Origin of the sequence: Xanthomonas hortorum, from assembly GCF_011305375.1 — a bacterium.
In the GTDB taxonomy this organism is placed as follows: domain Bacteria; phylum Pseudomonadota; class Gammaproteobacteria; order Xanthomonadales; family Xanthomonadaceae; genus Xanthomonas; species Xanthomonas hortorum_E.
Genome location: NZ_VCME01000015.1, coordinates 1 through 57,671, shown reverse-complemented (window position 1 = coordinate 57,671; position 57,671 = coordinate 1). Strand labels below are relative to the sequence as shown.

Annotated in this window: 52 protein-coding genes and 1 pseudogene (1 of these 53 running past the window's edge); 46 read left to right on the top strand and 7 right to left on the bottom strand. The window is 63.4% G+C overall.

The features are described 5' to 3' along the window. The 4 genes from trxB to infA all read left to right on the top strand — a co-directional run. Positions 1-406, top strand: partial view of a thioredoxin-disulfide reductase gene (trxB, locus tag FFY45_RS14080; RefSeq protein ID WP_115038962.1) — the end only. 563 nt of this gene lie to the left of the window's left edge; 406 of the gene's 969 nt are visible here — the last part of the coding sequence; its start codon lies beyond the left edge, outside the window; its stop codon occupies positions 404-406. Positions 407-463: 57 nt separating this feature from the next. Beyond that, a complete protein-coding gene (locus tag FFY45_RS14075) occupies positions 464-1,582 on the top strand; it encodes a GNAT family N-acetyltransferase (RefSeq protein WP_176340904.1) in 1,119 nt (372 codons plus the stop codon). 194 nt (positions 1,583-1,776) lie between these two features. Beyond that, a complete protein-coding gene (aat, locus tag FFY45_RS14070; RefSeq protein ID WP_176340903.1) occupies positions 1,777-2,526 on the top strand; it encodes a leucyl/phenylalanyl-tRNA--protein transferase in 750 nt (249 codons plus the stop codon). A gap of 80 nt (positions 2,527-2,606) precedes the next feature. After that, complete coding sequence (gene infA, locus FFY45_RS14065; protein WP_002813418.1) at positions 2,607-2,825, top strand: translation initiation factor IF-1; 219 nt, start codon at positions 2,607-2,609, stop codon at positions 2,823-2,825. Positions 2,826-2,967: 142 nt separating this feature from the next. Here infA and clpA read toward each other — a convergent pair whose 3' ends face one another. After that, positions 2,968-5,250 carry an ATP-dependent Clp protease ATP-binding subunit ClpA gene (clpA, locus tag FFY45_RS14060; protein ID WP_115038957.1) on the bottom strand — a complete coding sequence of 761 codons (2,283 nt, stop codon included), beginning with the start codon at positions 5,248-5,250 and terminating at the stop codon, positions 2,968-2,970. Positions 5,251-5,392: 142 nt separating this feature from the next. Further along, positions 5,393-5,713, bottom strand: a complete 321-nt coding sequence (gene clpS, locus FFY45_RS14055) for an ATP-dependent Clp protease adapter ClpS (RefSeq protein ID WP_043889778.1) — start codon at positions 5,711-5,713, stop codon at positions 5,393-5,395. Positions 5,714-5,975: 262 nt separating this feature from the next. Between clpS and FFY45_RS14050 the strand changes: the two genes are divergently transcribed. From FFY45_RS14050 to FFY45_RS14030, 5 genes are all read left to right on the top strand, one after another. Further along, complete coding sequence (locus FFY45_RS14050) at positions 5,976-6,434, top strand: NUDIX hydrolase (protein ID WP_176340902.1); 459 nt, start codon at positions 5,976-5,978, stop codon at positions 6,432-6,434. Further along, a complete protein-coding gene (gene mnmA / locus FFY45_RS14045) occupies positions 6,431-7,567 on the top strand; it encodes a tRNA 2-thiouridine(34) synthase MnmA (protein WP_176340901.1) in 1,137 nt (378 codons plus the stop codon). Before FFY45_RS14050 ends, mnmA begins: the two co-directional genes overlap by 4 nt. Next, positions 7,567-8,181: a high frequency lysogenization protein HflD gene (hflD, locus tag FFY45_RS14040; protein WP_023903971.1), complete on the top strand. Its 615-nt coding sequence runs from the start codon at positions 7,567-7,569 to the stop codon at positions 8,179-8,181. The genes mnmA and hflD overlap by 1 nt, the downstream gene beginning before the upstream one ends. Positions 8,182-8,244: 63 nt before the next feature. Then, the gene (locus tag FFY45_RS14035; protein ID WP_176340961.1) at positions 8,245-9,522 is read left to right on the top strand and encodes a methyl-accepting chemotaxis protein; all 1,278 of its coding nucleotides are present in this window, start codon (positions 8,245-8,247) and stop codon (positions 9,520-9,522) included. Between the two features lie 83 nt (positions 9,523-9,605). Then, a complete protein-coding gene (locus FFY45_RS14030; RefSeq protein WP_176340900.1) occupies positions 9,606-9,890 on the top strand; it encodes a hypothetical protein in 285 nt (94 codons plus the stop codon). Positions 9,891-11,045: 1,155 nt separating this feature from the next. On the opposite strand, the gene FFY45_RS14025 is transcribed toward FFY45_RS14030, so the two are convergent. Next, a complete protein-coding gene (locus FFY45_RS14025; RefSeq protein WP_176340899.1) occupies positions 11,046-13,832 on the bottom strand; it encodes a bifunctional diguanylate cyclase/phosphodiesterase in 2,787 nt (928 codons plus the stop codon). A gap of 119 nt (positions 13,833-13,951) precedes the next feature. Between FFY45_RS14025 and FFY45_RS14020 the strand changes: the two genes are divergently transcribed. Both FFY45_RS14020 and FFY45_RS14015 read left to right on the top strand, forming a co-directional pair. Continuing rightward, positions 13,952-16,084, top strand: coding sequence for a sensor histidine kinase (locus FFY45_RS14020; RefSeq protein WP_176340898.1), 2,133 nt, complete (start codon positions 13,952-13,954; stop codon positions 16,082-16,084). Positions 16,085-16,087: 3 nt separating this feature from the next. After that, positions 16,088-17,809, top strand: coding sequence for an EAL domain-containing protein (locus FFY45_RS14015; protein WP_006450200.1), 1,722 nt, complete (start codon positions 16,088-16,090; stop codon positions 17,807-17,809). Between the two features lie 141 nt (positions 17,810-17,950). On the opposite strand, the gene FFY45_RS14010 is transcribed toward FFY45_RS14015, so the two are convergent. The 4 genes from FFY45_RS14010 to flgA all read right to left on the bottom strand — a co-directional run bounded on the left by FFY45_RS14010 (position 17,951) and on the right by flgA (position 20,723). Continuing rightward, positions 17,951-19,186, bottom strand: coding sequence for an ATP-binding protein (locus FFY45_RS14010; RefSeq protein ID WP_023903966.1), 1,236 nt, complete (start codon positions 19,184-19,186; stop codon positions 17,951-17,953). A 166-nt stretch (positions 19,187-19,352) separates the two neighbouring features. Then, positions 19,353-19,685, bottom strand: coding sequence for a flagellar protein FlgN (locus FFY45_RS14005; RefSeq protein WP_006450202.1), 333 nt, complete (start codon positions 19,683-19,685; stop codon positions 19,353-19,355). A gap of 15 nt (positions 19,686-19,700) precedes the next feature. Next, positions 19,701-20,012, bottom strand: coding sequence for a flagellar biosynthesis anti-sigma factor FlgM (flgM, locus tag FFY45_RS14000; RefSeq protein WP_006450203.1), 312 nt, complete (start codon positions 20,010-20,012; stop codon positions 19,701-19,703). A 66-nt stretch (positions 20,013-20,078) separates the two neighbouring features. Then, on the bottom strand, positions 20,079-20,723 hold the full coding sequence (gene flgA / locus FFY45_RS13995; RefSeq protein ID WP_006450204.1) for a flagellar basal body P-ring formation chaperone FlgA: 645 nt from the start codon (positions 20,721-20,723) through the stop codon (positions 20,079-20,081). Positions 20,724-21,034: 311 nt separating this feature from the next. Between flgA and FFY45_RS13990 the strand changes: the two genes are divergently transcribed. From FFY45_RS13990 to FFY45_RS13820, 35 genes and pseudogenes are all read left to right on the top strand, one after another. After that, positions 21,035-21,979, top strand: coding sequence for a chemotaxis protein (locus tag FFY45_RS13990; RefSeq protein ID WP_006450205.1), 945 nt, complete (start codon positions 21,035-21,037; stop codon positions 21,977-21,979). 336 nt (positions 21,980-22,315) lie between these two features. Further along, entirely contained in the window at positions 22,316-22,717 is a 402-nt protein-coding gene (flgB, locus tag FFY45_RS13985; RefSeq protein WP_023903963.1) for a flagellar basal body rod protein FlgB, read from the top strand. 3 nt (positions 22,718-22,720) lie between these two features. Next, the gene (gene flgC / locus FFY45_RS13980; RefSeq protein ID WP_023903962.1) at positions 22,721-23,128 is read left to right on the top strand and encodes a flagellar basal body rod protein FlgC; all 408 of its coding nucleotides are present in this window, start codon (positions 22,721-22,723) and stop codon (positions 23,126-23,128) included. Positions 23,129-23,165: 37 nt separating this feature from the next. Beyond that, positions 23,166-23,831 (top strand): flagellar hook assembly protein FlgD, encoded by a 666-nt coding sequence (locus tag FFY45_RS13975; RefSeq protein WP_023903961.1) that lies wholly within the window; start codon positions 23,166-23,168, stop codon positions 23,829-23,831. 31 nt (positions 23,832-23,862) lie between these two features. Next, the gene (gene flgE / locus FFY45_RS13970; protein ID WP_023903960.1) at positions 23,863-25,086 is read left to right on the top strand and encodes a flagellar hook protein FlgE; all 1,224 of its coding nucleotides are present in this window, start codon (positions 23,863-23,865) and stop codon (positions 25,084-25,086) included. 144 nt (positions 25,087-25,230) lie between these two features. Further along, on the top strand, positions 25,231-25,986 hold the full coding sequence (gene flgF / locus FFY45_RS13965) for a flagellar basal-body rod protein FlgF (RefSeq protein WP_006450210.1): 756 nt from the start codon (positions 25,231-25,233) through the stop codon (positions 25,984-25,986). 692 nt (positions 25,987-26,678) lie between these two features. Further along, complete coding sequence (gene flgG, locus FFY45_RS13960) at positions 26,679-27,464, top strand: flagellar basal-body rod protein FlgG (protein ID WP_006452262.1); 786 nt, start codon at positions 26,679-26,681, stop codon at positions 27,462-27,464. A 38-nt stretch (positions 27,465-27,502) separates the two neighbouring features. Further along, the gene (gene flgH, locus FFY45_RS13955) at positions 27,503-28,195 is read left to right on the top strand and encodes a flagellar basal body L-ring protein FlgH (RefSeq protein WP_176340897.1); all 693 of its coding nucleotides are present in this window, start codon (positions 27,503-27,505) and stop codon (positions 28,193-28,195) included. 10 nt (positions 28,196-28,205) lie between these two features. Next, complete coding sequence (locus FFY45_RS13950) at positions 28,206-29,324, top strand: flagellar basal body P-ring protein FlgI (protein ID WP_176340896.1); 1,119 nt, start codon at positions 28,206-28,208, stop codon at positions 29,322-29,324. 1 nt (position 29,325) lies between these two features. After that, on the top strand, positions 29,326-30,516 hold the full coding sequence (gene flgJ / locus FFY45_RS13945) for a flagellar assembly peptidoglycan hydrolase FlgJ (protein ID WP_006452265.1): 1,191 nt from the start codon (positions 29,326-29,328) through the stop codon (positions 30,514-30,516). Positions 30,517-30,527: 11 nt separating this feature from the next. Further along, entirely contained in the window at positions 30,528-32,402 is a 1,875-nt protein-coding gene (gene flgK, locus FFY45_RS13940; protein WP_176340895.1) for a flagellar hook-associated protein FlgK, read from the top strand. Beyond that, positions 32,402-33,607 (top strand): flagellar hook-associated protein FlgL, encoded by a 1,206-nt coding sequence (flgL, locus tag FFY45_RS13935; RefSeq protein WP_115038942.1) that lies wholly within the window; start codon positions 32,402-32,404, stop codon positions 33,605-33,607. The genes flgK and flgL overlap by 1 nt, the downstream gene beginning before the upstream one ends. 319 nt (positions 33,608-33,926) lie before the next feature. Further along, complete coding sequence (locus FFY45_RS13930; protein ID WP_115038939.1) at positions 33,927-35,126, top strand: flagellin; 1,200 nt, start codon at positions 33,927-33,929, stop codon at positions 35,124-35,126. A 262-nt stretch (positions 35,127-35,388) separates the two neighbouring features. Next, positions 35,389-36,714, top strand: a complete 1,326-nt coding sequence (fliD, locus tag FFY45_RS13925; RefSeq protein WP_115038937.1) for a flagellar filament capping protein FliD — start codon at positions 35,389-35,391, stop codon at positions 36,712-36,714. A gap of 151 nt (positions 36,715-36,865) precedes the next feature. Continuing rightward, the gene (fliS, locus tag FFY45_RS13920; RefSeq protein ID WP_023903949.1) at positions 36,866-37,279 is read left to right on the top strand and encodes a flagellar export chaperone FliS; all 414 of its coding nucleotides are present in this window, start codon (positions 36,866-36,868) and stop codon (positions 37,277-37,279) included. Between the two features lie 8 nt (positions 37,280-37,287). Then, positions 37,288-37,581: a hypothetical protein gene (locus tag FFY45_RS13915; RefSeq protein WP_176340894.1), complete on the top strand. Its 294-nt coding sequence runs from the start codon at positions 37,288-37,290 to the stop codon at positions 37,579-37,581. Further along, the gene (locus tag FFY45_RS13910) at positions 37,581-38,147 is read left to right on the top strand and encodes a PilZ domain-containing protein (RefSeq protein WP_176340893.1); all 567 of its coding nucleotides are present in this window, start codon (positions 37,581-37,583) and stop codon (positions 38,145-38,147) included. The genes FFY45_RS13915 and FFY45_RS13910 overlap by 1 nt, the downstream gene beginning before the upstream one ends. Positions 38,148-38,217: 70 nt before the next feature. Then, positions 38,218-38,850, top strand: a complete 633-nt coding sequence (locus FFY45_RS13905) for a response regulator transcription factor (protein WP_003482986.1) — start codon at positions 38,218-38,220, stop codon at positions 38,848-38,850. A 226-nt stretch (positions 38,851-39,076) separates the two neighbouring features. Further along, the gene (rpoN, locus tag FFY45_RS13900; protein WP_176340892.1) at positions 39,077-40,480 is read left to right on the top strand and encodes an RNA polymerase factor sigma-54; all 1,404 of its coding nucleotides are present in this window, start codon (positions 39,077-39,079) and stop codon (positions 40,478-40,480) included. An 8-nt stretch (positions 40,481-40,488) separates the two neighbouring features. After that, positions 40,489-40,872 carry a response regulator gene (locus FFY45_RS13895; protein WP_005997154.1) on the top strand — a complete coding sequence of 128 codons (384 nt, stop codon included), beginning with the start codon at positions 40,489-40,491 and terminating at the stop codon, positions 40,870-40,872. Then, positions 40,865-42,349, top strand: coding sequence for a sigma-54 dependent transcriptional regulator (locus FFY45_RS13890; RefSeq protein WP_176340891.1), 1,485 nt, complete (start codon positions 40,865-40,867; stop codon positions 42,347-42,349). The genes FFY45_RS13895 and FFY45_RS13890 overlap by 8 nt, the downstream gene beginning before the upstream one ends. 121 nt (positions 42,350-42,470) lie before the next feature. Further along, a complete protein-coding gene (locus tag FFY45_RS13885; protein ID WP_176340890.1) occupies positions 42,471-43,580 on the top strand; it encodes a DegT/DnrJ/EryC1/StrS family aminotransferase in 1,110 nt (369 codons plus the stop codon). A 64-nt stretch (positions 43,581-43,644) separates the two neighbouring features. Then, complete coding sequence (locus tag FFY45_RS13880) at positions 43,645-43,869, top strand: acyl carrier protein (RefSeq protein WP_006452276.1); 225 nt, start codon at positions 43,645-43,647, stop codon at positions 43,867-43,869. A gap of 5 nt (positions 43,870-43,874) precedes the next feature. Then, positions 43,875-44,915 (top strand): ketoacyl-ACP synthase III, encoded by a 1,041-nt coding sequence (locus tag FFY45_RS13875; protein ID WP_176340889.1) that lies wholly within the window; start codon positions 43,875-43,877, stop codon positions 44,913-44,915. Next, on the top strand, positions 44,912-45,676 hold the full coding sequence (locus FFY45_RS13870; protein ID WP_176340888.1) for an SDR family oxidoreductase: 765 nt from the start codon (positions 44,912-44,914) through the stop codon (positions 45,674-45,676). The genes FFY45_RS13875 and FFY45_RS13870 overlap by 4 nt, the downstream gene beginning before the upstream one ends. Continuing rightward, on the top strand, positions 45,673-46,410 hold the full coding sequence (locus FFY45_RS13865; RefSeq protein ID WP_176340887.1) for an SDR family NAD(P)-dependent oxidoreductase: 738 nt from the start codon (positions 45,673-45,675) through the stop codon (positions 46,408-46,410). The genes FFY45_RS13870 and FFY45_RS13865 overlap by 4 nt, the downstream gene beginning before the upstream one ends. Then, positions 46,407-47,051, top strand: coding sequence for a NeuD/PglB/VioB family sugar acetyltransferase (locus FFY45_RS13860; RefSeq protein WP_176340886.1), 645 nt, complete (start codon positions 46,407-46,409; stop codon positions 47,049-47,051). Before FFY45_RS13865 ends, FFY45_RS13860 begins: the two co-directional genes overlap by 4 nt. A gap of 13 nt (positions 47,052-47,064) precedes the next feature. After that, positions 47,065-48,210, top strand: a complete 1,146-nt coding sequence (locus tag FFY45_RS13855) for an aromatic ring-hydroxylating oxygenase subunit alpha (RefSeq protein ID WP_176340885.1) — start codon at positions 47,065-47,067, stop codon at positions 48,208-48,210. After that, positions 48,200-48,823 (top strand): LbetaH domain-containing protein, encoded by a 624-nt coding sequence (locus tag FFY45_RS13850; RefSeq protein WP_176340884.1) that lies wholly within the window; start codon positions 48,200-48,202, stop codon positions 48,821-48,823. Before FFY45_RS13855 ends, FFY45_RS13850 begins: the two co-directional genes overlap by 11 nt. Beyond that, the gene (locus FFY45_RS13845; RefSeq protein ID WP_176340883.1) at positions 48,820-50,343 is read left to right on the top strand and encodes an FkbM family methyltransferase; all 1,524 of its coding nucleotides are present in this window, start codon (positions 48,820-48,822) and stop codon (positions 50,341-50,343) included. Before FFY45_RS13850 ends, FFY45_RS13845 begins: the two co-directional genes overlap by 4 nt. Positions 50,344-50,393: 50 nt before the next feature. After that, a pseudogene (locus FFY45_RS13840) lies at positions 50,394-50,662 on the top strand (hypothetical protein); the annotation flags it as partial. A gap of 29 nt (positions 50,663-50,691) precedes the next feature. Further along, positions 50,692-51,966 (top strand): hypothetical protein, encoded by a 1,275-nt coding sequence (locus FFY45_RS13835; RefSeq protein ID WP_176340882.1) that lies wholly within the window; start codon positions 50,692-50,694, stop codon positions 51,964-51,966. 43 nt (positions 51,967-52,009) lie between these two features. Beyond that, positions 52,010-52,759, top strand: a complete 750-nt coding sequence (locus tag FFY45_RS13830) for a 3-deoxy-manno-octulosonate cytidylyltransferase (RefSeq protein ID WP_176340881.1) — start codon at positions 52,010-52,012, stop codon at positions 52,757-52,759. Positions 52,760-52,791: 32 nt separating this feature from the next. Continuing rightward, positions 52,792-53,523 carry an FkbM family methyltransferase gene (locus FFY45_RS13825; protein WP_255171978.1) on the top strand — a complete coding sequence of 244 codons (732 nt, stop codon included), beginning with the start codon at positions 52,792-52,794 and terminating at the stop codon, positions 53,521-53,523. Between the two features lie 183 nt (positions 53,524-53,706). After that, entirely contained in the window at positions 53,707-57,246 is a 3,540-nt protein-coding gene (locus FFY45_RS13820; protein ID WP_439333538.1) for a glycosyltransferase, read from the top strand. Positions 57,247-57,671 lie beyond the last annotated feature (425 nt).

Here is a 57,671-nt window from a genome sequence, read left to right as displayed (position 1 = left end):
CGAAAAGATCATGCAGGACAAGCTGTTCGCCAAGGTCGCCGCCGGCAAGATCGAAACCGTCTGGCACCACGCCATCGACGAAGTGCTGGGCAACGATGCCGGCGTCACCGGCGTGCGGGTCAAGTCCACCCTCGACGGCAGCACCCGCGAGATCGTCGCGCACGGCTTCTTCGTCGCCATCGGCCACCATCCCAACACCCAGCTGTTCGACGGCCAGCTGGCGATGAACAACGGCTACCTGGAAATCCGCTCCGGCCTGAACGGCGCCGCCACCGAGACCTCGGTCAGCGGCGTGTTCGCCGCCGGCGACGTGGCCGACCAGCACTACCGCCAGGCGATCACCTCGGCCGGTTTCGGCTGCATGGCCGCGCTGGATGCCGAGCGTTATCTCGACAAGAGCGCCTGAGGTGGCTGACCGCCGGCCGCGCCGTGCGGGCAGCCTCGCTCCCCGCGGGCCCTGCGCATGAGCGTTACTGCCCGCTGGTGCCGCCGGCTGGACGAGCTTCCGGCCGGCGCCTGGGATGCGCTGCACGACGGCACGCATCCCTTCGTGTCCTATGCCTTCCTGCAAGGTCTCGAACGCGAGGGCTGCCTGCGCCCGGATTGGGGCTGGAACCCGTTGCACCTGACGTTGTGGGACGGCGACACGCTGGTCGCCGCCGCGCCGGGATATTTGAAGAACAACTCGCACGGCGAATTCGTGTTCGATCACGCCTGGGCGCATGCGTATGCGCGCTACGGGCAGGAGTACTTCCCCAAGTGGCTGTGCGGCGTGCCCTACTCGCCGGTGACCGGCCCTCGTCTGCTTGGCGCTGCGCAATGGCGGCCGCAGCTGCTCGCGGCGATGCGTGAACTGGTGGAGCGCAGCGGGCTGTCGTCGGCCCACGTGAATTTCTACCCAGTCGACGAAGACGCCGCCTTCGACGCCGACTGGCTGGAGCGCAACGATCTGCAATACCACTGGCATAACGCAAGCGGCTGGAGCGATTTCGAAACCTTCCTGGCTGCGATGGATCACAAGCGGCGCAAGAACATCCGCCAGGAGCGCGCCAAGGTGCAGCGCGCCGGCGTGCAGTTGCGCGTGGTGCACGGCGACGAGGCCAGCGCTGCCGATCTGGACGCGATGTACGGCTTCTACCTCAAGACCTTCAACGAGTACGGCAACTCGCCGGCCTTGACGCCGGAATTCCTGCGACACCTGGCCCAGTACCTGCCACGTCAACTGGTGATGTTTCTGGCCGAACTGGACGGACACCCAATTGCCGGCGCGCTGTGCCTGCGCGGCCACGACACGCTCTACGGACGCTACTGGGGCGGCGAAGCGCTACCGGGGCTGCACTTCGAAACCTGCTATTACCAAGGCATCGAATACTGCCTGCGCGAAGGCCTGAGCCGGTTCGAACCGGGTGCTCAGGGCCAACACAAGATCGCGCGGGGCTTTTTGCCGACGCTGGTGCGCAGCCGCCACTGGATCGCCGACCCTGCCTTTCGCGAACCGCTGGCGCAATGGTGCGCGGATGAGCGCGAGGCTGTCGCCCAACATGCGCGTGAGCTGTTCGAGCACAGCCCATTCCGTAATTAATGCCGCGCGGTTGACCCGCAATGCCTGACGCGTCGCGACGGACGCAGTCGTCATGCGTGCCTGATGGCTGCGAGAGCGCGCTGCGCTCTTCGGGCTGAGAGTCGCTGACAACACACGACGATGTCGTCAGGTGAGTGCAGCCGATTGACAGCCGTCCTCAGTGCGAACCGCATGGCAGGCTCTAAACTCCCCGCATGTCGCGCCCCCTCCCCTACCTGCTTGACGCCGATCCTGCCGCGCCGTTTCCGCCCGTCGAACACGCCTTGCGCGAGCCGGACGGCTTGCTCGCACTCGGCGGCGATCTGTCGCCGCAGCGGTTGCTCAACGCGTATGCGCACGGCGTATTCCCATGGTTCTCCGACGACCAGCCGATCCTGTGGTGGAGCCCGGATCCGCGCACGGTCTTTCGTACCGATGCCGTGCATCTGTCCTCGCGTTTTCGGCGCGAGCTGCGCAGCAGTACCTGGACTGTGCGTGCCGACACTGCCTTTGCGCAGGTGATCGACGCTTGCGCATCGGTACCGCGCGCAGGCCAGCACGGCACCTGGATCACCACGCCGATGCAGCAGGCCTACATCGAACTGCACCGCCTGGGCCACGCGCACTCGCTGGAAGTGTTCGATGGTGCGCGCTTGATTGGCGGCATCTACGGCGTGGCGATCGGCCAGATGTTTTTCGGCGAAAGCATGTTCAGCGCCGAAAGCGGCGGCTCGAAGGTAGCGCTGGCAGCGCTCGCTGAGTATCTGCATGGCTGCGGGTGGCCGCTGATCGATGCGCAGGTGGAAAACCCCCATCTGATGCGGCTGGGCGCACAACGCCTGCCACGCGCGCAGTTCCTGCAGCAGATGCGGCGACAGGTCGCCCAACCCGCCCTGCCCGGCAACTGGTCCGAGCGCTACGGCGAGCGGCCTGCCAGGGCACTCGCTGAAGTCCGCTTAACATAAAATTTGCACCGGGGGGAGATGGAGCGTAAAATGCTGTCCCTTACGGCCCTCCCGGGCCAGCCGTGATTGCACAGGATTACATGTCGAAAGACGACTCCATTGAATTCGAAGGCAGCGTCAGCGAGACGCTCCCCAACACCACGTTCCGGGTCAAGCTGGAAAACGGGCATGAAATCATCGCCCATATCTCCGGCCGTATGCGCAAGAACTACATCCGCATCCTGACCGGCGACCGGGTCAAAGTTGAGATGACTCCCTACGACCTGACCAAGGGTCGTATTACCTACCGCATGAAGTAAGCGGTTCTGGTGTGAGACGCGAGGCGGCCACTGGCCGCTTTTTGTCGTGCCTGCGATTTGTGTGGCGGAAACGAGCGCGATGCCGCAGACACAAAAAAAGCCGCTCGAATGAGCGGCTCTTTGTTTCAAGACCGCAAAGCGGTCAGTCGACAGTGGCCGGCAGCAAACGCTCCGGTTCCGGATGCGCTTCCACCACCAGCTCGCCATCCTTGACGTCGATATTGACCCGGCCGCCGGCGATCAACTTGCCGAACAACAACTCGTCGGCCAGCGGGCGCTTGATCTTCTCCTGGATCACGCGCGACATCGGGCGTGCACCCATCAGCGGATCGAAACCATGCTGGGCCAGCCAGTCGCGCGCGGTCGGGGTTGCCGACAGCGAGACGTGCTTTTCCTGCAACAGCATTTCCAGTTCGATGATGAACTTGTCCACCACCCGCAGGATGTGGTCGAAGCCCAGCGGCTGAAACTGCACAATCGCGTCCAGGCGGTTGCGGAATTCAGGCGTAAAGCCACGACGGATCGACTCCATCGCATCGGTGGAATGATCCTGCTTGGTAAAGCCGATCGAGCGCCGCGATGCCTGGGTGGCGCCGGCATTGGTCGTCATCACCAGGATCACGTTCTTGAAGTTCGCCTCGCGCCCGTTGGTGTCGGTGAGGATGCCGCGATCCATGACCTGCAACAGGATGTTGAAGATGTCCGGGTGCGCCTTCTCCACTTCGTCCAGCAGCAGCACGCAGTGCGGCGTCTTGACCACCTTCTCGGTCAGCAGGCCGCCCTGGTCGAAACCAACATAGCCCGGAGGCGCGCCGATCAGGCGGCTGATCGAATGCGCTTCCATGTACTCGGACATGTCGAAGCGGACCAGCTCGATGCCCAGCTGCAGCGCAAGCTGCTTGGTCACTTCGGTCTTGCCCACGCCGGTGGGACCGGCAAACAGGAAGTTGCCGATCGGCTTTTCCGGATTGGCCAGGCCCGAACGCGCGAGCTTGATCGAGCCGGCCAGCGTCTCGATCGCCGGGTTCTGGCCGAAGATCACCATCTTGAGATTGCGCTCCAGATGCTGCAGCACGTCCTTGTCGGTCGCGCTGACCTGCTTGGCCGGAATCCGCGCCATCTTGGCGACGATGGTCTCGATCTCTTCGATATCGATCAGTTCCTTGCGCTTGCCTTCCGGCAGCAGGCGCTGACGGGCACCGGCTTCATCGATCACGTCGATCGCCTTGTCTGGCAGCAAGCGGTCGCCGATGTGCTTGACCGACAGATCCACGGCGGCCTGAAGCGCGTCGTCGGCGTAGGTCACGCCGTGGTGCGCTTCATACTTGGGCTTGAGGCCCTGCAGGATTTCAAAGGTCTCGCCCACGGTCGGCTCGACGATGTCGATCTTCTGGAAGCGACGTGCCAGCGCACGGTCTTTTTCGAAGATGCCGCGGTATTCCTGGAACGTGGTCGAACCGATGCAACGCAGCTCGCCCGACGACAGCGCCGGCTTGATCAAATTGGACGCATCCATGGTGCCGCCCGACGCAGAACCCGCACCGATGATGGTGTGGATCTCGTCGATGAACAGCACCGCATTGGGCACCTTCTTCAGCGCCGCGAGCACGCCCTTGAGGCGCTTTTCGAAATCGCCGCGGTATTTGGTGCCGGCCACCAGCGCGCCCAGGTCGAGCGAGAAGATCACCGCTTCGGCCAGCACTTCCGGCACGTCGTTGTCGACGATGCGCTTGGCCAGGCCTTCGGCGATCGCGGTCTTGCCCACACCGGCCTCGCCCACGTACAGCGGGTTGTTCTTGCGCCGGCGGCACAGCACCTGAATGGTGCGCTCGATTTCGTCGGCACGGCCGACCAACGGGTCGATCTTGCCGTTGCGGGCCTGCTCGTTGAGGTTGGTGGCGAACTCGGCCAGCGCATCGCCCTTGGCCTCGCCTTCCCCGCCTTCGCTCTTGGGCTCGCCGTCGGACGCGGACGGCTGCTCGCCGTCTTCACCGAGCTTGGCAATGCCGTGCGAAAGGTAATTGACGATGTCCAGGCGGGTGATGTCCTGCTGATTCAGGAAATACACCGCGTGCGAGTCCTTTTCGCCGAAGATCGCGACCAGCACATTGGCGCCGGTGACTTCCTTCTTGCCCGAGGACTGCACGTGATAGACAGCGCGCTGCAGCACCCGCTGGAAGCCGAGGGTCGGCTGCGTATCGCGGCCATCGTCTTCTGCCAGGCGCGAGACCGAGGCCTCGATCGCCTGTTCCAGGTCGTTGTGCAAACGCACCTGGTCCGCACCGCAGGCCTTGAGGACGGCCTGGGCGGAAGGGTTGTCCAGCAGCGAGAGCAGCAGGTGCTCGACGGTCATGAATTCATGACGCGCCTCGCGTGCTCGCTTGTAGCACTGGCCGATGGTTTGCTCTAGGTCTTTGCTGAACATTGGTAACTCCGAACGGCTGTTGCCAACAATATGCGGCTTTTGTTGGGATTTACCACAACCCTATCGGATAGGTATGTTCAGACGGCGTTAGCATGTGATTGCAGCCACAGTGTTGCACTGCTGGAATGATCCCTGACCGAACTCAGGTCTGCTCCATCGTGCACAGCAGCGGGTGCTGGTTCATCCGCGAAAACTCGTTGACCTGCGCCACCTTGGACTCGGCGACCTCGCGGCTGTAGACCCCGCAGACACCGCGCCCACGGGTATGGACATGCAGCATGACCTGGGTCGCCTGCTCCAGGCTCAGGTTGAAAAACTGCTCCAGAACGGTCACCACGAAGTCCATCGGGGTGTAGTCATCGTTCAGCAGAAGCACCTGATAACGCGGCGGTGGCGCCACTTCAGGCTTGCTGGCTTCGACCATCAGGCCGTGATCGTGTTCGTGCGTAGTATTACGAGGCATGTGGCCATTATACGGTTCATCGTTGCGCGCATTGGACGATTTGCGCCGCGGCCCGCACAATTTGTCTCCGATTCCCTGGCTGGCCCTTGATGACCGATTCCGTGACCGCGCTGCCACTGGCACCGTCGTGCGCCTCCACTACGCAACGATCCGCGCCGCCGCTTGGTACGCGTGATCGTTCGAGCCGAGCTGTGAGACGGGTTGTGATCGTGGCGAGTGCGGGTGCTGCGCGCCGGTTTTCCATCCGCCGGAGCCAATGTCGATGAACACGCCCGTAGAACGCTGGCATCCGGATGTCACCGTCGCCACTGTGGTGGTGCGCGACGGGCGCTTTTTGCAGGTGGAGGAGACCATCGGCGGCCGCCTGCTATTGAATCAGCCGGCCGGACATCTGGAGCCGAACGAAAGTTTGCTGGACGCAGCGGTGCGCGAGACCCTGGAAGAGACCGGCTGGGATGTGCAGGTGACCCAGTTCATCGGCACCTACCAGTGGGTTGCGCCGAGTGGTCAGTGTTTTCTGCGCTTTGCCTTCGTCGCCGATGCGCTGGCCCATCACCCTGAGCGCAGCCTCGATACCGGGGTGGTACGCGCACTGTGGATGACCCCGGAAGAACTGCGCAGCGCGGCCGGCCGGCTACGCAGTCCGCTGGTGTGGGAAGTGGTGAAAGATTATCTGGCCGGTCAACGCTATCCGTTGGCATTGGTGCAGCACGTCGCATGAGTACGCCGCGCATCATCGTTGGTGTGTCCGGGGGCGTGGATTCGTCGGTGGCGGCGTGGCGACTTGCCCAGCAAGGCGAGTCCATCGCCGGGCTGTTCATGCAGAACTGGGCCGACGACGGCAGCGGCGATTGCCGCGCCGAGGACGACCGGCGCGATGCGGTGGCGGTGTGTGGGATGCTCGGCATTCCGTTCCACTTCCGCGATTTTTCCAGCGAGTACTGGGGCGGTGTGTTCGAGCATTTTCTGGCCGAATACGCCGCCGGACGCACGCCCAACCCGGACGTGCTGTGCAACCGCGAAGTGAAGTTCAAGCATTTCCTGGATGCGGCGCAGGCGCTGGGCGCCGAACGCATCGCCACCGGTCACTACGCGCGGGTTGCGCACAGCGGCGGGCGTTGGCGCCTGTTGCGTGGTGCCGACCGCGGCAAGGATCAGAGTTATTTCCTGCACCAACTGGGGCAGACCCAGCTGGCGGCAACGTTGTTCCCGATCGGCGATCTGGAAAAAAGTACGCTGCGCCGGATCGCCCAGGACGCCAGGCTGCCGACGCATGCCAAGAAGGATTCCACCGGCATCTGCTTCATCGGCGAGCGCGACTTTCGCGAGTTCCTGGGCCGTTATCTGCCCGCGCGCACCGGCGAGATCCGCGACCCGCAGGGGCAACGCATCGCCGAGCATCCGGGGGTGTTCTATTTCACGCTGGGTCAGCGCGAAGGCCTGAACATCGGCGGCGTGCGTGGGCGTGCTGCGGCGCCGTGGTATGTGGTGGGCAAGGATGTGGCGAGCAACGTGTTGTACGTCGATCAGGACCGCGACAGCCCGCTGCTGCAATCGCACTGGCTACAGTCCGAGCAGGCCCATTGGGTCACCGGGGCGCCGCCGGCGCGCAGCTTCAGTTGCACCGCACAGACGCGCTACCGGCAGCCCGATGAACCGTGCACGGTGGAGGTGCAGGACGATGGCAGCGTGCAGGTGCGTTTCGAGCGGCCGCAGCGTGCGGTGACGCCGGGGCAGTCGCTGGTGCTGTACGACGGCGAAGAATGTTTAGGGGGCGCAGTCATTGCGGCCACCGATGCACCGATGGAACGCCAATTGGCGGGATCTTCTTTTTTACCTGAGGTAGTGGCTTGATGAGTTCTTCCATGGATCACCGTGTGCTAGCGCTGGCCGGCGTCGCTCAGGCCTTGCAGCAGGTGCGGCGGATCGCCGAAACCGGGCATTCGGAAGCGGCGACGGTGCGTACCGCCATGGACAGTGTGTTCCGGGTGGATGCCTCCTCGCCGGAGGCCGTGTATGGCTCGCCGACCGACCTGGCGCCAGGCCTGCGGCTGCTGCATAACTATTTCCGCAATCAGGGCCAGGACGAGGTGCTGCCGCGCCTGGCGCTGGCGGTGCTGCAGCTGGAGCGCCGCTTCGTGCGCGACACCGCCACCGTCACCACCGTGTCCAACGGGATCGAGGCTGCGGCGCGTCAGGCACAGACCCTGGGCGACAGTGGCCACCCCGACGTGCTGAGCGCGCTGGGCGCGCTGTATGCGCAGACCATCAGCCACTTGCGCCCCAAGGTGATGGTGCAAGGCAACCCGCATTACCTGGGCCAGGCCGGCGTGGTGGCAGAAATCCGCGCCTTGCTGCTGGCAGCGGTCCGCTCGGCGGTGTTGTGGCGGCAGATGGGTGGCAGCCTGTGGGATTTTCTGTTTGCCAAGCGCGCAATGCTCGAAGCGGTGGACCGCGCGCTGCGTTGAGTTCCGCGACAAACACATGCTTTGACGCGCGCGCTAGCGACCGCTGGCGCGCGTCAACAGCGGTTGAATGGGCGAGACGATGTGGCGATCGTCGCTAAAGACAAAGGGGGTACGGCCGATACAGCAACCGTGACTCTGCCGAGAACGCCCATGTATTCACGTCCACTGATCCGTCTAGCCGCCCCTTTGGCTCTGACCTTGCTGTTTCCCTTCGCTGTCGGATTCGACTGGCCCGCTTCGGTGCGCTGGGCGATCCTGGCGACCATGACCCTTAGTTGGTTGGTTTTCGCTGCCTGGGTGACGTATTCCCAGTTCCGGCGTAATCCTGACCAGACCCGCATCCTGCGCGAGCAGGACCAACTGCTCAACGAACTGCGTACGTTCGTCAGCAACGAAGTCGACGGTTCGCGCTCGGAAGTCGAGCGTGCCCGCGAACTGATCCGCCAGGCCGTGTCCGGTCTGGGTGGCAGCTTCGAAGCGATGAACCGCAAGTCGCGCCAGCAAAGCCAGGCACTGGCCCGCATCGTCGACCGTGCCGGTGACGATGGCAGCGCCGGCGTCGACGTCGCCCGCTTCGCCCAGCACGCCAGCTCCCGCATGGAGCAATTGGTGGAAGCGCTGGAACAGGTGAGCGGCCAAAGTACCAACACGGTGCATCACATCGATGAGATGGCGCAGCACCTGGATGGCATCTTCGCGCTGCTGGAAGACGTCAAGTCGATTGCTGACCAGACCAACCTGCTGGCCTTGAACGCCGCCATCGAAGCAGCACGTGCCGGTGAAGCCGGTCGTGGCTTCGCAGTGGTCGCCGACGAGGTGCGCAATCTGTCAGAGCGTTCCACCACCTTCAACGAACAGATCCGCAAGCTGGCGCACAGCTCCAAGGAATCGATCTCCAAGGTGCGTGAAACGGTCTCGCAGCTGGCCTCGCGCCACATGGATCGTTCCCGCGAAGCCCGCCATGAATCGGCGGCGATGCTGGAGAACGTCGCTCAGATCAACGCCTCGTTGGGCGATGGCATGCGCGAAATCTCCGAGTGCGCTCGCTCCATCGACGGTAGCGTGGCCGAAGCGGTGCGTGCCCTGCAGTTCGAGGACATCGCCACGCAGACGCTGAGCGGCATCCACACTCACCTCGATCGCCTCACCGCGATCAACCGTGAAGCAGTGGCGCTGCAGGAACTGCTGCATCGCAACGGCGGCGTGTATGACAGCGATCTGGTCGCCGCGCTGCAGAAGGTGTCTACCCGCCTGCGCGATATGCGTGTGGAATGGGAGCGCCCGCCGCACAAGCCGGTGGCGCAGCAAGGCATGGGTGCCGGCACGGTCGAGTTGTTCTAAGACCGATGCCACGCACCATCTGACCCCGACATTCCCCGGCCACCCGGGGATTTGTCGTTCCGCAACGACCTGGTGTTCCGCTCATGACGCTTCTCACCCCGACCGTCGATAGACCCACCGCCGTGCTGGAATCAGCCGTCGTTGCGGCTGCACAGGCCGAGCGCATCGCGCAGAGCGATGCTGCCCGGCCCACGCCGCGACGCGTGCGCATGCCGGCTGCGTTGGAACGGCTGGAGTGTGCGGCACGTGCGGAGGTGCAGGCATTGATCCATCCGCGCCGTAGCAGCAGCGAAGAAGAATTGCTGTTCGCAACGGTAGCGTGGGATCTGGGCCTGGACGGTGCTGCGGTCAGCGTGTCCGGACGCTGATGTCGAAACGGCGGGGCGTGCCTCGGCAGGCGCCCCGCTGGTTGTCGTGACTGCCTGAGTTATCAATGATGGGTTAGGCAGTGCCGACAAGCCTGGCTCTGAACCACGCAGCATCTTTCGATTCCAGCATCAGGGTGACGTCTCCCCTGCCCGCCTGCTCTGCGACTTCTGCGACACGACACGACTTGATGCTTCGATCGCTGCGATGTCATGGGAACGATGTGGCACGACACCTCATTGCGCGCGAGTGCGCTTGCGAGATGGGTGCTTGCTCGCGATAAAAAAGCCGTGAGATCTTGGTTTTCTTGGGGGCATTAGACGCTCGCAATGTGTTGTTGCGGAGCGGCTGATCTGCGGCTTGGTTGCAGGGCCTTCGATTGACCAAGCGTTTTTTGCATCTAAGCGCTGCTAGGATTCGACATCTCCGTTTTCTTCACGTTGTTGGAGACTGCGGATAGATCGGTCGTAGAGCGGATGATCTGCGGTTTGGCTGCAGGGCCCTTGCCCGCCCACCATCGCAGGACACGCCGCAAGTACGTCCATGTAGGTTACGCGGCATCCATGCCGCGTAAGGTCCCGCGACGGTGGGCGGGCAAGGACCTGTCGAGATGGTCGGTGTGCATGGTTGCAAGCAATGCACGACGTGCAATGTTCGGATAACGGCTCGTCTGATCAGCATCCCAAGCAAGTCAAGCAAGTCAAGCAAGTCAAGCATCAGGCAGACTTTCAACGAAACAACCTACAAACGTCCTGGTGCGGTGTCCTCACCGATTGCGGGACCGTGTGGCGGCATGGATGCCGCCACCGAGCCTACATGGACGTACTTGCGGCGTGTCCCGCGAGCGGTGAGGGCATCGCGCCCTCGACTGACTCAACTTTTGACCTTAGCCAAACGACGCTATGACTCGATAGCTCGATAGCTCACTTGTAGACCGCTGATTTGCTGCTTTGCGCTGGTGAGGACATCGCACCCTCGACTGACCAGCAGCGGCTCACGAAAACGTAGCGAGCAGTCATCAGGATAGGCGTGGAATGCGCAGGCGAACCGGAATGCATGAGTGGTAGATGCCGATTCCAAGCACCGGCCGCACCCGCCTGACGGCTCCGCAGTAATTTTGTTAGCCGCTCTAAATGCAGGCGATGGAACACACTGCGTCAGTTGGCGACGACCAGACGAGCGCCAAGGCGCATGCCGGCCTCGGCTTCGCGCAGCCACTGCGCCATGTCGCGTGGCGACAAGGGGCGTGAGTAGAAGTAACCCTGGATCTCGTCGCAGCCCTGCAGGCGCAGCAGTGCGTCTTCCTGCACCGTTTCAACACCTTCGGCGACCACCTGCATGCCCAGCGCATGGCCCAGATGCACGATGGCCTGGGTGACTTCAGCGGTGTTGGCGTCGTCGAGCATGCCTTGCACGAAGCTGCGGTCGATCTTCAGGCGCTGCACCGGGAAACGGTTGAGATAGTGCAGATTCGAGAAGCCGGTACCGAAGTCGTCCACCGCCAGCAGCACGCCGTTCTGCTCGAACAGCTCGAAACAGCGGCGCAGCGAATCCGAATCGCGGATCAATGCGGACTCGGTCAGTTCCAGCTCAAGCCGCGACGGCGACCAACCGTTGTCGCGGCAGATTTCCAGCACCCGCTCGGCAAAGCCGCGCTCGCGCAGCTGCACCGCAGACACATTGACCGCGATGCGGCTGAAATTTAGCCCGGCGCGGTCCCAGACCACCGCCTGGCGGCAGGCTTCGCCGATGACCCATTCGCCCAGACGCACGATTTCGCCGCATTCCTCGGCGATCGGAATGAACTCGACCGGGCTGCAGGGACCATGACCAGGACGATTCCAGCGCATCAGCGCTTCGATCGCCGGCGAGGTATCGCCGACCGTGTTGACCAGCGGCTGGTAGACCAGCGTGAATTCTTCGCGCTCGAGCGCGCCCTGCAGCGCGTGCTCCAGCTCCAGGCGGCGCTGCGCACGCAGCAGCACGTCCTGGCTGTAGTAATGGAAGGTGTTGCGGCCGGATTCCTTGGCCGCGTACATCGCCGCATCGGCGGCGCGCAGCAGGCTATCGAAATCCGACAGGCCATCGCCCTGCAGCGCAATCCCGATGCTGGCACCGAGCTTGAGAGTGACGTGGTCCTTGCGCAGCGGCTCGCCCAGCGCGCTGATCAACTTGCGTGCCACGTGGCCGGCATCTTCCGGCTCGCCCAGATCGCGCAGCAGCACGATGAATTCGTCGTCGCTGAAGCGACCGAACAGATCGCTGTTGCGCAAATGCTGATGCAGGCGCGAAGACGCCAGCTTGAGCAGGTTGTCGCCGGTGGCATGGCCGAACGAATCGTTGATGCTCTTGAAGCCATCCAGATCGATCAGCAGCATCGCCAGCACCTGACCGCGCTCATGCGCTTCGCGAATTGCGTTCTCTGCCTGCTCACGCAGCAGAAAGCGATTCGGCAAGCCGGTCAGACGGTCGTAGTGCGCCAGCAGCTCGATGCGCTCGTTGGCTTCGCGTTCGCGGGTGACATCGCGAAATAAAGCGACAAAACGCGGCGGCAGGCCTTCGCGGCGGTCCAGTTCGATCAGAACCTGCACCCACACACGCTGGCCGGAATTGCGATAGAAACACAGCTCCAGCTGCTCGGGCAGGCCGCCATCGGAAATACGCAGCAGCGCCGCTTCGAAGGCGTCGCGCGAATCCTGGGTGTATAGCGACAGCGCCTGCTCCAGGGTGATGTTCTCTTTACGCAGACCGTGAATGCGATAGCACTCCTCGGTCCACTGCATGCGCCGGGTGTCGACCTCGATTTCGCAGCCGCCGATCTTGCCCAGCGCGGAGACGCGGTTGAGCAACTCGGTGCGCCAGCGGATCAGCGCGTCGGTCTGGCGTTGCTCGGTGACGTTCTGCAGCTGGCCGAGCAGGCGCACCATGGTGCCGTCGCCATCGAAGACCGGCTGTGCCCACACCCGCAGATGATGCGGATTGATGCCGGCAAGGCCATTGATTTCCAGCTCGAAATGCATCGGCATGCCTTCGTGCTTGATCTTGCGCCAGGCGCTGCGCAGCTGCGCAATCGAGGGCCGGCCGAGCAGACGCAGGATGTCGCGAATGCTCTGCAGCCGTACCTGGGTCATGCCGAGCTGCTGCAGGAAATCGGGCGAGACCCACAACGCGTCTTTGAGCGTGTCCAAGCTCCAGCTGCCCATGCTGGCAATACGCTGGGCATCTTCGAGCTGAGCCTGCTGCTCGCGCAGCTGCTGCTCGAGCAATTTGTGGTGATGCACGTCGGTATGCGTGCCGACCATGCGCAGCGGGCGGCCGTCGGCGGTCCGCGAGACCACGCGGCCGCGATCGAGGATCCAGCGCCACTGGCCATCGCTCTGACGCAAGCGGAATTCGGCCACATAGGTATCGGTGCGCCCATCCAGGTGCGCCTGTACGGCGGCACTGACCAGCGCGTGGTCGTCGGGGTGAATCAACCCCGACAAGGCGGTGAGATTGTTCGGCAGCGGCTGCTCCAAGTAACCGAGCATGCGGGTCCAGCGCTCCGAGCGGTACACCACGTCGGCAGGAATATCCCAATCCCACAAACCGTGATCGGCGCTATCCAGACCCATTTCCCAACGGCTGGTGCCATCGGCGCCCACCGGCTCGGGAATGCTCAGCGTGAAGGCCATCACCTGGCCGTGTTCGTCGCAGACTGCGCGCAACCAACCTTCCAGACGCCCGCCGCCGGTGCCCGGCAGCACGCAGGCCGCCATGCCGCCGTTATCGGCCACCTGGGCTCGGCTGCTTTCCAGAACTTCGGCATAGGCACCAAGGGTTGCCGGCAATCCAAGCGACTGCGCAACGCGGTTGGCCGCCAGAGGCTGACCATGCGCATCCAACAACACCACCGCTGAGGTCAACGGGTGCTGCAGCATGCTTGCAATGACGCCTGAGTCCACTCTGGAACACTCCGAAGAATCGACCCCTGCCTCGGAGTCGCAATGGATAACGGCCGTTTTGGCGATTAGTTGAGGTGCCTGTTTGCGGCACGACCGAACCGGGCCGAGTTACGGCTAAGATGGCCGCATCGCCCGCTCCAAAGGTCGTTCGCGGACCCATGCCTGATCCCGTTGCCGCGCCCGCGTTTTCGTCCGCCCCCGTCTCCCGACTTCGCCTCGCCGAACGCCTGCAACAGGGTCTGTGGACGCTGACAGGGCTGTATCTGCTGACCGGTGTGGTGTGGCTGCTGCTAGGCAACCGGCTACTGCACCTGGCCGGCGCCGCCATGCCCGAGCGCTGGTCGGATGCGAGCTTTCTGGTGGTGTCGAGCATCGTGATCCATCTGGTGCTACGCCGCTTTGTCGCGCTGATCGTGGAAGAGCACGCCCAACTGGCACAGTCCGAGGCACTGCTGCAGGCCAAGTTCCTGGCGCTGCCCAGCCCGGCCCTGATCTACGACCTGGCCACGCTGCGCATCCTGGATGCCAACCCGGCAGCGCTGGAATTCTTCGGCTGGGAGCGCGACGAGTTTCTGCAGCAGACGTTGCAGGCGATCTGGCCCAATGCCGACGGCGTGCGCCTGGAAGAAATCATCACCCAGATCCGCGCCAAGGGCGACGACACCTGCACCCTGCACGAGGATCTGCTGACCCGCAGCGGCCCGCGCCATGTCGAGATCCGCAGCAATCAGCTGCATCTGGCCAGCGGCCCTGCCCGCCTGGTGGTCACCGTGGACCGCAGCGAGGAGCGCCAGGCGCAGCATCTGCGCGACGAAGCGCTTGAGCGGCTGGAAGAAGCGCAAGGCATCGCGCGGCTGGGCTCGTGGCAGCTGGATCGCGCCACCGGCCTGGGCCGTTATTCGCCGGCGGTCTATCGGTTGCTCGGTCGCAGCGTGCCGATGCATCGCCGCGAACATCGGCTGGAAGAATTGCTGACCGCCTCGGATACCGCCACCCAGGCACGCATCGAACGGATGATCGAAGACATGTGCACTGGTGGGCAGGTGCAGATCGATGTGCTGCTACCGCTCACTGGCGGCGACTCGCAGCCGCGCACTGTGCACCTGCGTGCCGAGAGCGTCACCACGACGAGCGGCGCACGCCATATCCACGGCACGCTGCAGGATGTGAGCGAGCGCGAACAATCGCGGCGCCTGCTGCGCGAGCGCGAGGAACAGTTCCGCGAGCTGGTGCGTGTGCTACCCGATGGTGTGCTGATCCTGGCCGACGAGCACGTGATGTATGCCAATGCGGCAGGCTCGACGCAGTTCGGCTTCCAGGGCGAGACCATTCTGGGTGAACCGTTGCAGACGCTGGTCGGCGAGCACGATCTGCCGATCGTGCGCGAGTATCTGCGCGCAGGCAGCGACCGCAACGAACCGGTGTCCAGCGCACGCGCGATGCGCCGTCGCGATGGCAGCACCTTTTATGCCGGCCTGTCGGCCGGCGATATCCGTTATGGCGGGCGTGGCTGCAAATTGCTGGTGGTGCGCGATCTGAGCGAACCCGAGCGCATGCGCGATGCGCTGGCCGAAAGCAATGCCGAACTGCAGGCGATGGCAAAGCGGTTGTTCTCGTTGCAGGAAGACGAACGCCGCGCGATCTCGCGCGATCTGCACGACGATATCGGCCAGGCGATCACGGCGATGAAGCTATCCGCACATGCCGCGCTGGACGAGCTGGACCCGGCCGCGCGTCGCGAGGATCTGCTCGAGGTGGTGTCGCTGGCCGACAGCACGGTGACCAAGCTGCGCAATCTGTCGATGCTGTTGCGCCCGCCACAACTCGATGCACTGGGTCTGGAAGCGGCGCTGCGCTGGCAGGCTTCGATGTTGTTCCGCGCCTCGCAGGTGCATCTGGAACTGGATATCCAGGCCCTGGACGTACGCCCCGGCAACGAAATCGAACAGGCGTGTTTTCGCATCGCGCAGGAAAGCCTGACCAATGCATTGCGGCATGCCTGCGCAGGCGAAGTGCGCATGAGCCTGCAGACGATCGACAGCCAGAGCTTTCGCCTGGAAGTGAGCGATGACGGCGATGGCTTCGAACCCGAAGGCCCGCGCGGTCTCGGGCTGATCGTGATGCGTGAGCGTGCGCAAACCGTCGGCGGCGCGCTCGCGATAGAATCAGCCCCCGGAGCAGGCACGCGCGTGACGTTGCGCCTGCCCTATCACCCGGTCGGCGAGTCCGTCCACGACGATGGTGGACGTTGAGTCATGTGGAGCCCGGTTATTCCGCCTGGATTGGAAATCGTCAAACCCACCCGCCTGGGTGCAGGCAATCCCGAACTGCTGCATCTGGTGGACGCTGCCGCATCCGGCGGCCCGCCATTGATGGTGTTCCATATCGATATCGATCACTTTGCCTCGATCAACGAGAACATGAGTGCCGAGGTCGGCGATCAGGCGCTGACGCTGGTCGCGCGCCGGCTGCAGGATTTCCTTGGCGCGCGCGGCAAGTTGTGGCGTCACGGCAGCGATGAAATGGTGGTGGTGGCGGTGCGTCGCGAAGACACCCCATTGCCGGAAGATTTCGCCGAAGAGATCCGCCAGCAGCTGGAATTGCCGTTGTCGGTGTTGCCGTACACCTTGTTCATGACCGGCAAGGTCGGCATCAGCCTGTGCCCGGAACACTCGAGCTCGCTGTCGATCCTGCTCGATTACGCCGAGGAAGCCAGCTACCAGGCCGCGCGCGAAGGCGGCAACACGGTGCGGCTGTACACGCGCAACTCGACCACCAGTGCGCATAGCGAAAGCATTATCGCGCGGCAGATCGTGGATGCGATTCCGCATGGCGAGCTGCGTCTGCGCTATCAGCCGCTGGTGAGCGCGCGTGATGGCCGCATCGTGGGCATGGAGGCTTTGCTGCGTTGGCAGTCGCCGACGCTGGGCATGCTGGTGCCGGAGCGTTTCATGCGCACCGCCGAGCGCCTGGGCGTGATCGTGCAGATCGGCGAATGGGTGCTGCAGAACGCGGTGCGCCAGGCGCGTCTGTGGCGCGACCAGGGGTTCGACGACTTCAGCATTGCGGTGAATGTGTCCACGCTGCAGTTGCTGCGCCCGGGCTTCTTCAACGAGGTCATGGGCATGTTGCAGACCGCCGGCGTGCCGGCGCAATTCGTCACGCTGGAGATCAACGAAAGCGCGTTGACCAACAACGTCAACTTCGTCCACGAGACGATGGCCAACCTGCGCAACGAAGGCATTAGCCTGAGTCTGGACAACTTCGGCACCGGCGATTCCAGCCTCAGTGCGCTGGTGCGGTATCCGGTGGATCGACTCAAGATCGATCGCAGCTTCATCAAGAGCGCACCGGCCGGCAGCCGCGAGGCGGCGATTGCGCGCGCGATCATCGCGATGGGCCATCAGCTCGGCATGACGGTGATCGCCAACGGTGTGGAATCGCAGGCGCAGCTGGGCTTTCTGCGTCGCAACGATTGCGACATCTTCCAGGGTTATCTGTTCGGCGAACCGATGTCGGCCGAGTCGGCAGGCATGGCGTTACGTCGCCGCTATCTGCGCCCGGAATCGTTTGCCGAAAGCCGCCCCGACCGCACGCTGTTGTTGCTGGACGACGAAGAAAACGTGCTGCGCTCGCTGGTGCGGTTGTTCCGCCGCGACGGCTACCGGATCCTGGCCGCCGGCAATGTCCGCGATGCCTTCGATCTGCTCGCCACCAACGACGTGCAGGTGATCCTCTCCGACCAGCGCATGAGCGACATGAGCGGCACCGAGTTCCTGGGCCGGGTCAAGATGCTCTACCCCGACACCGTGCGCCTGGTGCTCTCCGGCTACACAGATCTGGCCACCGTGACCGAGGCGATCAACCGCGGCGCGATCTACCGCTTCCTGACCAAGCCCTGGAACGACGACGAACTGCGCGAGCACATTCGTCAGGCCTTCCGCACGCACGATGAGTTGCGGAACGGCCGGGAATAGGGAATAGGGAATGGAGAATCGGTAGAGCAGATCTCTACCGCCTGATTCTCCGCGTGCCAAATCGTGCCTCAAAACCAAAGCACCAGCGCACGCCGCTCTACCGATTCCCTACTCCCGATTCCCCATTCCCAGCGCGAAGCGCTACCGCGGCTGCCGCACCGGCAACACGATGCGGAAACTCGCGCCCTGCCCCGGTGTGCTTTCGACGTCGATCCGGCCGTGGTGCTTGTTGATGATGCCGTAGGAAATCGACAGGCCCAGGCCGGTGCCGCTGCCGACCGGTTTGGTGGTGAAGAACGGGTCGAAGATGCGTTGCATCAAGTCCGGAGCGATGCCGGCGCCGGTGTCCTGGAACTGGATCCAGACCTGCTCGGTGCCATCGGTGCTTTCGCGGCCGGTGGTCACGATAATCGTGCCGCGCTCGACGATCGCCTGGCCGGCGTTGAGCAGCATGTTCATGTAGACCTGATTGAGCTCGGACGGCAGGCATTCCACCAGCGGTAGCTCGGCGTAATTGCGCTCCAGGGTCACCTTGTACTTGAGCTCGTTCCAGATGATGTTGATCGTGGATTCGAGGCCGGCGTGCAGGTCCACCATCTTCCACGACTCGGAACGATCCGAATACGAGAAATCCTTGAGGTCGCGCACGATGCGCGTGACCCGCTCGATGCCTTCGCGCGATTCGGCCATCAACTGCGGCAGATCGCGGCTGATGAAGTCGATATCGGCGCGGTTGCGGATCTCGTCGATTTCGGGGATCAGCGCCTTCGGATCCGGCGCCTGCAGCGCGCGCTCGTAGGCTTCGATCAGCGTGAACAGGCTGCGCAGATATTCCTGCAGGCTGCCCAGGTTGGAGTGCACGTAACCGATCGGATTATTGATTTCGTGCGCCACGCCCGCGGCGAGCTGGCCGATGGAGGCCATCTTTTCCGATTGCAGCAGTTTGTCCTGTGCACCATTCAAACGCAGGTAGGCCTGGCGCAATTCGGCGTGGCGCTGCTGCAGCTCGCGCTCGTAATCCTGCTGGCCTTCGATGTTGTGGAACAACGCCAGAAAATGCCCGACGCCCTGCTCTTCGTTGTAGTACAGATGCGCGATGACCACGCGGTCGCCGACCGGCAGGCTGCCGGTCCAGGTGCCCTTGCTACGCGCCTGATTGAGCGCATCGGACGGCAAGACCTGCGAGATCCGCTCGCCGAGATTGCGGTCGTCGTCGGGGTCTTCCTTGCACAGGCTTTGGCGCGCGATGGCGTTGGCCAGAATCAGCTGCCCGTCTGCGCGGAACAGCAATACGCCCTCGAGCATCTGATCGCCGAAGGCGCGCAGCATGTCCGAAGACGGCAATAAGGTCTGATTGAGAAAAAACTTGGCAGTCACGGGCGGCGGCGGCGTAGAAGACGCGTCAATATACGCCCAACCGCTCACGTGCCGTATTGCGCAAGGCCACGCTCTGACAAGTCGAGCAGATCGCCCGAGCAGATCGAGTGCGTGACGCGTGTGCGCCGGACAGCACGCGCATGCGCTCTATGCAACGTGACTTGGGTTAAGCCACTGCCAGCGAACGCCCGCCGCGCAGTACGCTCGATTGACCCTTGGCGTCATAGGATGGTGCACTCTCGGTGCGGCCCAGGTGACGCAGTGCCCAGTTCACTTCGCGACGCCGGCGTGCCAGCAGCGCGCCGTTGGCGCGATTGGCTTCGGCCAGTTCGCGCAGACGCGCTTCTTCGCCTTCGGGCATTCGCGCTTCCAGCGCGCGCAGTGCCGAGAGCTTGTCTTGCGTATGCCGCATCAACCCATCGATGTCGTTCTCGAGTAATGCCTGGCGTTCGCCGGCCAGCGCGTCGCTGAGACGTTGCAGGAACTCGTTCACGTTCATCCTTTCGGCTGGGGATTAACCCGCCAGTTGCTGATTCAGATCCATCATGCGGCTGGCGATGGCATCCGGGTTGATGGAATAGCTGCCGTTCTGCAACGACTCTTTCACGGCCTGGACGCGACCGGTGTCGATCGCCGAGGACTGCGAAAGCGTGCGCTGCAAGTTCTGCAGGTTGGTGGCCTCGCCGGTCAGCTTGACGCTGTCGGTGGGCGGAAGTGCTGCAATCGGGGACGCGCGGTCTTCACCGGCCGAAGCGATCTTGCTGCTTGTGGCGGCGGTACGAAGGGTGGCGGCGGTCGGTAGATTGCCTTCGATTTTCTGGGTCATGTCAGGAACTCCTCTACAGGTCGTAGGGGATAACGGCATGCCAAAAAAAAACTTTATAGCGAATTTCTATCTCGACACCACAACGGTCCCGCTCGCTTCGACGATCCCCTGCACCACCCGGCGCGAGGACGAGTTTTCCACCGAGACGCGCTCGTTTTCGCCAGCGTCCGACAAGGCGCGACCGCTCATGCGCACTTCCAGACCGCCGTTGCGCGACACCAGCGGCACCGTATCGCCGCGCCGCACCAGCCGCTGCGTCACCAGATCGTTCGACGACAGCAGCGACCCGGCCGGCAGGATGCGCCGGGCGGTCTTGCCCACCGCAGCCACCGGATCGGCCAGTACCGCACCGACAATGCGCGCGGCATCGCGTTTCTCGATACTGATATCGGCCAGCGAGATGGTTTCTCCAGCGCTGATGCCACGGCGCAACACCAGCACGTCCTGATTGCGACGCACCTTGAGCGGCACGAACAGACGCCAGCCGGCCGGCTGCGGGCAGGCCACTTCGACCGTGTTGGTCCCGGTGGGCTGCGCCTGCAGCGCGATCGGGCAGGCCGGCATGCGCAGACCCGGATCGAGCGTGGCCTCGGCCTCGGCATCCGGGCCGACGGTGGCCAGGGCGGCAGCACGGATGGAATCGACAGACTGGTAGCTCTGGGCCCAGGCTGGAGCGGCAGCCAACAGAATGACAAGCAGTAGCAGGCGCATGGGACCAGATCCGGAGGAAGACGGAACAGACAGTGCAAGAGGTGTGCCTGTTTTTGAATCGGGAATCGTGAATGGAGAATGGGTTGGTGGCTGAGCCTTGGTCGGTCTTCGTTACTGATGAGCGATTTGCTTAGTGAACACCGTAAGTACGTCAGCGCACGGCCCCTCGCCTCGGGCTTGCTGCGGAAAGCCCTCCGCTTTTGCGATTCCCTATTCCCGACTCCCGATTCCCGATTCCCGATTCCCGACAGCGCCCCACGCCAACCTTAAAACCGCTCAAGTTTTCCGATGGCGCTGTCGATATCTGCCCCATGACCCACGATCTGCTCAACCGCATCGACCAGCGCACCCGTCTGGCTGGCCACAATCGACTGGCCCTGCTGCTGTTCCGGCTGGGCGGGCGCCAGCTTTTTGGCGTCAACGTCTTCAAGGTGCAGGAAGTGCTGCGCCGCCCGGACCTGTTTCAGGTTCCCGGCCTGCCGACCGAGTTCGCCGGCGTTGCCGATGTGCGCGGGCGCTCGGTGCCGGTGCTGGACTTGGGCCTGGCCATCGGCCACCCGGAGCGCGACACGCTTTCCGAAAACGGCCCTGGCTATCTGGTGGTGGCCGAGTTCAATCGCTCGGTGCAGGGATTTCTGGTCAGCGGCGTGGAGCGCATCGTCAATATTGCGGTGGAAGACATCCATCCGCCGCCGGAACTTGGCGCCGAAGCCACTTATTTGACGGCGGTGACCCGTTTCCAGGGTGAGTTGATCCAGGTGATCGACGTGGAAAGCGTGCTCGCCGACATCGCCAAGGTCAGCAAGGACGTGCAGCTGGATCCATCGCTGCAGCTGGTCGCCTATGACCGCCAGTTCCAGGTGCTGGTGGTGGACGACTCGCGGGTGGCGCGTCAGCAGATCCGCAGCGTGCTCGACCAACTCGGCGTCGCGGCAACCTTGCTGTCTGACGGCCGCCAGGCGCTGGACCATCTCTTGCAGGTGGCAGCGTCAGGCGAGAATCCGGCCGATCGCTATGCGATGGTGATCTCAGACATCGAAATGCCGGCGATGGATGGCTATACGCTGACGACGGAAATCCGGCGCACGCCGGGGCTGCAAGGGCTGTACGTGCTGTTGCACACCTCGTTGTCGGGTGTGTTCAACAACGCCATGGTCGAACAGGTCGGCGCCAATGCCTTCGTGGCCAAGTACAGCGCCCACGAATTGGCCGATTATGTGTTGGCGCGCCTGAAAGTGGTCGCCGAAGCGGCCTGATCAGGCCAATCGGCTGCTGGATCCGAGCCGATAGCAGCAACAAGTCGTCGCGCCGGGCTGCAAAAGGCTCCGCGTCATAGAAGTGCGTCGGTTGCGTCGACGCGCTTTTGAAGTGAGACCCGCTGACGCCAGACCGCGCCTCGGGTAATGCCGAACCTTCGGCTTGGCGCGCTTGATTGAACCAACGTCGTGACGGACACAGGTCCATCGCGTTTCGCGGACGGCCAAAGCGCCGTTCGTCGGCAGCACCGATCATTCTCCGCGTTCTGCGGCCCGTACCACCTCGATTGGCACAAACTTTGCTTTCTCCCTGGTAACACTTCGCGGGAGAGCACCGTGTCCAACTCCATTTCGTCCTTCCTAGGCATCCACGGCGATGCTCTGCCGCTGCGCGAGCAGCGCATGAAGCTCATTGCCAGCAATCTGAGCAATGTGGACACCCCTGGCTACAAGGCCAAGGACATGGACTTCGAGGCCGCGCTGAAATCCGCCGAAGGCGTGCGCGACGGCAGTCTGATGCAGACCACCGACGCCAAGCATTACGAAATCGGCAGCAGCGGCGGGCTCAACCCGTTCCAGATCACCCGCGAATCCGATCAGCCCAGCCTGGACGGCAACACCGTCGATGCCGACGCCGAACGCGCTGCCTACGGCCGCGCCGCGCTGGAATACCGCGCCTCGCTGAGCTTCCTCGAATCCAAGGTGCGCTCGATGCTCACCGCGATCACGGGCCAATAAGTCATGAGCAATCTTCCCATCTTCGATGTGGCCGGCTCTGCGCTGCATGCGCAATCGGTCCGGCTGAGCACGATCGCCTCCAACCTGGCCAATGCGGACTCTGTCGCAGGCTCGGCCGAGGCGACCTACAAGCCGATCGAGCCGATCTTCCAGGCCCAGCAGAACCGCCAGGATCCCAGCCTGACCTCGGTGAACGTCAAGGAGATCACCACCACCAACGCACCGCCGATCCGTCGCTACGAGCCCGGCCATCCGCTGGCCGATGCCGACGGCTACGTGTTCTCGCCCGACGTGGACCCGGTGGCGCAGATGGTCAACATGATCTCGGCCTCGCGCAACTACCAAGCCGGCGTGGAAATGCTCAATACCGCCAAGGAACTGGCGCTCGCGACTCTCACGATGGGTCGCTGACCCTTCTTAGCTGACCTTTACTAACGGACCTTTCCAGATGAGCACGATCGGCAGTGACCTCTATAAAACGCTCGGCCTGAGCACCAGCAGCACCGTCGCCAAGAAGGAAGAAGCGCTCGGCCAGGCCGACTTCCTCAAGTTGATGACCGAGCAGCTGCAGCACCAGGACCCGCTCAAACCGATGGAAAACAGCGCGTTTCTGGGCCAGTTGGCGCAGTTCTCCACCGTGCAGGGCATTGGCGATCTCAATACCAAGGTCAGCAATTTTTCTGCATCGCAAAGCAGCGATCAGGTGCTCAAGGGCGCGGCGCTGGTCGGCCACAACGTGCTGGTGCCATCGGCGCAGGTGTCCATCGACGCCACTAATTCAGCCAAGGGCGTGGTCGCCGCAACAGCGGCCGGCACGGTCAACTTCGAAATCACCGACGCCAACGGCACCTTCGTCAAACAGCTCAGCGTGCCGTCCAGTGCCGCCGGTGAAGTGTCGTTCGCCTGGGACGGCACCGATGCCAACGGCAACCGCATGGCAGCGGGCAAATACGGCGTCACCGCCACCCAGACCGACACCGCCGGTGCCAAAAGCAAACTGGCCACCTACGTGGACGCACCGGTGGACAGCGTCACGATCGGCTCGGACGGCCTGTATCTCAACCTGACCGGGCTAGGCACTTCCCCGCTCGCCAACGTGCTCCGCGTCAGCTGAGCCGGCAACCGACACTTAAAGGACCTCATCCATGGCTTTCAATACCTCGTTGTCCGGCATCAACGCAGCCAATGCCGATCTGAACGTCACATCCAACAACATCGCCAACGTCAACACGACCGGTTTCAAGGAATCGCGTGCCGAGTTTGCCGACATGTTCCAGAGCACCAGCTATGGTCTGTCGCGCAATGCGGTGGGTTCGGGCGTGCGCGTCAGCAATGTGGCGCAGCAGTTTTCGCAGGGCAATATCGACCCGACCGGGCGCAGCCTGGATCTGGCGATCTCCGGCGAAGGCTTCTTCGCCGTGTCCTCCAACGGCGCCAAGATGTACACCCGCGCCGGCAACTTCCAGACCGATGCCAACGGGTATGTGATCAACCCGCAGGGCGCACGCCTGCAGGTGTTCGCGCCCAATCCCAGCGGCAATGGCTTCGACGTGGGCCGTTTGTCGGACCTGCAGTTGCTGACCACCGACAGCCCGCCCAAGTCCACCTCCACGGTCAATCTGGCCTTCACCCTGCCAGGTAATGCCACCGCACCGACGGTCACCCCGTTCAACCCGGCCGACGACAAGACCTATAGCCATTCAACCGGCGGCATCAATGTCTACGATTCGTTGGGCGTCAGCCATGTGCAGACCTCCTACTTCGTCAAGACCGCCAACCCGAACGAATGGCAGGTGCACAACTACGTGGACGGCGCCGCCGTCGGTGCCCCCACCGCGCTGCAGTTCTCCGACACCGGCGCGCTGACCACTCCGGCCAACGGCATCATCGCGATGGACCCGTTCACCCCGAGCACCGGCGCCGGCGTGCTGAACATGCAGCTCAACGTCACTGGCTCCACCCAGTACGGCGAAGCGTTCGCACTGCGCGACACCCGCCAGGACGGTTACGCCAGCGGCAAGCTCAACGAGATCAGCATCGACACCAGCGGCGTGGTGTTCGCGCGCTACTCCAACGGTGCCGACAAGGCGCTGGGCCAGGTCGCGCTGAGCAGCTTCGTCAACCCGCAGGGCCTGCAGTCGCAGGGCAACAACATGTGGGCCGAAAGCTATACCTCCGGCGCCGCCCGCATCGGCGCACCGGACACCTCGGACCTGGGCCAGATCGAATCCGGCTCGCTGGAAGCCTCCACGGTGGATCTGACCGAGCAGCTGGTGAACATGATCGTGGCCCAGCGCAACTTCCAGGCCAACTCGCAGATGATCTCGACCCAGGACCAGGTCACCCAGACGATCATCAATATCCGTTAACGGCTGGGAATCGGGAGTTGGGAATAGGGAATCGTAAGAGCTGGCATTGCGTGTATCGGATGCCGGCCTTGCCCCTTCTCTCCCAGCTTCCTGCAACTCCGCTTTTGCAATTCCCCATTCTCGATTCACGATTCCCGGTGCCCCATGGACAAAGCTCTCTACGTTGCGATGACCGGCGCCCGCGCCTCCCTGCAGGCGCAGGGCACCGTGTCGCACAATCTCGCCAACGTCGATACGGTGGGGTTCAAGGCCGCGTTGGCCAATACCGAGGCGTTCAAGATCCAGGGCAAGGGCTATCCGTCGCGGATCGATGCGCTGCATGTAGACCAGGGCTTCGATCGCAGCCAGGGACATCAACAGGTCACCGGCAATCCGCTGGACGTGTCGCTGCAACAGGACCGCTGGCTGTCGGTGCAGTCGCCAGACGGCAGTGAGGCCTACACCCGCAACGGCGAGTTGGCGCTTACCGCCAATGGTCAGCTGGTCACTGCCAATGGGCATGCGGTGCTGGATGAGGGCGGTGCCCCGATGACGATTCCGCCGCACCAGGCGATGGAAATCGGCAGCGACGGCAGCATCTCGATCATTCCGCAGGGCGAAGGCCCGCAGACCATGGCCATCGTCGGCAAGATGAAGGTCGTCGATGCGCCCGCCGATCGTTTGACGCGGCGCCCGGACGGGCTGATGCGCAACACCAGCACCGACCCGGCGCAGGCGTTCCAGATTGCCACCGGCAAGACCATCAACAGCGGCATGCTGGAAGGCAGCAACGTGGACGCCGCAGGCGCGCTGGTGGAAATGATCCAGCTGCAGCGTCAGTTCGAAATGCAGGTCAAGATCATCAAGAACGGCGACGACAACGCACAATCGGCCAATTCGATGATGCGGCTGAACGGCTAAAAGTTGCTCACTGTGTGGCTTCGCTGCAGGGTCCTTGCCCGCCCACCATTTCAGGACATTGTGCACGACTAAAAGTGCTCACTCTGCGGCTTTGCTGCAGGGCCCTTGCCCGCCCACCATCGCGGGACACGCCGCAAGTACGTCCATGTAGGCTCCTNGCGTAAGGTCCCGCGACGGTGGGCGGGCAAGGACCAGTCGATATGGTCGGTGTGCATGGCTTTCAACAAAGCACCGACTCACTCTCTGGTGCGGTGTCCTCATCGATTGCGGGACCGTGTGGCGGCATGGATGCCGCCACCGAGCCTCCACGGATGGATTTACGGCGTGTCCCGCGAGCGGTGAGGGCACCGCGCCCTCGACCGACCCAGCGTTTGATCTGGCTTCTGACTGCATCCAACAAGATGCAGCCAACGAAACCACTGCGCTCCTCGTCAGCGAGCCCCGCCACGTTCTGTTAGCCGCTCTGATCTGACCGGCAACCGATCTACCGCGCCTGATCTGCCGCGCAGAGTTCTACTGCTTCCGCCTAGCCGCGGCCTACCCGCCGCCAGCCCTGCCCCGCGAAGACCGCCGCGCCCACTCCGCGTGATCCAGCGCACAGCCGGCAAAAATCCGGCGCGGGTTTGGCACAGCACGTGCATATACCCAGCCGTGCCCGGAACACATCCCCGGGTCTAACGAGGAATTGGGTCATGAATCAGGCTTTGTGGGTCGCCAAAACCGGACTGGATGCGCAGCAGACGCGCATGTCGGTCATTTCCAACAACCTGGCCAATACCAATACCACCGGCTTCAAGCGCGATCGTGCTGCGTTCGAAGACCTGTTGTATCAACAGGTGCGTGCGCCGGGCGGTTCCACCTCCGCGCAGACGCAGCTGCCGACCGGCCTGCAACTGGGTACCGGTGTGCGCGTGGTCTCCACCTTCAAGGGCTTCGACCAGGGCAGCCAGCAGCAGACCGGCCGCGCGCTCGACGTGATGGTCAACGGCCGCGGCTTCTTCGAAGTGCAGATGCCCGACGGCACCTCCGCCTACACCCGCGACGGCACCTTCCAGATCAATGCGCAGGGCGAAGTGGTCACCAACAGCGGCTACCCGCTGCAGCCCGGCATCCAGGTGCCCGAAGGCGCGCAGTCGCTGACCATCGGCAACGACGGCACCATCAGCGTGACCCTGGCCGGCCAGGCCGCCGCGCAGGAAATCGGCGCATTGACGCTGACCGACTTCATCAATCCCTCGGGCCTGCAGTCCAAGGGCGAGAACCTGTTCGTCGAAACCACCGCCTCCGGCCCCGCGCAGAACGGCACCCCCGGCCTCAATGGCCTGGGCACCACCGTGCAGGGCGCATTGGAAGGCAGCAACGTCAATACGGTGGAAGAGCTGGTGAGCATGATCGAGACCCAGCGCGCCTACGAAATGAATGCCAAGGCGATCTCCACCACCGACTCGATGCTCGGTTACTTGAACAACAACGTCTGATCGGCTCGCCGGTCGCTGCCCTCTCAGGAATCCACGCCATGTCACGCCTGCCCTCTCTCTCCTCTCTGGGTCTTGCCCTCACCTGCAGCGCGCTGCTGGGTGGCTGCGTGGCAGCCGGCGATGTGCGGCCGTTCGCCGAACTGGCGCCGATCGTGCCGGTGGTCGCGCCGGTGGCGCAGCCCACTGCCGGTGCCATCTATGCCGCCGGCCCGGGCCTGAACTTGTACGGCGACCGCCGTGCGCGCGATGTCGGCGATCTGCTGACCGTGAATCTGGTGGAAAGCACCACCGCCTCGTCCACCGCCAACACCAGCGTCAGCAAGGCCGACACCGTGGACATGAGCACGCCCACGCTGCTCGGCGTGCCGCTCACCGTCAACGGCACCGACGTGTTGCGTAATTCCACCAGCGGCGATCGCAGCTTCGACGGCAAGGGCAACACCGCGCAGAGCAACCGTATGCAGGGCAGCGTGACCGTCACCGTGATGCAGCGCCTGCCCAACGGCAATCTGGTGATCCAGGGGCAGAAAAATCTGCGCCTGACCCAGGGCGACGAGCTGGTGCAGGTGCAAGGCATCGTGCGCGCCGCCGACATCTCCCCGGACAACACCGTGCCCTCCAGCAAGGTGGCCGACGCACGCATCGCCTACGGCGGCCGCGGCGCGATCGCGCAGTCCAATGCGATGGGCTGGCTGAGCCGCTTCTTCAATTCCCGTTTGTCGCCCTACTGAGCCTGCGACCATGAATCTGTCTTCCCTGTCCTTCCGTCTGCTCGCTGCCGCTGTTGCGGTCTGCGCGATCGCCGCGCCGGCCTCGGCCGAGCGCATCAAGGATCTTGCCCAGGTCGGCGGCGTGCGCGGCAACGCGCTGGTCGGTTACGGCCTGGTGGTTGGCCTGGACGGCAGCGGCGACCGCACCAGCCAGGCGCCTTTCACCGTGCAGAGTTTGAAGAACCTGCTCGGCGAGCTGGGCGTCAATGTTCCGGCGAACGTCAACCCGCAGCTGAAAAACGTCGCGGCCGTCGCCATTCATGCCGAATTGCCGCCGTTTGCCAAGCCCGGCCAGCCGATCGACATCACCGTCTCTTCGATCGCCAATGCAGTGTCGCTGCGTGGCGGCTCGCTGCTGATGGCACCGCTGAAAGGCGCCGACGGCCAGGTCTACGCAATGGCCCAGGGCAATCTGGTGGTCGGTGGCTTCGGCGCGCAGGGCAAGGATGGCTCGCGGGTCTCGGTCAACATTCCCAGCGTCGGCCGCATTCCCAACGGCGCCACGGTCGAACGCGCATTGCCGGACGTATTTGCCGGCACCGGCGAGATCACGCTCAACCTGCATCAGAACGACTTCACCACCGTCTCGCGCATGGTCGCGGCGATCGACAACAGCTTCGGCGCCGGCACCGCGCGTGCGGTCGATGGCGTGACCGTTGCAGTGCGCTCGCCCACCGATCCGGGCGCCCGTATCGGCCTGTTGTCGCGGCTGGAAAACGTCGAGCTCTCTCCGGGCGACGCACCGGCCAAGGTGGTGGTCAACGCACGCACCGGCACGGTGGTCATCGGCCAGCTGGTGCGGGTGATGCCGGCGGCGATCGCGCATGGCTCGCTCACCGTGACCATCAGCGAAAACACCAATGTCAGCCAGCCGGGTGCCTTCAGTGGCGGCCGTACGGCGGTGACACCGCAATCGACCATCACGGCCACCTCCGAAGGCAGCCGCATGTTCAAGTTCGAAGGCGGCACCACGCTCGATCAGATCGTGCGCGCAGTCAACGAAGTGGGCGCGGCTCCCGGCGACCTGGTCGCCATTCTCGAAGCTCTGAAGCAGGCTGGCGCGCTGACGGCGGAGCTAGAGGTCATCTGACATGCGTATCGCAGCCTCGCCCATTGATCTCAACCCGAGCACCAAGGCCGATCCGGCAAAGATCGACAAGGTCTCACGTCAGCTCGAAGGCCAGTTCGCGCAGATGCTGGTCAAGAGCATGCGCGATGCGAGCTCCGGCGACCCGATGTTTCCGGGTGAAAACCAGATGTTCCGCGAAATGTACGACCAGCAGATGGCCAAGGCGCTGACCGAAGGCAAGGGGTTGGGTCTGTCGGCGATGATCTCCAAGCAGTTGAGTGGCGACACTGGCGGCCCGGCGTTGAACACCTCGCTGAGCACCGCCGATGCGGCCAAGGCCTACGCCCTGGTGGCCGGCAAGCGCGATGCCTCGTTGCCGCTGCCGGCACGCGATGGCGCGGCAACCAGCGTCGGTGCGAGCCTGGGCGCAGCTGTCGGCACCGCTGCAGGCATCGGCGCAGGCGGCCTGACCGGGATCGGCATGAGCCAGGTGCTGGATCTGATCGCCGGGCGTACCGGCGGTGGCGAGTCCGGCGGCGACGATGCGGCCGCACTGAGCTGGCCGTCGGCCAACGATCGCTGGAGCGATGTGGCTGTCAGCGATGCCGCCGATGCCAGTGCCGCGGTCAATGCGAGCGCGGCCAGCAGCGCCGCCGCCAGCCTGGGCGAGCGCACCCCGGAAGGCTTCGTCGCCAAGATCTGGACGCATGCGCAGAAAGCCGCGCGCGAACTGGGCGTGGACCCGCGTGCGCTTGTTGCGCAGGCGGCACTGGAAACCGGCTGGGGCCGTCGCGGTATCGGCAATGGCGGCGATTCCAACAACCTGTTCGGCATCAAGGCCACCGGCTGGAGCGGCGACAAGGTCACCACCGGCACCCACGAATACGTCAATGGCGTCAAAACCACCGAAACCGCCGATTTCCGTGCCTACGGCTCGGCCGAAGAGAGCTTTGCCGACTACGTGCGGCTGCTGAAGAACAACAGTCGTTACCAATCCGCACTGCAGGCCGGCACCGATATCAAGGGTTTTGCACGCGGCTTGCAACAGGCTGGGTACGCCACCGATCCGGGCTATGCAGCCAAGATCGCAGCGATCGCCAACGGTCCGACCATCGACCGCGCGGTGGCCGCCATCGGCAACGCGGCGGCCGACCTGTCCAACCGCTATGCCAGCACCGCCGAGCCCGCCGGGCTTGGCACCATCCGTCGTTGAGGTAAACGCCCATGTCCATCATGTCCACCGGGACCAGTGCGCTGATCGCCTTCCAACGGGCGTTGTCGACCGTTAGCCATAACGTCGCCAACATCAATACCGAAGGCTACAGCCGCCAACGTGTGGAATTTGCAACGCGCACGCCCACCGACATGGGCTACGCGTTCGTGGGCAATGGCGCCAAGATCACCGACGTGGGCCGGGTGGCCGACCAGTTGGCCATCTCGCGGCTGCTCGACAGCGGCGGCGAGCTCTCGCGCCTGCAGCAGCTGTCCTCGCTGACCAATCGCGTCGACAGCCTGTACTCCAACACCGCCACCAATGTCGCCGGGCTGTGGTCGAACTTCTTCGACTCCACCAGCGCGGTGTCGTCCAATGCCTCCTCCACCGCCGAGCGGCAGAGCATGCTCGACAGCGGCAACTCGCTGGCGACACGCTTCAAGCAACTCAACGGGCAGATGGACAGCCTGAGCAACGAGGTCAACAGCGGGCTGACGTCCTCGGTGGACGAGGTCAATCGCCTGACCCAGCAGATCGCCAAGATCAACGGCACCATCGGCAACAGCGTGGACAACGCCTCGCCGGATCTGCTCGATCAACGCGATGCGCTGGTGTCCAAGCTGGTCGGCTTCACCGGCGGCACGGCGGTGATCCAGGACGGCGGCTTCATGAACGTTTTCACCGCCGGCGGCCAGCCGCTGGTGGTGGGGACCACCTCGGCCAAACTGACCACCGTCCCCGACCCGTATCAGCCGACCAAGCTGCAGGTGGCGTTGCAGACCCAGGGCCAGAACGTCAGCCTCAGCACCAATTCGCTGGGTGGGCAGATGGGCGGCCTGCTGGAATTTCGCAGCAGCGTGCTCGAACCGACCCAGGCAGAACTGGGGCGCCTGGCCGTGGGCATGGCCAGCACCTTTAACGCCGGTCACGCCCAGGGCATGGACCTGTACGGCGCGATGGGCGGCAACTTCTTCAACATCGGCTCGCCGACCACCGCCGCTAATCCCAAGAACACCGGCACTGCGGCGCTGAGCGCCAGTTTCAGCAACATGAGCGCGGTGGACGGGCAGAACGTCACGCTCAGCTTCGACGGTGCCGCGTGGAAGGCCACGCGCGCCGATACCGGCGCCGCCGTGCCGATCACCGGCACCGGCAGCGCGGGCGATCCCCTGGTGCTCAACGGCGTCAGCCTGGTGGTCGGCGGCACCCCGGCCAACGGCGACAAGTTCCTGCTGCAGCCCACCGCAGGGTTGGCCGGCAGCATCTCGGTGGCCATCACCGACCCCTCGCGCATTGCCGCGGCAACGCCGGTCAAGGCCACGGCTACGCTCGCCAATCTGGGCACCGGCAAGATCAGCGACGTCAAGGTCACCAATGCGCAGAACCCCGCGCTGCTGACGCCGTCGTCGGTGGAGTTCATCGACGCCAACCAGTACACCATCGATGGCAACGGCCCGTTTCCCTACACCGCCGGCCAGACCATCAGCGCCAATGGCTGGAGTTTCGCGCTGGATGGCGCGCCCAAGGCCGGCGACACCTTCGGCGTCGGCCCGATGGGCGCCGGCTCCAGCGACAACGGCAACGCCAAATTGCTGGCCAAGGTGGAAGACGCCAAGGCGCTCAACGGCGGCACGGTCACGCTCAATGGCGCGCTGTCCGGCCTGACCACCTCGGTGGGCTCGGCCGCACGTGCGGCCAGTTATTCGGCCGATGCGCAGAAGGTCATCAACGACCAGGCGCAGGCCAGTCGCGATTCGATTTCCGGCGTCAACCTCGACGAGGAAGCCGCCGACATGCTGAAGCTGCAGCAGGCCTATCAGGCCGCCGCACAGATGATCTCCACCGCCGACACCATCTTCCAAGCCATCCTGGGCGCCGTACGCTGATGACCGACCGTATCTCCACCAGCATGATGTACAGCCAGTCGGTGTCGTCGATGACGGCCAAGCAGTCACGGCTGAATCAGATCCAGGCCCAGCTCGCCAGCGGGCAGCGCCTGGTCACCGCCAAGGACGACCCGGTTGCCGCCGGAACCGCCGTCGGCCTGGATCGCGCCCTGGCAGCCATCACCCGCTTCGGCGAAAACGCCAACAACGTGCAGAACCGGCTCGGCCTGCAGGAAAACGCCTTGTCGCAAGCCGGCGACAAAATGGCGCGCGTCACCGAATTGGCGGTGCAGGCTAACAACTCCTCGCTCAGCCCCGACGACCGCAAGGCGATCGCCTCGGAACTGACTGCGCTGCGCGACAGCATGGTGAGTCTGGCCAACAGCACCGACGGCACCGGGCGCTATCTGTTCGGCGGCACCGCCGACGGCAGCGCACCGTTTATCAAGAGCAATGGCGGGGTCGTCTACAACGGCGACCAGACCCAGAAGCAGGTCGAAGTGGCGCCGGACACCTTCGTCAGCGACACCCTGCCCGGCAGCGAAATCTTCATGCGCATCCGCACCGGCGACGGCACCGTGGACGCGCACCCCGCCAACACCAATACCGGCACCGGGCTGCTGCTGGATTTCAGCCGCGACGCCAGCACCGGCAGCTGGAATGGCGGCAGCTACAGCGTGCAGTTCACCGCCGCCAACACCTACGAGGTGCGCGACAGCACCAACGCAGTGGTCAGCACCGGCACCTATAAAGATGGCGAAGACATCACCGCCGCCGGCGTGCGCATGCGCATCAGCGGCGCACCGGCGGTGGGCGACAGTTTCCAGATCGGCGCCTCCACCACCAAGGACGTGTTCTCCACCATCGACGACCTGGTCGGCGCACTCAACTCCGACACCCTGACCCAGCCGCAGAAGGCAGCGATGATCAATACGCTGCAGACCTCCATGCGCGACATCAGCCAGGCCTCGTCGAAGATGATCGATGCACGCGCCTCGGGCGGCGCGCAGTTGTCGGCGATCGATAACGCCAACTCGCTGCTCGAATCCAACGAAGTCACGCTCAAGACCACCCTGTCGTCGATCCGCGATCTGGATTACGCCTCGGCACTTGGGCAGTACGAACTCGAGAAGGCCTCGTTGCAGGCCGCTCAAACGATTTTTCAGCAGATGCAGTCGTCGTCGTTGTTCAACCTGCTCCGCTGATTTTGCAGTAGAAAAACAGGGTTTTCCTTCGCTCCTGCGCGTGAGCAGTGCGCCAGGCAGACGGAGTTTATTTGTAGAAAGTTATACCAGCGCTAAAGATCTGCGGGGTGCTGCCGAATAAACCAAACCCCTTGATACACAACGTTTCCGTATTTCGTCCCGATGCAGAAAAACAGTAAAAAAATACTGGATTTCGCTAAAGGTTCCCGACGCAACGCCGTTATTCATCTCAGCAGCGGCAACGGCCAACTTGATGGCCCCCCTGCGGAGGCTCCGGGCAAGTCCCCCTTGCCGGAAAAATCGCTTAGGAGAAATCAAAATGGCACAGGTAATCAACACCAACGTAATGTCGCTGAACGCTCAGCGTAACCTCAACACCAGCAGCGCGAGCATGTCGACGAGCATCCAGCGTCTGTCCTCGGGTCTGCGCATCAACAGCGCCAAGGACGACGCCGCGGGTTTGGCGATCTCCGAGCGTTTCACCACGCAGATCCGCGGCCTGGACGTTGCCTCGCGCAACGCCAACGACGGTATCTCGCTGGCCCAGACCGCTGAAGGCGCGATGGTCGAAATCGGCAGCAACCTGCAGCGTATCCGCGAGCTGTCGGTGCAGTCGTCCAACGCTACCAACTCGTCCACCGACCGTGACGCGCTGAACTCCGAAGTCAAGCAGCTCACCGCTGAAATCGACCGCGTTGCCAACCAGACCAACTTCAACGGCACCAAGCTGTTGAACGGCGACTTCTCCGGCGCGCTGTTCCAGGTCGGCGCCGACGCCGGCCAGACCATCGGCATCAACAGCATCGTCGACGCCAATGTCGATTCGCTGGGCAAGGCCAACTTCGCTGCCGCCGTCTCCGGCGCTGGCGTGACCGGCACCGCCACCGCTTCGGGTTCGGTCAGCGGCATCAGCCTGTCGTTCAAGGACGCCAGCGGTTCGGCCAAGAGCGTCTCCATCGCTGACGTCAAGGTCGGCGCCGGCGACACCGCAGCCGACGTGAACAAGAAGGTTGCTGCGGCGATCAACGACAAGCTCGACCAGACCGGCATGTATGCCTCGATCAAGTCCGACGGTACGGTGCAGATCGAATCGCTGAAGGCTGGCCAGGACTTCACCTCGCTGTCGGCTGGTACCTCCAGCGCCACCGGCATCACCGTCGGCGCCGGCATCCAGACCGCTTCGGCCGCTTCCGGCTCCACCGCTTCGACCCTGAGCAGCCTGGATATCTCCACGTTCTCCGGTTCGCAGAAGGCCCTGGAAATCGTCGACAAGGCGCTGACCGCGGTCAACTCCTCGCGCGCCGACATGGGTGCGGTGCAGAACCGGTTCACCTCCACCATCGCCAACCTGAGCGCAACCTCGGAAAACCTGTCGGCCTCGCGTAGCCGTATCCGCGACACCGACTATGCCAAGGAAACCGCCGAGCTGACCCGCACGCAGATCCTGCAGCAGGCCGGTACCGCGATGCTGGCGCAGGCCAAGTCGGTTCCGCAGAACGTGCTGAGCCTGCTGCAGTAACTTTTGCAGTAAATCAGCAGCGCTTTGCAGCAAGTCCAAAGCCCCTCCTCGGAGGGGCTTTTTTGTGGCCGCAGATTCGACCCGATGGCGCGGCACGCGGGGTGGCGCGGGTTTCTTGACGCGGCTCGGGCATGAAAATTGCATCACCTCATCCCGTGAGCGAAACGCGTCGCCGCCGCTAAAGTCCCCCCGGATGCGGCCGATACCCGTCTCGTAATCCCATGCGTCCATCTTTTGTGGACGCCCAGACGAGGAATGCAACATGGCATCGGTGATCAGTACTTCCGGCTCCGGTCTGGACATCCCAACTGTGGTGTCCACCCTGGTCTCCCGGCAGAAAGACCCGGAGCAGGCCCGTATCAACAAGGCCGGGACCGCCGCGACGACCCAGTTGTCGGCAATCAGCCAGATCAAGAGCAGCATGACCACGCTCAAATCTGCGCTGGACAAGGTCGTCAGCAGCGCCGACACCAACGCCTACAAGGCGACCGTGCCGACCGATGCCGGCTTCACCGCCACCACCACCAGTTCGGCCGCCCCCGGCAACTACTCGGTGGAAGTGGTCTCGCTGGCCGCCTCTCAGAAATTGGCCTCCGGTGCGTTCACTGCCGATGCCACGGTGGGTAGCGGCACGCTGACGATTGGCTATGGCGACAAAAGCATCACGGTGGACATCACCGGTACCGACAAGCTCACCGACATCGCCGCCGCCATCAACAAGGCCGCAGGTGGCAAGGGCGTCACCGCCAGCGTGGTCACCGCCAACGACGGCCAGCATCTGGTCTTCAACGCGGTCGACTCCGGCACCAAGGGCGCGTTGACCGTCAGTGCCAGCGACCCGAGCCTGAGCAGCCTCACCTATGGCCCCGGCGTCACCGGCGGCTTGAACCAGTCCGTGGCCGCGGCCGACGCGCTGGTGCGTGTGGATGGCTTCGAGCGCACGTCCAGCTCCAACACCATCACCGACATCGTGCCGGGCGTGGTGCTCAACCTCACCAAGGCCGCCGAAGGCACCAAGGTCACGCTGGGCGTTGCAGCCGACACCAGCGGCCTCAAGGCCAACCTCACTGCGTATGCGGCGGCCTACAACACCGCCAACACGCTGCTGGCCAAAAGCACCAGCTACGACGCTGCCACCCGCACCGCCTCGGCACTGACCGGCGATTCGCTGGTACGTGGCCTGCAGCAGCAGTTGCGCGGCCAGGTCAGCGGCAACATCAACGAACTCAAGTCGCTCGGCCTGACCATCGACAAGGATGGCGTGATGAGCTTTGACGGTGGCAAGTTCGACACCGCCATCGCCGCCGACGGCGGTGCCGCCGCCGAGGTGTTCGGCAAGGACAGCAAGTACGGCTCCACCATGACCAAGCTGCTCGACAGCAACGTCAACGTCACCAATGGCACCCTGACCCTGCGCTCGGACAGCTTGAACAAGCAGATCAAGGGCTATGAGTCCGACCTGGACGACCTCGACGCACGCATGGTCAAGCTCAGCGATCGCTATACCGCGCAGTTCACCGCGATGGAAACCATGATCAGCAAGCTGCAAAGCAGTACCAGTTCGCTCAGCAGCCTGCTGACAAGCTGATTTCCGTGATCGCAGTCCTCAAGTCGTACGCCGGTGTTGCCGATACAAGTAGTACCTATCGTGATGTCGGCCTTGCCTGTTGGCAGGAGCGTTGTCGCAGGAGCACCCCGCTCCGGGACCCGCGAAGGCCAGCCAATTGAGGGAGTCATCCATGTACGGTTCCAATCGCCAATATGCCGAGCAATACCGCAAGGTCGGCGTGTCCACCAGCGTGACCGAAGCCGACCCGCACAAGCTGGTGTCGTTGCTGTTTGCCGGCGCCTGCCAGCGCATTCGTCTGGCCCAGGCCTGCCTGGCGCAGGGCGACCAGGCGCGCAAGGGCAAGGCCATCGGCGAAGCCTGCGCCATCGTCGGTCACTTGAACGGCTCGCTCGATCACGAGGCCGGCGGCGAGATCGCAGGTAACCTGTCGGCACTGTACGACTACGTCATGCAGCGCCTGACCGCAGCCAACCTGCATAACGACGAAACTGCGTTGACCGAAGCGCTGGAACTACTCAGCGAAATCGACTCGGCGTGGAACTCCATTCCCCTCGAACAACGCGGCCTTTCTGCCGTTTCGTGAGTCCAGCCATGCATAGCGCGCAAAGCCTTCAAGCCGAAATCGCCGATATCCGCCTCGCCATGGCACAGGAGGAGTTCGAGGTGATGCCGTTCCTGCTGGACAGCCACGATCTGCATTTGCGCGAGTATGCCGAGCATGTGGACCTGAGCCAGGACCGCGACGCGCTGCAGACCTTGCACACCATGCAGCAGGATTTGATGCGGATGATGCTCGAGCGTCGTCGCAAGCTGCTGGACCTGATCCGCGCACAGCGCACCTCATCGACAGCCAGCCGCGCCTATGCCCGGGTCGGACGGATCTGATGAGTACGCTCGGCACACTCGCGCCATCCGCCGATGCCGCGCTGTTCGCCGACACGCTCAGCTGCGAATTGCGTCTGCCGGCCGGTTTTCGCGCCGGTAGCGATGCCGGCTCGCACAGTGCCGCAGAAACCCTGCTGCGCAGCCTGGGCCAGGTGGAAGATCTGCGCAGCGAAGAAACCAGCGAAGACCGCGGCGACCTGCCGCTGCTGGTGCAGCGCATGGATGCCAAACTCGACCTGATTCTGGCCTTGATCGGCCGCCTGGTGCGGCAAGCCGACACCGGCCTGATCCAGGGCACGGTGCGCTGGTCGGTCCGAGGGATCCGCCTGAGTTGCGCAAGCAGCCAGCCGCCAGGCACGGTTGGCAGCGTTTGCCTGCAGCCATCCGACTGGCTTCCTGAACTGGTACAGCTGCCCGCCGACGTATTGGCGAGCGCCCACGATGGCCACGATCACTGGCTGTGGCTGCGGTTTGCGCCGCTCTCGCCCGGCCTGCAGGACGCACTGGAACGCCATCTGTTCCGTCTGCATCGCCGTCAGATCGCCGACGCCCGCCGCCAGCGCTGACGCCGCCTGTTGGCGCGAGGCGCCGGGTCGGCTAAGGTGCCCTTTACTGAAAAAAGGTCTCTTCTGCGCCGTGCGAGTCATCATCGTCGACGATCACACCCTTGTACGTGCCGGCCTGTCCAGGCTGCTGCAAACCTTCGCCGGCATCGATGTCGTTGGCGAGGCCAGCAATGCGCAACAAGCCCTGGATATGACATCCCTGCACCGACCCGATCTGGTGTTGATGGACCTGTCCCTGCCCGGCCGTAGCGGCCTGGATGCCATGACCGATGTGTTGCGCGCCGCGCCGCGTACGCATGTGGTGATGATGTCGATGCACGACGACCCGGTGCATGTGCGCGACGCGCTGGATCGCGGCGCGGTCGGCTTCGTGGTCAAGGACGCCGCGCCGCTCGAACTGGAACTGGCGCTGCGTGCTGCAGCCGCCGGCCAGGTGTTTTTGAGCCCGCAGATTTCTTCCAAGATGATCGCGCCGATGCTGGGCCGCGAAAAACCGGTCGGCATTGCCGCGCTTTCCCCGCGTCAACGCGAGATCCTGCGCGAGATCGGCCGCGGCCAGAGCAACAAGGAAATCGCCGCTGACCTGGGTATCAGCGTCAAGACGGTGGAGACGCATCGCGCACGCATGATGGAATCGCTCGGCTGCCGGCGTGCCAACGACCTGGTGCTGCTGGCCGCCAAACATCACAACGAGCTGGTCTGAGGCGGTCGCTCGGTCGCGAGCGTCCGGCAGGCCGTTGGAAGGCCAAAACAGTGACGGGATTCCGACGGGCATGCTTGAGTCCGCCTGTGGTGTCAGGAATTTCCCGACACCCTGTCAGGAATATCATGAGTCACCTCACACCACTCCCTGATTAGAAACCCGTCGCGTTGTCCTGCAAGATGCGTTCCATCGCCGCTGTGTGCGGCGCCTTTACGGAAGCGCTTCGATGAAGACGACCATTTCCGCCCAGCTTGGCCAGCAACTGCACCTGACCCCGCAGTTGCTGCAGTCGATCCGTCTGTTGCAATTGGACGGCATGCAGCTGGAGCTGGAAATCCGTCGCGCGCTGGAAACCAATCCGCTGCTGGAGCTGGAAGAACTGGCCGACAGCAGCGACGACGTCGCGACCAGCGATGAGGGCGCTTCCGATATCGCCGCCTTCGACGAGCTGCCCGAGAGCACGATGTGGGATGTGCAAAGCAGCAGCTGGAACGATGGCGACGACGACCGCATGCAGCGCGTGGCCGCTGGCGAATCCACCGACCCGCATGTGCGCATCCTGCGCGAACTGGCGCTGGACCTGGACGAGGCCGCGTTGGGGGCCGCCGCGTTCTGGTTGGAGCAGACCGACGACGCCGGCTATCTGAGCGAAGCGTTGGCGACCCTGCAGCAGCTCGGCGCGACCCGTCTTGGTATGACCGTGCAGGCAGTGGAAGCGATCCGTCAGCGCCTGCTGCACGGCGACCCGGCCGGCCTGGCCGCCTGCGATCTGCGCGAGTGTCTGCAGGCGCAGCTGAGCGCCCTGCCCGGCCGCGTGCCGGCACGCCATCTGGCTGCGCGCATCTTGTCCGGCGATCTGGAAGTGCTGGCCAGCCACGATTACGCGCTGCTGGCACGCGCGCACGACGCCGAGCTCGACGATGCACGCGAAGCGGTGCGCCTGATCCTCTCGCTGCAACCGCGCCCGGGCGACGACCTGCTGCAGGAAAGCAACGCCAGCGTGATTCCGGATGTGCTCGCATGGCATGCCGATGGCAGCTGGCGCGTCGCATTGAATCCGGCCACCACGCATCGCGTGAGCATCAATCCCGTGCACGAACGCGCACTGACCGAGGCCGGCGAAGCCGCCCAGCCGCTGCGCGACATGCTGCAAGAGGCGCGCTGGCTGACCCGCGGCCTATCGATGCGTTACGAGACCTTGCTGCGTGCCACGCGTGCCATCGTCGAGCGCCAGGCCGCCTTCCTGGTGCGTGGCGAAGAAGCCATGGCACCGCTGACGCTGAAAGAAATTGCCGATGAGATCGGCATGCACGAATCGACGATTTCGCGCATTACCACTGGAAAATACATTCAAACCCCGCGCGGCACTTTCGAGCTCAAGCATTTCTTTGCCGTGCGTCTGGAAGGCGCAAGCGTCTCCGGCCAGGCGGTCAAGGCGATGGTGCGCAGGCTCATCGAAAGCGAACCGGCCGGCCGGCCGCTGGCCGACGAAGCCATCGCCGGGCTGTTGGCGCGTCAGGGCGTTAATATTGCCCGTCGCACTGTGGCCAAGTACCGCGAACAACTCGACATCGCCCCGGCACGCGAGCGCCGCCGCATCAACAAACCGCTGCTTGCCCGGGCAGGATAAGGATTACTATGAGCAAACTCACCGTGCTGCTGGTCGACGACCACGAGGGCTTCATCAACGCTGCGATGCGTCATTTTCGCAAAGTGGAGTGGCTCAATATCGTGGGCAGTGCCGCCAATGGGCTGGAAGCGATCGAGCGCTCTGAGTCGCTGCGCCCCAATGTCGTGTTGATGGACCTGGCCATGCCGGAGATGGGCGGGTTGCAGGCGACCCGTCTGATCAAGACGCAGGACGATCCGCCGTATATTGTCATCGCGAGCCACTTTGACGATGCAGAGCATCGTGAACATGCCCTTCGCGCGGGTGCTGACAATTTTGTTAGCAAGCTGTCCTATATCCAGGAAGTCATGCCAATCCTGGAGGGCCTGACGGAAGGAGCCAGGAATGAGTGAGTCCCGCATTCTGTTGATCGACAGCGATGCCGTGCGCGCCGAGCGCACGGTGTCGCTGCTCGAGTTTATGGACTTCAATCCACGCTGGGTCACCGACGGCGCCGACATCAATCCTGGCCGTCATCGCCACGATGAGTGGATGGCGGTGATGGTGGGCTCGGCGCAGGATGCTGCACAGGCCGACAAGTTCTTCGACTGGCTGGCCGACGCCAAACTGCCGCCACCGGTGCTGCTGATGGAAGGCAGCCCGAGCGCGTTCGCGCAGACGCACGGGCTGCACGAAGCCAACGTCTGGACGCTGGACACGCCGCTGCGCCACGCGCAGCTGGAAGCCCTGTTGCGCCGTGCCAGCCTCAAGCGGCTGGATGCCGAGCATCAGGCCGGCGTGCAGCAGGACACCGGCCCGACCGGCAACAGCGAGGCGGTGACCCGTCTGCGCCGCTTGATCGACCAGGTGGCAGCGTTCGATACCACCGTGCTGGTGCTGGGCGAATCGGGCACCGGCAAAGAGGTCGTCGCACGCGCCATCCACCAGCACTCGCCACGGCGCGATGGGCCGTTTGTGGCGATCAACTGCGGCGCGATTCCGCCGGACCTGTTGGAAAGCGAACTGTTCGGCCACGAAAAAGGCGCCTTCACCGGTGCACTGAGCACCCGCAAGGGCCGCTTCGAAATGGCCGAGGGCGGTACGCTGCTGCTCGATGAAATCGGCGACATGAGCCTGCCGATGCAGGTGAAGCTGCTGCGCGTGCTGCAGGAGCGCAGCTTCGAGCGCGTGGGCGGTGGCCAGACCATCCGCTGCAACGTGCGCGTGATCGCCGCCACCCACCGCAATCTGGAAACGCGCATCAGCGATGGCCAGTTCCGCGAGGATCTGTTCTATCGCCTCAACGTGTTTCCGATCGAAATGCCGGCGTTGCGCGAACGCGTGGACGACCTGGCCATGCTGGTGCAGACCATCGCCGGGCAGCTGGCGCGCACCGGGCGCGGCGAAGTGCGCTTTGCCGACGAAGCCTTGCAGGCGCTGCGCAGCTACGACTGGCCGGGCAACGTACGCGAGCTGACCAACCTGGTGGAGCGCCTTGCGGTGCTGCACCCGGGCGGTCTGGTGCGCGTGCAGGATCTGCCGGCACGCTATCGCGGCGATTTTGCCGCAGCCACGGCGCTCGAACTTCCGCCCGAGCCGGCGTTGGTTGCCGCACCCGCAGAGGTCAGCACCTTGCCGAGCAATGTGGTGACGTTGCAGCCCAAATCGGCCACCACCGAACCGGCCACCGCGTCCAGCCTGCCCGACGATGGCATCGACCTGCGTGGTCACATGGCCAACATCGAGCTGGCGCTGATCAACGAAGCGCTGGAACGTACCCAGGGCGTGGTGGCGCATGCAGCGCAGCTGCTCGGCCTGCGCCGCACCACGCTGGTGGAAAAGCTGCGCAAGTACGGCATCGATCGCGAGCAAACCGAGCTGGCGAACTAGGACCAGCGCGCCGGCCACGTCTGCTGGCACAGCGCTTGCTTCAGCAGGATCACTCCGTTCGCAGTCATCGGCTGCGAACGGAATCGACATCGACGTGCCGACTCCACTTGCCGAGTGTTTGATGACCATACCCGTCACCAGTCCGCTGCTGCCGCCGCTGGAAGAATTTCTGCCCTATCTGGAGCAGATCTGGACCAGCCGCATCCTCAGCAACGGTGGCGAGATGCATCGGGCACTCGAGCGCGCACTGTGCGACTACCTGGGCGTGTCGCATCTGGCATTGCTGACCAACGGCACCACCGCGTTGATCACGGCATTGCAGGCGCTGCGCATCACCGGTGAAGTGATCACCACGCCCTACTCGTTCGTGGCCACCGCGCACTCGCTGCTGTGGAAAAGCATCACCCCGGTGTTTGTAGACATCGACCCGGTGACGCTCAACATGGATCCGTCCAAGATCGAAGCGGCCATCACGCCGCAGACCACCGCCATCATGCCGGTGCATTGTTACGGCACGACCTGCGACACCGCCGCCATTACGCGCATCGCCGATATCTACAACCTCAAGGTGATCTACGACGCGGCGCATGCCTTCGGTGTGCGCGATGGCGGCGGCTCGATCCTGCGCCATGGCGACCTGAGCGTGTTGAGCTTTCATGCCACCAAGGTGTTCAACACCTTCGAAGGCGGCGCGATTATTTGCCCGGACGAAAAAACCTATCAACGTATCGGGCATCTGAAGAACTTCGGCTTCGTGGATGAAACCACGGTGGTGGCACCGGGCATCAACGGCAAGATGAATGAGATCAGCGCGGCCTTCGGCCTGCTGCAGCTCAAGCACATCGATCAGGCCATCGCCCAGCGCAGCGCCATCGATGCCCAGTATCGGCAGCGTTTGAGCGATGTCCGCGGCATCCGCTGCGTTGCGCGGCCCGATCACGCCACGGCCAACTACGCGTATTTTCCGATTCTGGTGCAGGACGATTACCCGCTGGCGCGCGATGCGCTATACCAATTGATGCGCGAGCACGGCATCCTGGTACGGCGTTACTTCTATCCGTTGATCAGCGATTTCCCGATGTATCGCGCCCTGCCCTCGTCCGCACCGGCATGGCTGCCGGTGGCACGTTCGGTGGCGGCGCAAGTGTTGTGCCTGCCGATCTTTCCCGGCTTGACCCACGACCAGGTCGATACCATTGCCGATCTGATCGCCGGCCAACAGGCAACATGACGGCACCCCGCTCCACGTTTTTTTCAGCCCACCGCATCTTCAACAGGCAACCAGGCGAGATCGCATGACCCAGGCAACGTTTATCGAGAACTTCCTCTCCGCCACCGATTTCCAGGAGCCGGTCGAGGTCACCACCGACACCGTGCTGCTCGAACTCCCGGAATGGGATTCGCTGGCCGCGCTGGGCGTGATCGTGATGTTCGATATGGAATACGGCAAGACCATCACCGGCGAAGACCTGACCACGGCCATCACTGTCGGCGATCTCTACAAACTGACCGAGGCGTAAGCACCATGCCGACCTCCACGCTGCACAACGTTCGCTTTGCCGGCATGGCGACATGCGTGCCGAAGCGGGTGGTGTCCAATCTCACCGATTGCCGGCCGCAGATCCGTTCCGAGCGCGAGCGCCTGGTGCGCAACATCGGCATCGAGACGCGCCGCATGGCCTCGGAGTGGCAGTGCTTCTCCGACCTTGCCTTCGATGCGACGCAGGTGCTGCTAGAAAAACTGCAGTGGAAGCGCGAGGAGATCGATGCACTGATCGTAGTGACGCAGTCGCCGGATTACCCGATTCCGGCCACCGCGATCATCCTGCAGGATCGGCTGGGGCTGTCGCACGCCACGGTCGCCTTCGACGTCAACCTGGGCTGCTCGGCCTACCCGTTCGGCATCAATCTGCTCGGCTCGATGATCGCCGCCGGCGGCGTCAAAAAAGGGCTGCTGCTGGTCGGCGACCGCAGCGCCACGCTGGAAGACCCGATCTTTTCCGATTCCGGCACCGCCACCGCGCTGGAATTCAGCGCCGACGCGCCGCCGATGCATTTCGACCTCAACAGCGACGGCAGTGGCTACAAGGCGATCATCCTGCCCGTAGGCGGACAACGCGAACCGGTTGCGGTGCAGCATCTGATCCCGTTTCGTGAGGAGCCCAATGGCCCGTGGCGTCGTGGAGTGGACCTGATCCTCGATGGCGTGGCGGTACTCAGCTTCTCGACCCAACGCATCCCGCCAGCGGTGCAAAAGCTGCTCGAGTATGCGGGCGTGTCCAAGGAGGAGATCGACTATTTCGTGTTCCACCAGGCCAACCGGATGATCAACGAAACCATCCGCAAGAAGCTCGGCCTGCCGACGGAAAAAGTGCCCTCCACGCTGCGCGACTTCGGCAACACCAGCGGCGCCTCGCTGCCGGTGACCATGACCGCGCGCATCAACAAGGAACTCGAAGCCGGCACCAAACGCGTATTGCTGTGCGGCTTCGGCATCGGGCTATCGTGGGGCACCTGCCTGCTCAACATCGAAGGGGCCGTTTTTCCAGATCTCATCGAATCGTGAGCATCACTCCCGACCCCTTCTCGCTCGCCGGCAAACGCATCCTCGTCACCGGCGCCTCTTCGGGTATCGGCCGCCAGATCGCTATTTCCTGCGCCGAACTGGGTGCCCAATTGACGATCAGCGGGCGCGACCGCGCGCGGCTGACGTCGACCCTGGAGGCGTTGCCGGGCGAGGGGCACGTGGCAATCGCCGCAGACCTGGACCAGCAGGAGGACATCGATCGCCTGGTCGCCGAGGTCGGCGTGTTGAACGGGATGGCGCACGCGGCCGGGATCTCCCGGCTGGTTCCGCTGCGCCTGGTCAATCGGGCGCATTTGGATGACATCTTTTCCAGCAACACATTCGCACCGATGCTGCTGACCCGGGGCCTGCTTGCGAAGAAGCGCATCGCCGCGAACGGCTCGCTGGTGTTCGTCGCTTCGGTCGCCTCGCACATCGGGCCGATGGCGAGCAGCGCGTACGCGGCCAGCAAGAGCGCCCTGCTCGGCATGGTGAGATCACTGGCGCAGGAAGTTGCCAAGAATGGCATCCGCGCCAACTGTATCGCCCCGGGTTACGTGCGCACGCCGCTGCTGGATGGCCTGCAGGGCAGCGGCGGCAACATGGAAGGGCTGTTCGAACTGACACCGCTTGGCATGGGCGAGCCGGAGGACGTCGCCTACGCCGCCACGTTCCTGCTGGCCGATGCGAGCCGCTGGATCACGCGTAACTATTTCGTCGTGGACGGCGGCCTCACCGTGCCAATGGACATCTACGCATGAATACACCGGCACGCATTGCGTTCTCGCTCGAGGGCAAGACGATCCTGGTGACGGGAGCCTCGTCGGGGCTCGGCAGGCAGATCGCTATAGCCTGCGCGCAACGAGGTGCCTGCATCGTTCTCGCCGGCCGCGACAAAGACCGCCTCGCGCAGACCCAGGCGCAGCTGCAAGGCATGGGCCACGTTGGCGTGCTCGGCGACCTGACCAACGCCGCCGATCGCGAGGCACTGGCTGCTGCGGCGGGTACGACGGTACATGGCGTGGTGCACTGCGCGGGCATGCAGAAGCACTGCCCGATCCGGCAGCTGACCGAAACGGCGATGACCGAGATGTACACGGTCAATTTTCTCGCTCCGGTGATGCTGACGCAGCGCTTGCTGCAGGCAAATGCCATCGCCCCGCAGGGCTCGATCGTGTTCATGCTCTCCACTGCCGCGCACCTGGGCACGCGCGGCGTGGGGCCGTATTCGGCGATGAAGGCCGGCCTCATCGGCATCATCAAGTGCCTCGCGCTGGAACAGGCCAAGCGCAAGATCCGGGTCAACGGCATTTCCCCGTCGGCCGTGGCCACGCCGATGTGGGGCGCCGAGCAGCTTGAGGCGCAGAAGGCACGACATCCGCTGGGCCTGGGCGAGCCGCAGGACGTGGCCAATGCCGCGATCTACCTGCTGGCGGACGCCAGCCGCTGGGTCACCGGGACCAGTCTGGTCATGGACGGCGGCTCGATCCTATGACCCATCCCGTATTGATCATCGGCGCCGGCGGATGGGGTCGCGAGGTTCTGGCGCAGATGCAGGGCGATCCTGCGTGCGGAACGCAGTGGCGTCCGTTGGGCTTTCTAGACACGCGCCCGCAGATGCTGGATGGTCTGGGCTGCGATCTGGCCATCGTCGGCAGCCCGCTCACGTACCAGCCGCAGGACGAAGAACGCTTCGTGTGCGCGATCGGCGATCCGCATTCGCGCCAGCGCTATGCACAGCCGTTGCTGGCGCAAGGCGCGCAATTCATTCCGATCCTCACTGGCGCGTTCGTGAGCCCGCGCGTACATATCGGCACTGGCTGCTTCCTTTGCCATCGCGTGCAGCTCAGCCCCGACGTATGGCTGGGCGAGTTCGTCAACGTGCAGGCCAACACCATGCTCGGGCACGATGTCCATGTCGGGGACTACGCGCAGATCGGGGCAATGACCTTCGTCGGCGGCGGCGCGCGGATCGGTGAGCGCGCCATCGTGCACCCGCACGCCACCATCCTGCCCGGCATCCAGATCGGCGACAGCGCCGTCGTCGGCGCCGGTGCGGTCGTGGTCAAGGACGTGCCGGCCGGCGCCAGCGTGTTCGGCAACCCGGCCCGGGTCATCTACCACAAGGATTCCTGAGGAAGCCGCGCCGATGCGATCGCGAATGCACCCCAGCTACTACCTGTCGACGGACATCTTTGCCCGCGAACAGCGCAAGATCTTCCGCAAGGTCTGGCTGTTTGCCGGCCTTAAGACGCTTGTGCCCGATAACAACTGCTTCATCACCCGCAGGCTCGCCGGCATACCGGTGTTGATCCAGAACTTCCAGGGCTGCCTGCGCGCGTTCGAGAACGTCTGCCTGCACCGCAGCGCGCTGCTACAGACCACTGCGGTGGGAAAGCGCCCGCTGGTCTGCCCTTACCATGCATGGAAGTACGACGCCGACGGCCGGGTTGAGAACATCCCCGAGTGCGATGCCCTATATGGCTTCGGCGATGAGGAACGGCACGGTCTGCAGCTGCGCGAGTTCGCGCTGCGCGAGGTGGGCAACCTGCTGTTCGTCAACCTCGATCCCGACCCGATGCCAATCGAGGAGCAGTTTTCGGCAGACTTCATCGCCTTGCTGGAAAGTAGTTCCAACGCCTATGACACTGAGGTCATGGTGACCACATGGCGTGGCCGTTACAACTGGAAACTCGCTTACGAAAATCTTCGGGATGCCAATCACCCGCGCTTCGTCCACCCTAAAACCCTGGCCAAGAGTGTCAGCTTCTTTGCCGAGGTAAACGAAGAACAAGCCAAGGAGTCGATGGAAGCTTTACAAGACAGCTCGCCCGCTGCCTTGAGGCGCGAGATGCGCCGCTTCAGTTTCGGCGGCCCGGAAGCACCAATACCCAACCTTAAGCACTTCGGCTGGCACGATAAAGTGGAACGCTGGGGCAAGCAGGATGCCTACTTCAACTGGTTGGCTTTCCCGAACATGCATATCGCCAGTTCCAATGGCGGCTATTCTTTCACCCTGGAGCACCATATCCCCGTTGCGCCGGACACGACCGATTTGGAAATCTATTGGTTTAGCGCACGCAGGAAACAGCCTTACGGTTCTTCCAGCCAATTGCTACTGGCACAGATGCACGGCAGCAAGGTGGTGGTGGGTGAAGACATAGAAATCATGGAGCGGGTGCAGGCGGCATTGCACACAGACGCTCCGCTGCCCACCCAGGGTGCCTATGAATCCATGAATCGCCTGGTCGAGCGCTGGTACACGATGCTGGTGGAGACCGAACATGAAATCTAGGTGGATCATCGGCCACAACGAATACCTCGACCTGGCTTTTCACGCCTGGAAGCAGGCGCGTCAGGACGAGAGGGTCATCAGGATCGACGTGCCACAAGACGCGGAACACGAATTCGATCTTGGTGTGCTGGATGGACTAAATCCGAGCGACGGGGCCATGTTCGTGGCGTTCGACGAACGCTTCGGCAACTTCAAGCGCATGGAACTGATGCAGGCAGCAATGGAGCGTGGCTTCAAGCTGGAGCCCTTCATCCACTCCAGCGCAGCCATCGGCGCTGACACGGCCATCGGGCTCAACGCATTCGTGGGTGCCAATGCTGTTGTCGGGCACGCGTGCAGGATCGACTACAACACCGTCATCCACGCCGGCGCGCACCTCGGACCGGCATGCCGCGTCAAATCTTCATGCTGGATAGAGAATGGCGTGCAAATCGGCGCGGGCGTCGAGATCGGCGGCAATAGCATCCTGCGGACCGGCGCCATCGTGAGCGGAGGCGTCAAGGTGGGACGAAGCTGCGAACTTGGCTGGCCACGTGTCTACCGCGAGGACGTGCCTGCCAAGACCTATTTCGACGCCCGCTACGACACCCCCATTCATACCTACGAGAGATGACGTTCATGAACTCAAGAAATGAGCAGCTTCGCCAACGGATTCTACGTATTGCGGAGCGGGAGCGCCCTGCACTCGAGGATGTCATTGCGCGCCTCCCCGCGATTGCCAACCGCCCTGTATTCCTCGTCGCTCCAGAGTCCTATGCAGGCGTGGTGCATGGGCCCGGGGTCGTTGCCAACCTGCGCCATGTTGTTGCCGCAATTGATGATCAAAGCATCCACCTGGACCGCATCCACGGCGCGCCGCGCTGGAGCAGTCAGGAGTTTCTGGCCAAGGCGGGTCAGTATGCGGATGCGATCGCTATCGATTTCTCTTGCAGCCCGCGCGGACGGGCGTTTGCAAATGACCTCTGCACCAGCGCGGGCATTGAGCAACTGAGCATTGCGCCTTCCCTGGATCCGCTGATCCCGGGTTTCGAGCAGCGCCCCCTCTTTCTGCTCCAACCGCGCTCGGACATTGGCAACATTTATGGGCCAAAGATCGTCCAGCACCCTAGCCATGTCATAGCCGCCGTTGATGACCAGCCAAGCGACAGCGACACCGTTCATGGGGTGCCGCGTTGGACTTCGCGCCAGTTCATCGAACAAGCGGCGCAGCATTCCCAGGCATTGGCCATCGATTTTTCTTACAGCCCGGGAGAATCGGGCCTGGCCCGTAAGCTCTGCGAGCAAGCAGGCATTGAAAGAGTAGATGCCTGCCTGGCCGTTGCTCACTGTGGGCTGCCCGCCGTATACGAGTCTGCCCAGGTATACCGTCAGCGGACGCTTGCGCGCCTGGACGAATTCCTGCGTTTTGCGGATCGACTGGACGACGATTTCAGTGTTTTTACGCTCTACAGCAACCTGTTGTTCCGCCTGACCTACGATTCCAGCCTCCTGCTGGACTGCTGGGCTACGCCGATCAACGAGTACTTTTCAACGTACGCCGATAGCAGCACATTCCAGCTGGGCCAGCGTGAACATTTCTGCGATGGCGGTGCCTTCCAGGGCCCCATCGTCCACAAGTTTCTAGAAGCATCCCGCTATCACTACGAAAGCATCACCGCCTTTGAACCCGATCGCATCAACTTCCAGAAATTGGAGGGCATCGCAAGTGCCCTCCCCCTTCCCCGGCACAACTTCAAGGCCATAAAAAAAGCCATCTCCAACGAACATACGACGCTGCGCTTCGAGGAGACCGGCACCGTTTCCAGCCATGTATCGCCGGATGGCGGAATCTCCGTGACTACTACGCGCCTGGACGACGAGTTGGAAAAACTGACGCTACTGAAGTTGGATATCGAAGGGTTTGAAGCCAGGGCACTAGAAGGCGCATCTCACCTCATCCGTACCCAGCGCCCCCGTATGGCTATTTGCGTCTATCACTACGCCCAGGATCTACTGGATATCGTGGAACAACTGGACAAATTGGTGGATGGCTATCACTTCCGTCTACGCCAGCACTCTCCCGGCCACTATTACGATCTCGTTTTGTATGCATCGCCCGTCGCCGGTGCCGCGCCGCCGCCCTGGGCGGAGTGAGCCCAGGGAAATTCACGACTTGGAAAAGATCCCGCAATAGTTTTCTTTGTTGGCGGGGCTTACACCATCACGCCACACTCTGCATCGCTGCCTACGGGTTTCGGGTGGCCGCACGCTTGCGCGGAGTTCTTAAGAAAAACCGTCACGATGCGCGCAACGTGCTTTACCCGAAGATGACCGCCCACGCGGCGCACCCGTCAGGCGTCCAGCGCCATGTCGCCGACTCGATCGCGACATTGCGCTGGATGATCGCCATCGCAATCAGCGCGAAGCTGCTCGACGGAAACCAACCGTATCTCCGAATTTAATGACACAGTAAAACTAGCAGAGCACACAAGGAAGCCTGTCATGGCGTTAGCAATCGGCTCGATCGAGCGAGCCACCATCAAATATCCAGGGCTGAATCCGCGCAACGCTAAGTTGATCGGCTGGGGTGCGGGACAGTTTTTCCGCGATTTCTATCCAGCCATCGCTCAGCAGTTGAACTTGCAGTACACCATCTGCCCAAGGCCGGAGAATCAGGGCACGACTGTCCATGGCCTGCCGGTCAGACCACCTTCGGCGCTGGAGGACGAATCGGTCGATGATGTGCTGATCGTCATCTTCTCCAATCACGCGGCAGAGGTGATGAACCAGATTGCAAAGGCACATGGCCGTTTCCGCACGGTACGTGCCGTCGATTACGACCAGGGCAGCATTGCACTGCTGCACGAATTACAGGATTTCTCGCGCTTGTTGCCCGAGCTGCAACTGTCGCGCCAACTGACTAAGGCGGATACCGGCATCTTCGTGCAGGGGCTCGCGTTCGACTTTACGCCCTTGGTGCTGGCCTGGAATCGCCTGCGTTTCCCTTGGGCGTACCAGTGCATGGTGACCTGGGACCACCAACCAAGTGCGCTGCTGGACCGCTGCAGGCCCTGGCTGGACAAGCTGATTTTGGTGCCTCAGCCGGAAAACCTGGGCCTGCACTACCGCAATGCGGTGCTGCGCTCCGCACGCCTGGGCGTGGAGCATCTGGCTGAGCAAGGTATCGAGTTTGCGGTGCGTTGCCGTAGCGACAACGTGCTGACCGGCTCAACCCACGACGCCATCAATGTCCATTTTAGAGGCAAACGCAATCAAGGAAAGATCGCAATTTCTTTGGGAGCAGGGTTTCGAAACATCCCGTTCCTTTTCACCGAGAAAGCAATGCTTGGTAGGACGCAGGACATGCTGGCATTGTGGTCGATGCCAGAGGATCCGCGACCGGCAAATTATGCGGACGACGAATTTTCTCCAATGAACGAACTTGCACCCAATCGGCATTTTCAACAGCTAAGCCAATACGCCTTCGAGTCGTCGTTGTGGAAGAACTACGCACGCCAGCTTGGATTCCCGGCCGAGACCCTGGTCGATAGCTACCGGTTTGCACAGTCACGTCTGCTGGCACTGGAGCCGCATCTGAGCTGGACGTCGTTGAAGCTTGTGTCGTTGTTCAATGTGGCTCGCGACAACAGCTACGGTTTCTCGATGGACTTGTGGAACCGCCTATTCACTGACACCGATGCAGTACTCGAGGCTGCCGAGGCAGTCAGCCAGCTGAATCTCAACTCCACAGATTTTTGGCAAGGCAGAGTCGGCTGAACCGCCCTCGCTACTCAACGCCATCGGTTGCCAGGAGGCTTCTATGACTTACGCCATCATCATCCCTGCGCGGCGCGACTCCTCGCGTCTGCCCGGAAAACCGCTGATCGAATTGGGCGGCGTGCCCATGATCGTACGTACCTATCAGCAATGCGCCAAGGCCGCGCCGGCCGAGCACATTCTGGTCGCCACCGACTGCGATGTGATTCAACGTACCTGCGAGCAGGCCGGCATGCGCACCTTGATGACCTCCAGCGACTGCCTGACTGGCACCGATCGTGTTGCCGAGGTCGCACAGCAACTCGATGTGGACACCTACATCAATGTGCAGGGCGATGACCCGCTATTCAATCCGCAGGACGTGCGCTTGCTGATCGATGCTGCAGTGGCGGCGCCGAATGACGTCATCAACGGTTACTGCCCGGTCGCCAACATCGACGAGTTCCATAATCCGAGCGTGCCCAAAGTGGTCGTACGCCCTGACGGGCGCCTGTTGTATATGTCGCGCGCGTCGATCCCGATCACCAAGCAAGGTGAGTTTGGGCGTGCCTGGCGGCAGGTGTGTGCGTATGCATTCCCCAAGAAGGCGTTACGGGCATTTGCTTCGGTATCTTGCAAGACAACGTTGGAAGAAATCGAAGACATCGAGATCCTCCGTTTTCTGGAACTGGGCTTTGAGGTGCGCATGGTGCAGATGAGCAACCAATCGATCGCGGTGGATACGCCGGCTGATGTAGTGCGGGTGGAAGCAGCACTGCGCATGATGCAGCTCGGCGAGCACAACGCGCCATGACGCAGGATAAGACGCCCCATACGCAGCCCGGCATGCATTCGCCCATCTGCGGCACTTCCGATCTCAGAAACGAAGAACATGCTCAGGCGTATTCGCCACGACGGTTCTTCGACCAGTTACTGACGACCAACGCCCCGGTGATAGTGGACGTGGGCGCGCATCGCGGCGAGTCGATCCAACACTTCAAGTCGATCTATCCGGATTGCCAGCTGTATTCGTTCGAACCGGACCCACAGAATTTTGCCGAGCTGGAAAAAATGGCAGCGCAGTTCGGCACGACCACCATGTGCGTTGCATTGGGCGAGAAGGAAGAAGTCGGTCACTACTACCGGCAGAGCATCTCGCACCTGGGCGGATTGCTGCCAATCAATGCGGATTCTACAGACTCGCTTGGGTATGCGCGGCAGGCCTCGAATGAGGTGATTACCGTAAACAAGTCTACCCTCGACGCGGCCTGCGCCACGCTGGGGATCGCCCAGGTACATATTCTGAAGATCGATGTGCAGGGGTTTGAGCGTCAGGTACTGGAGGGCGCAACTGCGATCCTGCAGCACACTGACTGCGCGGTGATCGAGATCGGTCTGTACGATTTCTACGGCAAGACCAACAGCTTCGTCGACGTGGTCAACCTGATGCAGGCCGCGGGCTTTTCGCTGTGGGATATCGCCAAGCTGTCAAAGAACCCGAAGAGCTTGCGCACCGATTGGATTGAAGTGGTATATCGCAAGGATGCCGCACAACTGCAAAATCTGCAGCACCCATAAGTGCTGCGCCCGGCCGTCGCCGGGTCGGTGGTCCCCTTCCACACTAACGGCACGCTTGTTGCATCTTCGGCTAGGCTGGCACCACCCAGGTGCACCCTCGACCGGTGCATGATGGGGTGCCCTGCCCTCACCCGTTGCCGCGCTGTGGATGCACCTTTGACTGTTCAAAACGATCGATCACCGCTGACTTCTAACGCTCGGGTCAGCATCGTCATGCCGACCTACAAGCCGCGCTATTTCGCGCAGGCGCTGGATAGCGTGCTGGCGCAGACCTACACGGCATTGGAGCTGGTGATCTGCGACGACAACACCGATGGTGCCATCGAGGCCGTGTTGGCGTCGAGGCTGGCTAACGCCCCATTTCCGATCCGCTACCACCGCAATACCACCCGTCTCGGTGAACTCGGCAGCACGGTCAAGGGGATCGGCCTGGCGCAGGGCGAATACATCAAGTTCCTGCACGACGACGACGTGCTGCAGCCGGACTGCATCGCACAGCTGATCAGCGCGATGGAACGTAACCCCGGCACAGCGCTGGCGTCCTCGCGCCGGCTGCGGATCGACGATGACGGTGCGCCGTTGCCCGACATCCTGGCCACCAGCTTCCCGTTTGCCGAGGATGTGCTGATCGACGGGCAGGAGCTGGTGTCGTTCCTGGCCGACCACGCTATCAACTTCATCGGCGAGCCGAGTTGCGTGCTTGCACGGCGCGCCGACCTGGTGGCGCTGGGTGGCGAGCTGATGATGTTGAACGGCAAGGCCATCCACTGGGTTGGCGATCTGGCGATCTACGTCAAGCTGCTGCGTCACGGCAACCTGGCCCTGCTGTCCAGCCCGCTTACGCATTTTCGCGTGTCGAGCGCGCAATTCAGTCAGGCTGGTCGCGATCAGCCGGGCATCGGCGATCAAGGCCACGAAGACCTGCGCGAAGGCATCCGCCAACTCGGCTGGCGGCGCGACAGCGGCGACAACCGCCAGGTGCGCGTCGCGCCGCTCAGCCCGCACAAGGCGCGGGTGTTCAAGTCGGTGGATCTGGTCAATGCGCTGATGCAAAGCGCCGGCATGGCCGAGCGCGTGTCGCCGTCCACCTGGTTGGGCGTGCGCCATCCCAGCAACGTCCAGCGCTCACGGATCGAGGCGCGCTTGCAGGCGCATGCAGGTGGCCCGCGGATCGCAGTGATGTTGATCGACAGCAATGGCGATGCGGCAGCGGTGGCCGCAACCCAGGCCAGCCTGGCTGCGGTGGCGTGTTATCGGAATCAGCAGACCTGGGTTTTCAGCAACTCGGCGCAGCAGGTTGCCGACCACGGCGAGCGCGGCGTGCTGATTGGCCAGCACGGCCTGGCAGCGCCACTCAACCAAGCCATCGCCACACAGGAGTCCATTGACTGGGTGCTGCTGGTCGAAGCCGGCAGCCTCTTCACTGCCAGCGGCCTGTTGATGCTGGCGCTGGAGATGCTCGCGCTGCCGGACGCGTGTCAGGCCGTCTACGCCGATGAAGTGGTCGCACTGGACGGCGGTCAGCTGGGGCTGGCGATGCGGCCGGCGCTGTATCTGGACATGCTGTTGAGCGCGCCATCGACGATGTCGCGGCATTGGCTGTTCCGGCACCGCACGTTGCTGGCCGATGGCGGCTTTCCAACCGAAACGAGCGACGCATTCGAGCTCGATTACCAATCTGGGCTGGTCGAGCGCTACGGCCTGCTCTGCATCCAGCATATCGCCGAACCCTTGCTGGTGGCATCGGCCACCACCGCCCGGCACAGCGACGAAGACGAACAACGCGCCATCACCCGCCATCTCGCCACCCGCGGCTATATGGACGCGGTGGTGAGCAGCAACGGCCCCGGTCGTCATGCAGTGGATTATCAGCACGCGCAGCAGCCGCTGGTTAGCATTCTTGTGTTGGTGGATGGACGCCTCGCGCAGGTGCAGCGCTGCCTGGAAAGCGTGCTCGCCAACACCACTTATCCGCATTACGAGCTGCTGTTGCTGGATCGCGGCGACAGCACCGAGCCGGAGCTGCGCGACTGGCTGACGGGCATCGACAACCTCGGCCTGCAGCAGATCCGCGTGCTGCGCTTTGAAGGTGAACCCTCGCGCGAGGCAGCCTGCAATGCCGCAGCCGAGCAGGCACGTGGGGACATGCTGCTGTGGCTGGCAGCGGGCGCGGCGGCGATCAAGGCCGATTGGCTGGCGCAGTTGCTCAACCATGCGCTGCGGCCAGAGGTCGGCGCAGTAGCCGGCAAGTTGCTGCGCGGCGACGGTACCGTGCATCACGCCGGTCTGCTGCTGGGCCTGGGTGCACCGGCAGCACGCGCATTCGAAGGGGCCGCGTTCGACGAATCGGGCTACCTGCAGCGGCTGCAACTGGATCAGAACTACAGCGCACTCAGTGGCGAATGCCTGATGCTGCCACGCCAGCTGTTTCTGGACGCCGGCGGCTTTTCGCAGGAGCCGGCGTTGGCGCAGTGGAGCGATGTCGATCTGTGCCTGCGCCTGCAGCAGGCCGGCTATCTCAATGTGTATGCCGCGCGCGCGCAGTTGTTGATCGACCCGCCCGAAACAGCGCCCGCCACCGCCCTCGACGAAGAAGCGATGTACGCACGTTGGCTGCCGGTAATGGCCAACGACCCGGCCTACAACCCGGGTTTTTCGCTGGATCCCGGCGCCGGTTTCAAACTGGCCGACCCACGCGCCAGCTGGCGGCCGCTGCAATCGTGGCGGCCGCTGCCGAGCGTGATCGCACTGCCGGCCGATATCGAAGGCTGCGGCCACTATCGGGTGATCCAGCCGTTGCGCGCCTTGCGCGAAGCCGGCATGGTCGAGGGCGTGCTGTTCAACGGCTATCTGGAGATCAGCGAGCTGGCGCGCCAGGATCCCGACGTGGTGATCCTGCAACGCCAGGTCGGCGAGCCGCGGCTGGAAGCGATGCGGCGGATGAAGGCGCTGTCGCGCGCATTCAAGGTCTACGAGCTGGACGACTACCTGCCCAACCTGCCGCTGAAGAATGCCCATCGCGAGCACATGCCCAAGGACATCCTCAAGACCGTGCGGCGCGGGCTGGGCATGGTGGACCGCTTCGTGGTCTCCACCCCGGCGCTGGCCGAGGCATTCGCCGGGCTGCATAGCGACATCCGCGTGGCCGAAAACCGCCTGCCGGCACATTGGTGGAACGTATTGCCGGAGCGTTCGCTCGAACGCGGCCGCCGCCCCCGCCCCCGCATCGGCTGGGCTGGCGGCGCCAGCCACACCGGCGACCTGGAACTGATCGCAGATGTAGTGCGCGAGCTGGCCGACGAGGTCGACTGGGTGTTCATGGGCATGTACCCGTTCGCGCTGCGCCAGCACATCCATCACTTTCAGCCTGGCGTGCCGATCGATCACTATCCGGCCGCACTGGCGGCGCTGGACCTGGATCTAGCGCTGGCACCGGTGGAGCAAAACCTGTTCAACGAGTGCAAGAGCAACCTGCGCCTGCTCGAATACGGCGCCTGCGGCTACCCGGTGATCGCCAGCGACGTGCGCTGCTACCAAGGCAACCTGCCGGTGACGCTGGTAAAGAACCGCTACCGCGACTGGATCGGTGCGATCCGCGAGCACCTGGCCGACCCGGCCGCTGCGGCAGCAAAGGGCGCGGCGTTGCGTGAAGTGGTGCGCCGCGACTGGATGTTGACCGGTAGCAATCTCGATCGGTGGAGTAAGGCGTGGTTGCCGGATTAGCTGGTCAAGTGCGCGGGTGCATGCACTACTGTTAGAACACGTTGTCATCGAAACCAAGCCCGCCGACTCAATCAGCTCACAGCCGCAGAGATATCGAGTCGTAGCGTCGTTTAGCTACAGTCATAATGAATAGATCAAAGGCCTGGTCGGTCGAGGGCGCGGCGCCCTCGCCGCCCGCGGGACACGCCGCAAGTACGTCCATGTAGGCTCGGTGGCGGCATCCATGCCGCCACACGGTCCCGCAAGCGGCGAGGACACCGCACCAGGAAGTTGGTCGGTAGCCAAGTAAAAGGCGGGCCATCTCGCGGGTTGCATTGGCTTGCGAGTACGGGCCGCAACTACAGAGATCCAACGCATCAGAAGCACGTCATGCATTGCTTACACCCTGCACACCGACCATCTCGGCTGGTCCTTGCCCGCTCACC

What these genes read in the sequence shown, in the direction of transcription:
- fliD (WP_115038937.1), top strand. Translation starts at nt 35,389, where the DNA reads ATGGCATCGGTGATCAGTACTTCCGGCTCCGGTCTGGACATCCCAACT.
- fliS (WP_023903949.1), top strand. Translation starts at nt 36,866, where the DNA reads ATGTACGGTTCCAATCGCCAATATGCCGAGCAATACCGCAAGGTCGGC.
- FFY45_RS14005 (WP_006450202.1), bottom strand. Translation starts at nt 19,685, where the DNA reads ATGAACGTGAACGAGTTCCTGCAACGTCTCAGCGACGCGCTGGCCGGC.
- clpS (WP_043889778.1), bottom strand. Translation starts at nt 5,713, where the DNA reads ATGCCTCGTAATACTACGCACGAACACGATCACGGCCTGATGGTCGAA.
- FFY45_RS14075 (WP_176340904.1), top strand. Translation starts at nt 464, where the DNA reads ATGAGCGTTACTGCCCGCTGGTGCCGCCGGCTGGACGAGCTTCCGGCC.
- FFY45_RS13830 (WP_176340881.1), top strand. Translation starts at nt 52,010, where the DNA reads ATGACTTACGCCATCATCATCCCTGCGCGGCGCGACTCCTCGCGTCTG.
- FFY45_RS13950 (WP_176340896.1), top strand. Translation starts at nt 28,206, where the DNA reads ATGAATCTGTCTTCCCTGTCCTTCCGTCTGCTCGCTGCCGCTGTTGCG.
- flgJ (WP_006452265.1), top strand. Translation starts at nt 29,326, where the DNA reads ATGCGTATCGCAGCCTCGCCCATTGATCTCAACCCGAGCACCAAGGCC.
- rpoN (WP_176340892.1), top strand. Translation starts at nt 39,077, where the DNA reads ATGAAGACGACCATTTCCGCCCAGCTTGGCCAGCAACTGCACCTGACC.
- FFY45_RS13880 (WP_006452276.1), top strand. Translation starts at nt 43,645, where the DNA reads ATGACCCAGGCAACGTTTATCGAGAACTTCCTCTCCGCCACCGATTTC.
- FFY45_RS13885 (WP_176340890.1), top strand. Translation starts at nt 42,471, where the DNA reads ATGACCATACCCGTCACCAGTCCGCTGCTGCCGCCGCTGGAAGAATTT.
- FFY45_RS13910 (WP_176340893.1), top strand. Translation starts at nt 37,581, where the DNA reads ATGAGTACGCTCGGCACACTCGCGCCATCCGCCGATGCCGCGCTGTTC.
- infA (WP_002813418.1), top strand. Translation starts at nt 2,607, where the DNA reads ATGTCGAAAGACGACTCCATTGAATTCGAAGGCAGCGTCAGCGAGACG.
- FFY45_RS13915 (WP_176340894.1), top strand. Translation starts at nt 37,288, where the DNA reads ATGCATAGCGCGCAAAGCCTTCAAGCCGAAATCGCCGATATCCGCCTC.
- FFY45_RS13930 (WP_115038939.1), top strand. Translation starts at nt 33,927, where the DNA reads ATGGCACAGGTAATCAACACCAACGTAATGTCGCTGAACGCTCAGCGT.
- FFY45_RS13895 (WP_005997154.1), top strand. Translation starts at nt 40,489, where the DNA reads ATGAGCAAACTCACCGTGCTGCTGGTCGACGACCACGAGGGCTTCATC.
- flgC (WP_023903962.1), top strand. Translation starts at nt 22,721, where the DNA reads ATGAGCAATCTTCCCATCTTCGATGTGGCCGGCTCTGCGCTGCATGCG.
- FFY45_RS13875 (WP_176340889.1), top strand. Translation starts at nt 43,875, where the DNA reads ATGCCGACCTCCACGCTGCACAACGTTCGCTTTGCCGGCATGGCGACA.
- FFY45_RS13835 (WP_176340882.1), top strand. Translation starts at nt 50,692, where the DNA reads ATGGCGTTAGCAATCGGCTCGATCGAGCGAGCCACCATCAAATATCCA.
- flgH (WP_176340897.1), top strand. Translation starts at nt 27,503, where the DNA reads ATGTCACGCCTGCCCTCTCTCTCCTCTCTGGGTCTTGCCCTCACCTGC.
- FFY45_RS13825 (WP_255171978.1), top strand. Translation starts at nt 52,792, where the DNA reads ATGCATTCGCCCATCTGCGGCACTTCCGATCTCAGAAACGAAGAACAT.
- FFY45_RS13845 (WP_176340883.1), top strand. Translation starts at nt 48,820, where the DNA reads ATGACGTTCATGAACTCAAGAAATGAGCAGCTTCGCCAACGGATTCTA.
- clpA (WP_115038957.1), bottom strand. Translation starts at nt 5,250, where the DNA reads ATGTTCAGCAAAGACCTAGAGCAAACCATCGGCCAGTGCTACAAGCGA.
- FFY45_RS13975 (WP_023903961.1), top strand. Translation starts at nt 23,166, where the DNA reads ATGAGCACGATCGGCAGTGACCTCTATAAAACGCTCGGCCTGAGCACC.
- aat (WP_176340903.1), top strand. Translation starts at nt 1,777, where the DNA reads ATGTCGCGCCCCCTCCCCTACCTGCTTGACGCCGATCCTGCCGCGCCG.
- FFY45_RS13865 (WP_176340887.1), top strand. Translation starts at nt 45,673, where the DNA reads ATGAATACACCGGCACGCATTGCGTTCTCGCTCGAGGGCAAGACGATC.
- flgE (WP_023903960.1), top strand. Translation starts at nt 23,863, where the DNA reads ATGGCTTTCAATACCTCGTTGTCCGGCATCAACGCAGCCAATGCCGAT.
- flgA (WP_006450204.1), bottom strand. Translation starts at nt 20,723, where the DNA reads ATGCGCCTGCTACTGCTTGTCATTCTGTTGGCTGCCGCTCCAGCCTGG.
- FFY45_RS13860 (WP_176340886.1), top strand. Translation starts at nt 46,407, where the DNA reads ATGACCCATCCCGTATTGATCATCGGCGCCGGCGGATGGGGTCGCGAG.
- FFY45_RS13850 (WP_176340884.1), top strand. Translation starts at nt 48,200, where the DNA reads ATGAAATCTAGGTGGATCATCGGCCACAACGAATACCTCGACCTGGCT.
- FFY45_RS13890 (WP_176340891.1), top strand. Translation starts at nt 40,865, where the DNA reads ATGAGTGAGTCCCGCATTCTGTTGATCGACAGCGATGCCGTGCGCGCC.
- flgL (WP_115038942.1), top strand. Translation starts at nt 32,402, where the DNA reads ATGACCGACCGTATCTCCACCAGCATGATGTACAGCCAGTCGGTGTCG.
- FFY45_RS14020 (WP_176340898.1), top strand. Translation starts at nt 13,952, where the DNA reads ATGGCCGCATCGCCCGCTCCAAAGGTCGTTCGCGGACCCATGCCTGAT.
- FFY45_RS14030 (WP_176340900.1), top strand. Translation starts at nt 9,606, where the DNA reads ATGACGCTTCTCACCCCGACCGTCGATAGACCCACCGCCGTGCTGGAA.
- FFY45_RS13990 (WP_006450205.1), top strand. Translation starts at nt 21,035, where the DNA reads ATGACCCACGATCTGCTCAACCGCATCGACCAGCGCACCCGTCTGGCT.
- hflD (WP_023903971.1), top strand. Translation starts at nt 7,567, where the DNA reads ATGAGTTCTTCCATGGATCACCGTGTGCTAGCGCTGGCCGGCGTCGCT.
- flgK (WP_176340895.1), top strand. Translation starts at nt 30,528, where the DNA reads ATGTCCATCATGTCCACCGGGACCAGTGCGCTGATCGCCTTCCAACGG.
- FFY45_RS14015 (WP_006450200.1), top strand. Translation starts at nt 16,088, where the DNA reads ATGTGGAGCCCGGTTATTCCGCCTGGATTGGAAATCGTCAAACCCACC.
- FFY45_RS13855 (WP_176340885.1), top strand. Translation starts at nt 47,065, where the DNA reads ATGCGATCGCGAATGCACCCCAGCTACTACCTGTCGACGGACATCTTT.
- flgM (WP_006450203.1), bottom strand. Translation starts at nt 20,012, where the DNA reads ATGACCCAGAAAATCGAAGGCAATCTACCGACCGCCGCCACCCTTCGT.
- flgG (WP_006452262.1), top strand. Translation starts at nt 26,679, where the DNA reads ATGAATCAGGCTTTGTGGGTCGCCAAAACCGGACTGGATGCGCAGCAG.
- flgF (WP_006450210.1), top strand. Translation starts at nt 25,231, where the DNA reads ATGGACAAAGCTCTCTACGTTGCGATGACCGGCGCCCGCGCCTCCCTG.
- FFY45_RS14050 (WP_176340902.1), top strand. Translation starts at nt 5,976, where the DNA reads ATGAACACGCCCGTAGAACGCTGGCATCCGGATGTCACCGTCGCCACT.
- mnmA (WP_176340901.1), top strand. Translation starts at nt 6,431, where the DNA reads ATGAGTACGCCGCGCATCATCGTTGGTGTGTCCGGGGGCGTGGATTCG.